At 71.6% G+C, this 57,671-nt stretch carries 47 protein-coding genes and 1 pseudogene (1 of these 48 running past the window's edge); 32 read left to right on the top strand and 16 right to left on the bottom strand.

Going from position 1 to position 57,671, the window contains the following annotated elements; all coding sequences use genetic code 11:
- Positions 1 to 131 precede the first annotated feature (131 nt).
- From fusA to ACH414_RS29945, 3 genes are all read right to left on the bottom strand, one after another.
- Complete coding sequence (gene fusA, locus ACH414_RS29935; RefSeq protein WP_398944142.1) at positions 132 to 2,138, bottom strand: elongation factor G; 2,007 nt, start codon at positions 2,136 to 2,138, stop codon at positions 132 to 134.
- Positions 2,139 to 2,463: 325 nt separating this feature from the next.
- A complete protein-coding gene (locus ACH414_RS29940) occupies positions 2,464 to 2,904 on the bottom strand; it encodes a nucleoside deaminase (protein WP_382540890.1) in 441 nt (146 codons plus the stop codon).
- A complete protein-coding gene (locus tag ACH414_RS29945; RefSeq protein WP_398944145.1) occupies positions 2,901 to 3,698 on the bottom strand; it encodes an LLM class flavin-dependent oxidoreductase in 798 nt (265 codons plus the stop codon). The genes ACH414_RS29940 and ACH414_RS29945 overlap by 4 nt, the downstream gene beginning before the upstream one ends.
- A gap of 93 nt (positions 3,699 to 3,791) precedes the next feature.
- Here ACH414_RS29945 and ACH414_RS29950 point away from each other — a divergent pair, with 93 nt between their 5' ends.
- The 5 genes from ACH414_RS29950 (at position 3,792) to ACH414_RS29970 (ending at position 8,881) form a co-directional block, all read left to right on the top strand.
- Positions 3,792 to 4,238: an Lrp/AsnC family transcriptional regulator gene (locus ACH414_RS29950; RefSeq protein ID WP_382540895.1), complete on the top strand. Its 447-nt coding sequence runs from the start codon at positions 3,792 to 3,794 to the stop codon at positions 4,236 to 4,238.
- 138 nt (positions 4,239 to 4,376) lie between these two features.
- Positions 4,377 to 6,656 (top strand): MMPL family transporter, encoded by a 2,280-nt coding sequence (locus ACH414_RS29955; RefSeq protein WP_398944147.1) that lies wholly within the window; start codon positions 4,377 to 4,379, stop codon positions 6,654 to 6,656.
- Between the two features lie 93 nt (positions 6,657 to 6,749).
- A complete protein-coding gene (locus ACH414_RS29960; RefSeq protein ID WP_386569819.1) occupies positions 6,750 to 7,709 on the top strand; it encodes an aldo/keto reductase family oxidoreductase in 960 nt (319 codons plus the stop codon).
- 48 nt (positions 7,710 to 7,757) lie between these two features.
- A complete protein-coding gene (locus ACH414_RS29965) occupies positions 7,758 to 8,570 on the top strand; it encodes an N-formylglutamate amidohydrolase (RefSeq protein WP_382540901.1) in 813 nt (270 codons plus the stop codon).
- A 68-nt stretch (positions 8,571 to 8,638) separates the two neighbouring features.
- On the top strand, positions 8,639 to 8,881 hold the full coding sequence (locus ACH414_RS29970; protein WP_382540903.1) for a DUF6296 family protein: 243 nt from the start codon (positions 8,639 to 8,641) through the stop codon (positions 8,879 to 8,881).
- Here the strand turns inward: ACH414_RS29970 and ACH414_RS29975 are convergent.
- Positions 8,833 to 9,429, bottom strand: a complete 597-nt coding sequence (locus ACH414_RS29975) for a hypothetical protein (protein ID WP_398944149.1) — start codon at positions 9,427 to 9,429, stop codon at positions 8,833 to 8,835. The two genes, ACH414_RS29970 and ACH414_RS29975, sit on opposite strands and share 49 nt — an antisense overlap.
- A 133-nt stretch (positions 9,430 to 9,562) precedes the next feature.
- Between ACH414_RS29975 and ACH414_RS29980 the strand changes: the two genes are divergently transcribed.
- From ACH414_RS29980 to ACH414_RS29990, 3 genes are all read left to right on the top strand, one after another.
- Positions 9,563 to 9,889: a hypothetical protein gene (locus tag ACH414_RS29980; RefSeq protein WP_382540908.1), complete on the top strand. Its 327-nt coding sequence runs from the start codon at positions 9,563 to 9,565 to the stop codon at positions 9,887 to 9,889.
- A gap of 50 nt (positions 9,890 to 9,939) precedes the next feature.
- Positions 9,940 to 12,111, top strand: coding sequence for a protein kinase (locus ACH414_RS29985; RefSeq protein WP_398944151.1), 2,172 nt, complete (start codon positions 9,940 to 9,942; stop codon positions 12,109 to 12,111).
- 143 nt (positions 12,112 to 12,254) lie between these two features.
- Positions 12,255 to 13,490: a glycoside hydrolase family 64 protein gene (locus ACH414_RS29990; protein WP_386569832.1), complete on the top strand. Its 1,236-nt coding sequence runs from the start codon at positions 12,255 to 12,257 to the stop codon at positions 13,488 to 13,490.
- 112 nt (positions 13,491 to 13,602) lie between these two features.
- Here ACH414_RS29990 and ACH414_RS29995 read toward each other — a convergent pair whose 3' ends face one another.
- Positions 13,603 to 15,447 carry a S8 family serine peptidase gene (locus ACH414_RS29995; protein WP_398944153.1) on the bottom strand — a complete coding sequence of 615 codons (1,845 nt, stop codon included), beginning with the start codon at positions 15,445 to 15,447 and terminating at the stop codon, positions 13,603 to 13,605.
- Between the two features lie 205 nt (positions 15,448 to 15,652).
- Here ACH414_RS29995 and ACH414_RS30000 point away from each other — a divergent pair, with 205 nt between their 5' ends.
- On the top strand, positions 15,653 to 16,036 hold the full coding sequence (locus tag ACH414_RS30000; protein ID WP_398944155.1) for a YrdB family protein: 384 nt from the start codon (positions 15,653 to 15,655) through the stop codon (positions 16,034 to 16,036).
- A gap of 18 nt (positions 16,037 to 16,054) precedes the next feature.
- Here ACH414_RS30000 and ACH414_RS30005 read toward each other — a convergent pair whose 3' ends face one another.
- On the bottom strand, positions 16,055 to 17,029 hold the full coding sequence (locus ACH414_RS30005; RefSeq protein WP_391768690.1) for a LysR family transcriptional regulator: 975 nt from the start codon (positions 17,027 to 17,029) through the stop codon (positions 16,055 to 16,057).
- A 133-nt stretch (positions 17,030 to 17,162) separates the two neighbouring features.
- Between ACH414_RS30005 and ACH414_RS30010 the strand changes: the two genes are divergently transcribed.
- Complete coding sequence (locus tag ACH414_RS30010; protein WP_382540925.1) at positions 17,163 to 18,422, top strand: MFS transporter; 1,260 nt, start codon at positions 17,163 to 17,165, stop codon at positions 18,420 to 18,422.
- 7 nt (positions 18,423 to 18,429) lie between these two features.
- Here ACH414_RS30010 and ACH414_RS30015 read toward each other — a convergent pair whose 3' ends face one another.
- Together ACH414_RS30015 and ACH414_RS30020 are read right to left on the bottom strand one after the other, a co-directional pair.
- Positions 18,430 to 18,867, bottom strand: coding sequence for a glutaredoxin domain-containing protein (locus ACH414_RS30015; protein ID WP_391768691.1), 438 nt, complete (start codon positions 18,865 to 18,867; stop codon positions 18,430 to 18,432).
- Positions 18,868 to 18,923: 56 nt separating this feature from the next.
- A complete protein-coding gene (locus ACH414_RS30020) occupies positions 18,924 to 19,580 on the bottom strand; it encodes a maleylpyruvate isomerase N-terminal domain-containing protein (RefSeq protein ID WP_398944158.1) in 657 nt (218 codons plus the stop codon).
- Between the two features lie 200 nt (positions 19,581 to 19,780).
- On the opposite strand from ACH414_RS30020, the gene ACH414_RS30025 reads away from it, so the two are divergent.
- Entirely contained in the window at positions 19,781 to 20,350 is a 570-nt protein-coding gene (locus tag ACH414_RS30025; protein ID WP_398944312.1) for a GNAT family N-acetyltransferase, read from the top strand.
- Positions 20,351 to 20,435: 85 nt separating this feature from the next.
- Here the strand turns inward: ACH414_RS30025 and ACH414_RS30030 are convergent, their stop codons facing one another.
- Complete coding sequence (locus ACH414_RS30030) at positions 20,436 to 21,344, bottom strand: dihydrodipicolinate synthase family protein (RefSeq protein ID WP_382540930.1); 909 nt, start codon at positions 21,342 to 21,344, stop codon at positions 20,436 to 20,438.
- Between the two features lie 71 nt (positions 21,345 to 21,415).
- On the opposite strand from ACH414_RS30030, the gene ACH414_RS30035 reads away from it, so the two are divergent.
- The 4 genes from ACH414_RS30035 to ACH414_RS30050 all read left to right on the top strand — a co-directional run bounded on the left by ACH414_RS30035 (position 21,416) and on the right by ACH414_RS30050 (position 26,311).
- Positions 21,416 to 22,372: a LysR substrate-binding domain-containing protein gene (locus ACH414_RS30035; protein ID WP_382540933.1), complete on the top strand. Its 957-nt coding sequence runs from the start codon at positions 21,416 to 21,418 to the stop codon at positions 22,370 to 22,372.
- Between the two features lie 61 nt (positions 22,373 to 22,433).
- Positions 22,434 to 24,266 carry an acyl-CoA dehydrogenase gene (locus tag ACH414_RS30040; protein WP_398944159.1) on the top strand — a complete coding sequence of 611 codons (1,833 nt, stop codon included), beginning with the start codon at positions 22,434 to 22,436 and terminating at the stop codon, positions 24,264 to 24,266.
- Positions 24,267 to 24,320: 54 nt separating this feature from the next.
- The gene (locus tag ACH414_RS30045; protein WP_398944161.1) at positions 24,321 to 25,106 is read left to right on the top strand and encodes a methyltransferase domain-containing protein; all 786 of its coding nucleotides are present in this window, start codon (positions 24,321 to 24,323) and stop codon (positions 25,104 to 25,106) included.
- Positions 25,107 to 25,234: 128 nt separating this feature from the next.
- On the top strand, positions 25,235 to 26,311 hold the full coding sequence (locus tag ACH414_RS30050; RefSeq protein WP_398944163.1) for a ferritin-like protein: 1,077 nt from the start codon (positions 25,235 to 25,237) through the stop codon (positions 26,309 to 26,311).
- A gap of 40 nt (positions 26,312 to 26,351) precedes the next feature.
- On the opposite strand, the gene ACH414_RS30055 is transcribed toward ACH414_RS30050, so the two are convergent.
- A complete protein-coding gene (locus tag ACH414_RS30055) occupies positions 26,352 to 27,359 on the bottom strand; it encodes an aminoglycoside phosphotransferase family protein (RefSeq protein WP_386569851.1) in 1,008 nt (335 codons plus the stop codon).
- A gap of 81 nt (positions 27,360 to 27,440) precedes the next feature.
- A complete protein-coding gene (locus tag ACH414_RS30060) occupies positions 27,441 to 27,842 on the bottom strand; it encodes a DUF5997 family protein (RefSeq protein WP_382540945.1) in 402 nt (133 codons plus the stop codon).
- Positions 27,843 to 27,900: 58 nt separating this feature from the next.
- Here ACH414_RS30060 and ACH414_RS30065 point away from each other — a divergent pair, with 58 nt between their 5' ends.
- Positions 27,901 to 28,731, top strand: coding sequence for a LysR family transcriptional regulator substrate-binding protein (locus ACH414_RS30065; RefSeq protein ID WP_382540948.1), 831 nt, complete (start codon positions 27,901 to 27,903; stop codon positions 28,729 to 28,731).
- Between the two features lie 133 nt (positions 28,732 to 28,864).
- Here the strand turns inward: ACH414_RS30065 and ACH414_RS30070 are convergent, their stop codons facing one another.
- The gene (locus ACH414_RS30070) at positions 28,865 to 30,319 is read right to left on the bottom strand and encodes an MFS transporter (RefSeq protein WP_386569854.1); all 1,455 of its coding nucleotides are present in this window, start codon (positions 30,317 to 30,319) and stop codon (positions 28,865 to 28,867) included.
- Positions 30,320 to 30,456: 137 nt separating this feature from the next.
- Here ACH414_RS30070 and ACH414_RS30075 point away from each other — a divergent pair, with 137 nt between their 5' ends.
- The 9 genes and pseudogenes from ACH414_RS30075 to ACH414_RS30115 all read left to right on the top strand — a co-directional run bounded on the left by ACH414_RS30075 (position 30,457) and on the right by ACH414_RS30115 (position 48,629).
- Positions 30,457 to 30,912: a MarR family winged helix-turn-helix transcriptional regulator gene (locus ACH414_RS30075; protein ID WP_382540954.1), complete on the top strand. Its 456-nt coding sequence runs from the start codon at positions 30,457 to 30,459 to the stop codon at positions 30,910 to 30,912.
- 149 nt (positions 30,913 to 31,061) lie between these two features.
- Complete coding sequence (locus tag ACH414_RS30080) at positions 31,062 to 32,675, top strand: IclR family transcriptional regulator C-terminal domain-containing protein (protein ID WP_391768699.1); 1,614 nt, start codon at positions 31,062 to 31,064, stop codon at positions 32,673 to 32,675.
- A 119-nt stretch (positions 32,676 to 32,794) separates the two neighbouring features.
- Positions 32,795 to 33,481 (top strand): VanZ family protein, encoded by a 687-nt coding sequence (locus ACH414_RS30085; protein WP_382540959.1) that lies wholly within the window; start codon positions 32,795 to 32,797, stop codon positions 33,479 to 33,481.
- A 113-nt stretch (positions 33,482 to 33,594) separates the two neighbouring features.
- Positions 33,595 to 34,284, top strand: a complete 690-nt coding sequence (locus ACH414_RS30090; RefSeq protein WP_398944166.1) for a response regulator transcription factor — start codon at positions 33,595 to 33,597, stop codon at positions 34,282 to 34,284.
- Positions 34,277 to 35,503: a sensor histidine kinase gene (locus ACH414_RS30095; protein ID WP_398944168.1), complete on the top strand. Its 1,227-nt coding sequence runs from the start codon at positions 34,277 to 34,279 to the stop codon at positions 35,501 to 35,503. Before ACH414_RS30090 ends, ACH414_RS30095 begins: the two co-directional genes overlap by 8 nt.
- Positions 35,504 to 36,576: 1,073 nt before the next feature.
- Positions 36,577 to 40,656: a LamG-like jellyroll fold domain-containing protein gene (locus ACH414_RS30100; RefSeq protein ID WP_398944170.1), complete on the top strand. Its 4,080-nt coding sequence runs from the start codon at positions 36,577 to 36,579 to the stop codon at positions 40,654 to 40,656.
- Between the two features lie 168 nt (positions 40,657 to 40,824).
- The gene (locus ACH414_RS30105; RefSeq protein WP_398944172.1) at positions 40,825 to 47,247 is read left to right on the top strand and encodes an RHS repeat-associated core domain-containing protein; all 6,423 of its coding nucleotides are present in this window, start codon (positions 40,825 to 40,827) and stop codon (positions 47,245 to 47,247) included.
- The gene (locus tag ACH414_RS30110; RefSeq protein WP_398944173.1) at positions 47,244 to 47,624 is read left to right on the top strand and encodes a hypothetical protein; all 381 of its coding nucleotides are present in this window, start codon (positions 47,244 to 47,246) and stop codon (positions 47,622 to 47,624) included. The genes ACH414_RS30105 and ACH414_RS30110 overlap by 4 nt, the downstream gene beginning before the upstream one ends.
- Before the next feature lie 200 nt (positions 47,625 to 47,824).
- Positions 47,825 to 48,629: pseudogene (locus ACH414_RS30115) on the top strand (transposase family protein).
- Positions 48,630 to 48,812: 183 nt separating this feature from the next.
- Here the strand turns inward: ACH414_RS30115 and ACH414_RS30120 are convergent.
- Complete coding sequence (locus tag ACH414_RS30120; protein WP_398944174.1) at positions 48,813 to 49,253, bottom strand: DUF6879 family protein; 441 nt, start codon at positions 49,251 to 49,253, stop codon at positions 48,813 to 48,815.
- A 751-nt stretch (positions 49,254 to 50,004) separates the two neighbouring features.
- On the opposite strand from ACH414_RS30120, the gene ACH414_RS30125 reads away from it, so the two are divergent.
- The 5 genes from ACH414_RS30125 to ACH414_RS30145 all read left to right on the top strand — a co-directional run bounded on the left by ACH414_RS30125 (position 50,005) and on the right by ACH414_RS30145 (position 52,046).
- Positions 50,005 to 50,541: a hypothetical protein gene (locus tag ACH414_RS30125; protein WP_398944176.1), complete on the top strand. Its 537-nt coding sequence runs from the start codon at positions 50,005 to 50,007 to the stop codon at positions 50,539 to 50,541.
- Positions 50,538 to 50,744 (top strand): hypothetical protein, encoded by a 207-nt coding sequence (locus ACH414_RS30130; protein WP_398944178.1) that lies wholly within the window; start codon positions 50,538 to 50,540, stop codon positions 50,742 to 50,744. Before ACH414_RS30125 ends, ACH414_RS30130 begins: the two co-directional genes overlap by 4 nt.
- A 389-nt stretch (positions 50,745 to 51,133) precedes the next feature.
- Complete coding sequence (locus tag ACH414_RS30135) at positions 51,134 to 51,463, top strand: hypothetical protein (protein WP_398944180.1); 330 nt, start codon at positions 51,134 to 51,136, stop codon at positions 51,461 to 51,463.
- A gap of 160 nt (positions 51,464 to 51,623) precedes the next feature.
- The gene (locus ACH414_RS30140; RefSeq protein WP_398944181.1) at positions 51,624 to 51,746 is read left to right on the top strand and encodes a hypothetical protein; all 123 of its coding nucleotides are present in this window, start codon (positions 51,624 to 51,626) and stop codon (positions 51,744 to 51,746) included.
- Positions 51,747 to 51,785: 39 nt separating this feature from the next.
- On the top strand, positions 51,786 to 52,046 hold the full coding sequence (locus ACH414_RS30145) for a hypothetical protein (protein ID WP_398944183.1): 261 nt from the start codon (positions 51,786 to 51,788) through the stop codon (positions 52,044 to 52,046).
- A 494-nt stretch (positions 52,047 to 52,540) separates the two neighbouring features.
- Here ACH414_RS30145 and ACH414_RS30150 read toward each other — a convergent pair whose 3' ends face one another.
- Positions 52,541 to 53,212 (bottom strand): hypothetical protein, encoded by a 672-nt coding sequence (locus ACH414_RS30150; RefSeq protein ID WP_398944185.1) that lies wholly within the window; start codon positions 53,210 to 53,212, stop codon positions 52,541 to 52,543.
- A gap of 112 nt (positions 53,213 to 53,324) precedes the next feature.
- Positions 53,325 to 54,878 carry an FGGY family carbohydrate kinase gene (locus ACH414_RS30155; RefSeq protein WP_398944186.1) on the bottom strand — a complete coding sequence of 518 codons (1,554 nt, stop codon included), beginning with the start codon at positions 54,876 to 54,878 and terminating at the stop codon, positions 53,325 to 53,327.
- Positions 54,879 to 55,007: 129 nt separating this feature from the next.
- Between ACH414_RS30155 and xylA the strand changes: the two genes are divergently transcribed.
- Entirely contained in the window at positions 55,008 to 56,177 is a 1,170-nt protein-coding gene (gene xylA, locus ACH414_RS30160; RefSeq protein ID WP_398944188.1) for a xylose isomerase, read from the top strand.
- Positions 56,178 to 56,459: 282 nt separating this feature from the next.
- On the top strand, positions 56,460 to 57,584 hold the full coding sequence (locus ACH414_RS30165; protein WP_398944313.1) for a pectate lyase: 1,125 nt from the start codon (positions 56,460 to 56,462) through the stop codon (positions 57,582 to 57,584).
- A gap of 82 nt (positions 57,585 to 57,666) precedes the next feature.
- Here the strand turns inward: ACH414_RS30165 and ACH414_RS30170 are convergent, their stop codons facing one another.
- Positions 57,667 to 57,671, bottom strand: the 3' end of a protein-coding gene (locus tag ACH414_RS30170) for an SMP-30/gluconolactonase/LRE family protein (RefSeq protein WP_391768708.1). The gene runs 853 nt beyond the window's last position; 5 of the gene's 858 nt are visible here — the last part of the coding sequence; its start codon lies beyond the right edge, outside the window; it ends in the stop codon at positions 57,667 to 57,669.

Here is a 57,671-nt window from a genome sequence, read left to right on the forward strand (position 1 = left end):
GGGGGCCGGGCGGGCGGTGGCGGGGCCGCCGCCCGCCCCGGCTTTGGTGCGCCCCGCCCCCCCCCCCCCCCCGGGGGGGCCCGGGGGGGGGGCGGGGGGCCCCCCCCCCCCCCCCCACGGCGCCGTCCTGCCTAACCGGCCGGCGCGTAGCCCGCCGGGCGGCTCGTGAAGGTGCCACGGCCCTGGGTGCGGCCGCGCAGACGGGACGCGTAGCCGAAGAGCTCGGCCAGCGGGACCGTCGCCGTCAGGACCGCCGTACCGCCGCGTGTGGTCGAGTCGGTGACCCGGCCGCGCCGGGCCGACAGGTCGCCCAGGACCGTGCCGACCGCGGTGTCCGGGACGGTCACGGTGACCTCGGCGACCGGTTCGAGCAGCGCCATCTCACTCGTACGGAGCGCCTCGCGCAGGGCGAAGCGGCCGGCGGCACGGAAGGCGAGCTCGGAGGAGTCCTTCACATGGGTCGCCCCGTCGGTGAGCGTGACCCGGACGCCGGTGACCGGGTGGCCGCCGAGCGGGCCCTCGACGAGCGCGTCACGGCAGCCCGCCTCGACCGCGCGGACGAACTCCTGCGGGACCCGGCCGCCCGTGACGGCCGAGCGGAACACGAACTCCCCGTCCTCCAGCGGCTCGACGTCGACGACGACATGGGCGAACTGGCCCGCTCCCCCGTCCTGTTTGACGTGCCGGTAGACCAGTCCGGTCACGCCCCTGACGACGGTCTCCCGGTACGCGACGCGCGGCCGGCCCACGGTGACCTCGATGCCCTGGGCGCGGCGCAGCTTCTCCACCGCCACCTCCAGGTGCAGCTCGCCGAGCCCGGACAGCACGGTCTGACCCGACTCTGGGTCGGTGCGCACGCCCAGCGACGGGTCCTCCTCGGTGAGGCGGGCGAGCGCCGCGGCGAGGCGTTCGGTGTCGGGGCCGCGCCCGGCCTCGACGGCCACGGAGACGACCGGGTCGGCGACGACGGGCGGTTCGAGCAGGACGGGCGCGCCCGGATCGCAGAGCGTGGCGCCGGTGCGGGCCGACTTCGGTCCGACGACGGCGACGATGTCGCCGGCCACGGCCTGGTCGGCCTCGGTCGCGCGGTCCGCCTGGACGCGCAGGATCCGGGCGATGCGTTCGGTGCGGCCCGTGGTGGTGTCGAGCACGGTGTCCCCCTTCCGGATCGTGCCCGCGTAGACGCGGAGGTAGGTCATACGGCCGGTCGGCGTCGCGGCCACCTTGAAGGCGAGCGCGGTGAACGGCGCCTCCGGGTCGGCGGGGTGTGCCCCACCGACCGGCGGCATGTCCGTGGGCGCGGGCAGGTACGCGACGACGGCGTCGAGCAGCGGCTCGATCCCGCGGTTGCGGTACGCCGAGCCGCACAGCACGACGACGGCCTCGCCGGACAGGGTGAGGTCCCGCAGCGCCGCGACCAGGGTCCGCTCCGTGAGCGTGCCGTGCTCGCAGTACTCCTCCAGGGCGGCGCCGTGCAGTTCGGCGACCTTCTCGGCGAGTGCCCGCCGTCTGCGGTCGGCCTCGTCCCGCAGTTCCTCGGGCACCGGGCCCTCGGTGTACGTGCCGGCGCCGGCGGGCCACTCGTGGGCCCGCATGCGGACGAGGTCGACGACACCGGTGAAGGCGTCCTCGCGGCCGATCGGGAGCTGGACCGCCAGCGGTACGGTGCCGAGCCGGGTGCGCAGCGAGTCGAGGGCGCCGTCGAGGTCGGCACCCGCGCGGTCGAGCTTGTTGACGAATGCGATGCGCGGCACACCGTGCCGGTCGGCCTGGCGCCACACCGACTCGCTCTGCGGCTCGACGCCCGCCACACCGTCGAAGACGGCGACGGCACCGTCGAGGACGCGCAGCGCGCGCTCGACCTCGTCGGAGAAGTCGACGTGCCCGGGGGTGTCGATGAGGTTCAGGCGATGCCCGTGCCAGTCGCAACTGACGGCGGCGGCGAAGATGGTGATGCCGCGGTCGCGCTCCTGCGGGTCGAAGTCGGTGACGGTGGTGCCGTCGTGGACCTCACCGCGCTTGTGGGTGGCACCGGTGAGATAGAGGAACCGCTCGGTGAGCGTCGTCTTGCCGGCATCGACGTGGGCCAGGATGCCGAGGTTGCGGACGGCGGTGCGAGCGAGGTGGCGGGTACGCATGATGATGGTCTTTCGCGTGCGAAGCGGTCGCTGGGCAGCGCGATTCCCGTGACGGTGGCACGCGTGGGAAACCGAAAGCGGGCGTGCGTGTGTCTTCGTCCCGGGTCAGCGGTGCCGGCCGCGCAGCGGGCACCGGAGGGACGAAGAGGCCAGGATCACGTCGTACCGGGCACGGGAGACGACGGGTGTGCACGCGGTGGTGTCGGCACGCATGGTCGGCTCCCTTCGTGGCTCTGCGGTCGTGGACGTGCGGGGCCTGCCGGCCCGCTTCGGGGAGTGTAGGAAGAAGCGGGCCGGGAGGAACAACGGTTTTCCGACGGGCCGTTCAGCCCTTCGGGCCGTAGTACGCGTCGATCGGCACGCGGGCCTCCTCGAACAGCGCCGGGCCCTCCTGCGGGACGCTCGGCCAGGCGCCCGACTCGGGGTTCAGCGCGCCCAGTTGGTCCGTCGCGAGGGCGAAGACGACGCGGCCGATGCCGGAGCGGACGATGCCGCCCGTGCACATGCCGCAGGGCTGGCAGCTGGTGTAGAGGGTGGTGGTGGCGGCTGTGGCCGCGTCGAGTTCGCTCGCCGCCCAGCGGGCGAGCTTGAGTTCCGGGTGGGCGGTGATGTCGTCGTCGCGGCGGACCGTGTTGTGGGCCTCGGCGAGGACGGTGCCGTCGGCCCGGGCGAGCAGGGAGCCGTACGGCGCGTCGCCGAGGGTGACGGCGCGGGTGGCGATGGCGAGGGCTCGGCGCAGGAGCCGCTCGTCGGCGGGCGTGATCACGGTGCGGTCCTCCGGTGGGCGGCGAGGGTGGTGAGGGCCTGCCATGCGGTGTGCGGGCGGCGGGTCTCCTCGGGGTCTCCGTGGTAGGGGTCGAGCACGACGGTCTCGGCGCCGAGCAGACGGAGCTGTTCGAGGTCGTCGAGGACCTGTTCGAGGGTGCCGACGCCGGCGAGCCGGTCCGGAGCGTCGACGGGTGCGGCGGTCAGCCGCAGCGCGATGCGGGGCGCGAAGCCGGGCAGTCGGTGGCCGTGCACGACCGAGCGCATCCAGGGCAGGGTGCCGCGCAGCGGGTGCCAGGCGTCGCCGAACGCGACGGCGCGCCGGACGCCGGCCTCGCTGTTGCCGCCGACCCACAGGGGTACGGAGCCGGTGCCGGCCTCGCGCAGCGCGGCCAGGTGCTCGTCGGTGATCCTCCCGCGCCGGGAGAACGGCACACCGAGCGCGGCGAACTCCTGCCGGGCCCATCCGACGCCGACCCCGAGCACGAACCGGCCGCCGCTGAGCGCGTTCAGGTTGGCCGTCATGCGGGCGACCAGGAGGGGGTGCCGGTAGGGCAGGACGAGCACGGTGGTGCCGAGGCGCAGCCGGGCGGTGACACCCGCCAGCCAGGAGAGCGTAGTGAACGGCTCGTAGAACGGCTCGGGGTAACGCTCGGCCACGTCCGGGGTGACGGCCACGTGGTCGGAGAGCATGAGCATGTCGAAGCCGAGCTCCTCCACCACCCGAGCCCATTCACGCAGCACTCCGGGATCGGTGCCGGGGCCGAAGTTCGGTACGTTGACGCCTAGTTGCATGGTCGGAGACTATCCAGGCGATCATGGATCGCTGAAGCGGAAACTCCCCGTGCTGCGGGCGTTCTTCCATGGAATTCCCGGTAAGGTCACGCCGTGACCGCGAATCTCGATGACGTCGACTGGGCGATCATCGCCCAGTTGCAGCAGGAAGCGCGCCTCTCGCTCAGCGAGTTGGGGCGGCGCGTGAGCCTCAGCCCCTCCGCCACCACGGAGCGGGTGCGCCAGTTGGAGGCCCTGGGCGTCATCACCGGCTACCACGCGGCGGTCGACCTGTCCAAGGTCGGCTATCCCGTGCTCGCCGTCGTGCGGCTGAAGTACCCGGGCAACCGCCACCAGCCCCTGCGCAGACTGCTCGCCGAGCGGCGGGAGATCCTGGAGTGTCTGCGGACCACCGGCGACGACTGCTACACGCTCAAGGTGGCAGCGACCTCCATGGGGCACCTGGAGACGCTGATGGACGAGCTCGCCGGTTTCGGGTCGACGACCACCAGCGTCGTCTACAGCCAGACGCTGCCGTTCCGGGGGCCCGACCGGCCGTGACCGACCGGCGGGCGGCCCGAGATGCCGAGCCTCCTGCGAGGGCGAACAATTGGGTGAGGAGACACGGGCCGTGGGAGCCGTACGGCTTCCGGGGCGTCGTCTTCGCTCGGGGACTCCCCAACCGGAACGTGGCACGTCATGAGCGCACAGGCCCCCGCCACGGGCGGGATCGCACCGCGTAAGAGTGTCCTCTACCGGCTCGGGCACTGGTGCGCCCGACGGTTCGTCCTCGTCATCGTGCTCTGGCTGGCCGCCGTGGCGGGGCTGCAGATCGCCGACCGTGCGGTGGGCGGGCAGTACTCCGACAACTTCTCGCTGCCCGGCGTGCAGTCGGCCGACGGGCTCGCCGTCCTCAAGGCGCACGACCCCGCCGCCGGCGGATACGGCGCACAGATCGTACTCAACGACCCCGCACAGCCGCTGACCAAGGAGGCGTCCGCCGTGAACGCGGCGGTCGCCTCCCTGCAGAAGCTGCCCGACGTGCTCAGCGCCCAGAACCCGCTGCCGCCACCGGGCACTCCCCCGCCGACCACCCCGTCGTCCGTGCCCGACACGGGGCCGCTGTCCACGGACGGGAAGACCGCGTACATCACGGTGCGCTTCAGCGTGCCGCCCTCCACCCTCGGCGTGGACTATCTCAACGGCGTCGACACGGCCGTCAAGCCGCTGCGCGACGCCGGCGTCACCGTGGAGTACGGCGGACCGCTCGGCGAACTGGCCAGGCCCGCGCCCGACGACCGCACCAGCGAGGCCATCGGGTTCGCCGTCGCCGTCGTCGTCCTCCTGATCGGCTTCGGCAGCGTGATCGCGGCCGTCCTGCCGCTGGTCACCGCCCTCATCGGAGCGATCTGCGGGCTCGCGCTGCTCGGCCTGATGGCGGCGGCGTTCACCTTCGGCACGGTCTCCCCGACCCTCGCCACGATGATCGGCCTGGGCGTCGGCATCGACTACGCGCTCTTCCTCATCACCCGGCACCGCCAGAACGTCATGGACGGCCACGATCCCGCCGACTCGGCCGGACTCGCCACGACCACCAGCGGCCGGGCCGTCCTCGTCTCCGGCTGCACCGTGATCATCGCGCTGTCCGGACTCTGGGTCTCCGGCGTCACCTTCATCGGCAAACTGGGCCTCGCGGCCGCCTTCACCGTGGTCACCGCCGTCCTCGCGGCGCTGACCCTGGTCCCGGCCATGCTGGGACTCGTCGGGCGGCACATCGACCGCTACCACGTCCGCACACCGGTCGCCGAGGCCGACGCCGAACCGGGCGCCGCCGCGCACGGCACCTGGCACCGCTACGCCCAGCGCGTGGAACGGCGCCCCTGGGCCTTCCTGACCTGCGGCGTCGTGACGCTGGTCATCCTGGCCATCCCCCTGTTCTTCATCCAGCTCGGGCATATCGGCGACGGAGCCGACCCCAAGTCCTTCACCGACCGACGCGCCTACGACCTGATCTCCACCGCCTTCGGACCCGGCGCCAACGGTCCGCTGACCCTCGTCGTGGACCAGACGGCCGTGCCCCAGGCCGACCGGGCCGCGCTGGCCACCAAGCTCCAGCAGTCGCTCGCGAACGTCCCCGACGCCGCCTCCATCACCCCGCTGCAGGCCACGCCGGACGGCGACCTGCTCATCGGCACCGCCTACTCGGTGGCCGCCCCGCAGGACGAGCGCACCACCCGGCTCACCGACCACCTCGTCGACGACGTCCTGCCGGGGGCCGTCGCCGGCACCGAGGCGCAGACCTACGTCACGGGCACCACCGCCGCCCAGGTCGACTTCCTCGACATCGTCTCCAGCCGCCTGCCGCTGATCATCGCGGTGGTCGTGGGCCTGGCCTTCCTGGTCATCCTGACGGTGTTCCGCGGCCTGCTCGTCGCCGTGAAGGCCGCCGTGCTCAACGTGCTGTCGATCGCCGCCTCGTACGGTGTCGTCGTCGCCGTCTTCCAATGGGGCTGGGGCGGGCCGGCGCTCGGCGTCTCCGGCAAGGTCCCCGTCGAGAGCTATGTGCCGATGATGATGTTCGCGATCGTCTTCGGCCTGAGCATGGACTACGAGATCTTCCTGCTGTCCCGCGTGCGCGAGGCCTGGCTGCGCACCGGCGACCCCAAGGCCAGCGTCGCGCACGCGCTGGAGATCACCGCCCGGGTGATCACCTGCGCCGCGCTGATCATGGTCAGCGTGTTCGCGGCCTTCATCGTCTCCGACAACATCGTGGTCAAGATGCTCGGCCTCGGCCTCGCGGCGAGCGTCCTCATCGACGCCACGGTGGTGCGGCTGCTCCTGGTCCCCGCGGTGATGACCCTGCTCGGCGCCCGCGCCTGGTGGACACCCCGCTGGCTGGACCGGATCCTGCCGCACCTCGACACGGAGGGCGAGGCCGCGCTGGAGCGCGACGCGAAGACGCCCGTCCGGCCAAGCTGAGCGGCCCGGCCGGACGGGTGCGCGGGGAAGGGGGCGGTCGCGTCCCCGTGGGCGCCCTGCCGGCCGGCGGACGGCCTGTGACAGGCTGGCCCCGTGACCACGCATCAGACCCCCGACCGCCCCCACCGTCTCGTCCTCGGCTGCATGGGCCTCGGCGGCAGCTGGGACCCCAGCCCGTACACGGCCGCCGACATCGACGCCGCCGAGGCGACGGTCGAAGCCGCCCTGGAGAGCGGCATCACCGCCTTCGACCACGCCGACATCTACCGGCAGGGCAAGGCGGAGGCCGTCTTCGGCGAGGTCCTGGCCCGCGCGCCTGGCCTGCGCGAGCGGATCACCCTGCAGTCGAAGTGCGGCATCCGGCTCGCCGAGGGCGGCCGCCCCGGGATGTACGACCTGCGCGGCGACACCATCGTGCGGAAGGTCGAGGAGAGCCTCACCCGGCTCCGCACCGACACCCTCGACGTGCTCCTGCTGCACCGGCCCGACCCGCTCGCCGACCCCGCGGAGGTCGCCGCGGCCCTGGAATCCCTCCACCGGCAGGGCCTGGTGCGCCGGTTCGGCGTCTCCAACATGAACGCGCCCCAGATCGCCCGGATCCAGGACCACCTGAGCCTCCCGCTCACCGCCAACCAACTGGAGATGAGCCTGCTGCGCCGGGACTGGCTGGAGGACGGGGTGCTCGTCAACACGCCCGCCTCGGCGGCGAACGGCTTCCCCGCGGGCACGGTCGAGCACTGCCTCGCCCACAAGATCACGCTCCAGGCCTGGGGCCCGCTGGCCCAGGGCCGGTACACCGGCCGCCAGGAGACCCCCGAGGAGCGTGCGACCGCCGCCCTCGTCGCCGAGCTCGCCAAGGCCAAGGACACCACGCCGGAGAGCATCGTCCTGTGGTGGCTCCAGCGGCACCCGGCCCGTGTGGTCCCGGTGGTCGGCACCACCAACCCGGCGCGGGTGCGCGCCTGCCGGGACGCGGCGGTCGGCGAGCCCCTCCTGAACCACGAGGAGTGGTACGCGCTGTGGGTGACGGCACGCGGGGCGGCACTGCCGTAGCAGGACTCCCCGCTCGTGAACCGCCGACTCCCTCCGAAGGCAGACCAGATGACCGAGCACGCCCCGCACCCCGACGCCGCCTCCTTCCGGCTCCTGCCGGGCGCGCCGGACTCCCCCGTCCTCCTGCACGTACCGCACTCCTCCCGCGTGATCCCCGCGGACGTGCGCGCCGGGATCACCCTCGGCGACGAGGAGTTGGCGCGCGAGCTGGACCACATCACCGACGCGTACACGCAGGACATCGCCGCCGAGGCCGCGGCGCGGGCCCGCACGACCCCCTGGCGGTTCGTCAACCGGCTCTCCCGTCTGGTCGTCGACCCCGAGCGCTTCCCCGACGAACGCGAGGAGATGCTGTCCGTCGGGATGGGCGCGGTGTACACCCGCACCACCCACCGCACCGAGCTGCGGCCGGCCGGCTTCGACCCCGAGCCGCTCGTCGAGCGCTACTTCGCCCCGTACGCCCGGGCCATGACCGACGCGGTCGCCGAACGGCTCGCGACGGCCGGTCGCGTGGTGATCGTCGACGTCCACTCGTACCCGACCGAGGCCCTGCCGTACGAACTCCACGGCCAGGGCCCGCGCCCGCCGGTCTGCCTCGGCACCGACCCCTTCCACACCCCGCCCGCGCTGCTCACCGCGGCGCGCGAGGCCTTCGCCGGACTCGGCGAGGTCGGCACGGACAGCCCCTTCGCGGGGACCTACGTGCCCCTGGCCCACTACCGCCGCGATCCACGCGTCGCCGCCCTGATGGTGGAGATCCGCCGCGACGGCTACATGACCGAGCCCGGCGGCCCGGCGGGCCCGGGCGTCCAGGCCCTCGGCGCCGCCCTGGCGGAACTGCTGGACGCCGTCGCCGCGTGAGGGCCGACGAGGCCCCAGGAGCCCGGCACCGCACCGTCCCAAGGCTCCGGCCGGGAGGGAAGCGTAAAATGGGGCGGGTGAGCGCACGCAGGTACGAGCTGGTGTTCTCCCGCGGAGTGGGCTCGGTCCAGGACCTCGTGGTCGTCGAGCGCACCGACGCGAAGGGGCCCGGCGGGCATCCCGTGTACGCCGATCCGACCGGGATCATCCGCGCCGAGATCAGCGACCGTGACGAGGTGCGCGTCCTCGCCTCGGGCGGGCATCAGGAAGCCCCCCAGGGGGTCGTGGCCAGGCCGCTGCCCGAGTCCTGAGCGCCGCCCGTCCCCCCGGTCAGCCCCTCACGGAGCCGGCCCGCGGTGTGGGACGTGAGCGTCCGTACGGTCACCCAGGAACCGTCCGGGAAGGCGATGTCGACCTGACGGCGGCGACGGCGCAGGCGCGGGGTGGGACGCACTCCGGCATGGTCGAAACGCACGCCCTGCTCCTCCGTCTGCCAGGGCGCGCGCAGCGTGAGCCCGCCGCCCCCGACGAGCACGAGCCGGACGTCCACGTCGTCCGCGCGGATCGCGTCACGCACCCAGTGCGGCTCGTGGGCCGCGAGCAGGAAGCGCCCGGCCTGGCTGCCCCAGCCGCCGCGCACCCCTGGTCCCGCCACGATCCGGGCCAGCAGCCGGAACGCCTTCTGCAGCGGCTCGAACAGCGCTCCCAGGGCCTCCACCGGGTCCTCGCCCAGGCCGAAGAGGAAGCGGAAGAGGAACAAGCCGCCGAGCGAGCGCAGACGCGTCCGCCGCGGGTGCCGCGAGAGCCGGCGCACCGGAGGCCTGCGCCCGTACGGCGCCGTCTCGACGTGGAACTCCATCCCCGTGGCTCCCCTCCCCGGCCCACCACCGGCTCCCCCCGGCCGTGGCGATCCTACGACGCCCGGCGCCGCCCCTCGGAAGGACCGCCGCCCGGGGGGCGCGCGTGGGGCGGGAGTCGCCTAAGCTGCCCGGATGACCAGCACCGACCCTTCCGAGCAGTCCGCGCCGCGCTACGTACGCGTCACCATCGAGCTCGTCGCCGAGATCACCGACGAGGACGCGCTCAAGGCCGCCGCCCTCACCCAGGTCCAGGACGACGAGTACCTGGAGGAGGACGAGCGCGCCCAGGCCATCGAGGCCATCGCCGTGGACCCCTCGGGCTCCCTCGCCCACTTCATCGACCCGGTCGCCCTCCTCGGCGCCGTCCCGGGTGTCGAGCTCGCCTCGGCCACCTGGGAGTCGGCACACACCGAGTTCGACCCCGACGACGAGACCTGGGAGGAGCACTCCCTGGACTGATCGGCTCGCCGCGGGAGATCCTGTAACGGAACGTCGCGCGAGGGGACAGCATGAAGCCGTTGCAGTCGAGTGATCCGGAGTCCGTCGGCAGCGGCAGATACCGGCTGGTCGGGCGGCTCGGCCAGGGCGGCATGGGCGTGGTCTACCTCGGCCGGTCCCAGTCCGGCCGGGCCGTCGCGGTCAAGGTCGTACGCCCCGAGCTGAGCACCGACCCCGAGTTCCTGCGCCGGTTCGCCCGGGAGGTGCAGGCGGCGCGGCAGGTCGGCGGCTTCCACACCGCGCCGGTCGTCGACGCCGACCCCCACGGCGACCCCGCCTGGCTCGTGACCGCCTACGTGCCGGGGCCGACCCTGCGGGCCGTGCTCGACCGGGTGGGGGCGCTGCCCGAGGACAGCCTCACCGTCCTGGCCGCGGGGCTCGCCGAGGCCCTGGAGGCGATCCACCGGGCCGGCGTGGTCCACCGCGACCTCAAGCCCGCCAACATCATCGTCGCCGAGGACGGCCCCCGCGTCATCGACTTCGGCATCGCGCGGGCCCTCGACGGCACGGCCGCCCTGACCCAGACGGGCTTCCAGGTCGGCACGCCCGGCTATCTCGCGCCCGAGCAGCTCACGGGCGGCGCCATCACCCCGGCCGTGGACATGTTCGCGCTCGGGGTGGTGCTCGCCCAGGCCGCGGGCGGCTCCCCGTTCGGCGACGGCCCGTCGGCGGGCTGGCTGTACCGGGTGGTGCACGAGGAGCCCGACCTGAGTGCCGTCCCGCCGTCGCTGCGGGAGGCCGTCGGGGCCTGTATGGCCAAGGACCCGGCACACCGGCCCACCCCCACCGCCTTCCTGGAGGGGCTGACGGTCCTGCACCGGGCGGACGGCGGCTGGCTGCCGGACGAGGCGACCCGGCTGCTCGCGCGGAAGGACACCGGGCAGGACCCCACATCACGGGACCCCGGGCAGGACCGTCCCGCGCCGGATCCCCGGCTGGAAGGGCGCCCCACGGATCGTCCCTCAGACCGCCCCACGGATGACCCCCCGGAGCACCCGGCGACGCTCGCCGTGCGGGACGGGGGCGGCGAGCAGCCGACCCGGCCCGTAACGGAGACCGAACCGCTGCCGGATCCGCGTCCCGAACCGGTTCCGCAGCCGGGGCCACGGCCAGGGGCGGAGCCTGAGCCAGTGCCGTTGCCGGATCCGCTTCCGCGGCCGCAGCCGGAGCCGCGGCAGCAGCGGGAGACGGACCGGCGCGAGCGCCGGAAGCCGTCCCGGCGGGTCGTCGTCGGCACGGCACTGCTCGCGTGCGCGGCCGTCACCGCCGGTGTGCTCATCTGGCAGCCGTGGTCCGGTGCCCCCGGCAACGGCGGTAAGCCGCAGGGGAGCGCCTCCGCCCCCGGCCCCGCGCCGTTCCCGACCGCTCCGCTGCTCGTACGGGAGGACACCGCGCCCGGCTGGCCCCGCACCTGCCACGGCGTGATCGCGGTCCGCCCTGCGGCGACGGACACGCCCCGGCGGCTGCTGCCCGGCGGGAGCTGCGACGTCCTGCCGCAGTGGGCTCCGGACCGGAAGTCGTTCGCCTTCACCCGGGTGACGCCCGAGGGCTCGGCCGTGTGGACGGCGCAGGCGGACGGTTCCGGCGAGCGGCGGATCGCCGAGATCTCCGGAGGCCGGGTCTCCTGGTCCCCCGACGGCACCCGGCTCGCCGTCCTGCGCAAGAAGGACGGCGTGCAGCAGCTGTTCGCGGTCGACGTCGCCGACGGCACCGTCACCCAACTCACCGACGGCACCAGGCGGGTGGAGGATCCGGCGTGGTCCCCTGACGGCACCCGGATCGCCGTCTCCCTGGAGACCACCGCGCCCGGCGACTGGCAGATCCACGTGGTGGACCCGGCCGCCCCCGAGCGTGCCCCGCGCCAGGTGACGCGCCTGCCGCACCCGGCACTGGACGCCGTGTGGTCGCCGGACGGGCGCACCTTCGCGTACACGGCGGGGACGTACAAGGGCAGCACCAAGGGGGACATCCGCCTGGTCGGCACCGACGGGACCGGGGACCGTCCGCTCGTGGCGACCGCCGCCCATGAGATGGACCCCGCCTGGTCGGCGGACGGGCAGTGGCTCGCCTTCGTCCGCGGCCCCTACGAGACGCCGGCCGTCTGGGCCGTACGCGCGGACGGCACGGGCGAGCGCAAGCTCACGACCGGCAGCGCGCCCGAGGGGCATCCCGCCTGGCGCTGAGCCCGCAACGGGGCGCTTTCCCAAGGGAGTCGGCGCGCTCTCATCCGGCTCGGAACCTTGACAGGGAGGCGGGGCGCTCACATTCTGAGAGCGCTCTCACGCGCGGATTCCCCCCACCCGGTCCCCCCTCAAGGAGCCGCCCCGTGCCCTCTCCCCGGTCCCTCCACGCCCGCCCGTCCCGCAGGCTCGCCCTCGCCCTGCTCTCCCCCCTGGCCGTGGTCGCCGCTCTGGTCGCCCCCTCCCCCACCGTCCATGCGGCCCCCGCCACCGCCACCGCATCCGTCCCCGCCACCATCCCGCTCACCGTCAAGAACGACTCCCGCCGCACCGAGCCCGTCTACCTCTACAACCTCGGCACCGAGCTCTCCACCGGACGTCAGGGCTGGGCCGACGCCGCCGGGGTGTTCCACCCGTGGCCGGCCGGCGGCTCCGTCCCCGTGCCGGCGCCCGACGCGGCCATCCCGGGGCCGGCCGCGGGGCAGTCGCTCACCATCCGGATGCCGAAGTTCTCGGGGCGCGTGTACTTCAGTTACGGGCAGAAGCTGGTGTTCAAGGTGGCCACGGGCGGCCTGGTGCAGCCGGCCGTCCAGAACCCGAGCGACCCCAATCGGAACATCCTCTTCAACTGGTCCGAGTACACCCTGAACGACTCCGGGCTGTGGATCAACAGCACGCAGGTCGACATGTTCTCGGTGCCGTACGCCGTCGGCGTGAAGCGCCCCGACGGCAGCGTCGCCAGCACGGGCCGGCTCAGGGCCGGCGGCTACCGCGGCTTCTTCGACGCGTTGCGCGGGCAGCCGGGCGGCTGGGCGGGGCTGATCCAGACGCGCGGCGACGGCACGGTGCTGCGCGCGCTCGCACCGGGTCACGGCATCGAGGCGGGCGCGCTGCCGCGGGACGTGATGGCCGGCTACATCGACCGCGTCTGGGCCAAGTACGCCGGCGAGACGCTGACCGTGACCCCGTTCGCGGACCGGCCCTCGCTCACGTACTACGGCAGGGTGTCGGGAGACACCATGAACTTCACCGACGGCTCGGGCACGGTCGTCACCTCGTTCCGCAAGCCCGACTCCGACAGCGTCTTCGGCTGCTACAAGCTGCTCGACGCCCCCAACGACCAGGTCCGCGGCCCGATCTCCCGCACCCTGTGCGCGGGTTACAACCGCTCGACGCTGCTCGCCAACCCGCACCAGCCGGACACGTCGGCGGCGGGCTTCTACCAGGACTCGGTCACCAACCACTACTCCCGGAAGATCCACGCCCAGATGGCCGACGGCAAGGCGTACGGCTTCGCCTTCGACGACGTCGGCGCACACGAGTCCCTGGTGCACGACGGCAACCCGCAGCAGGCGTACCTCACCCTCGACCCGCTGGACTGAGTGGCGAGCGCTCTCCCGGGAGCCGGAACGCCCTGCCCCCGCCGTGGTGTCCACGGCGGGGGCAGGGCGCGTGCGGCGGTCGCGCGAGGGCGACGGCCCGGAAGACGACGGCCTAGAAGGTGAGGTTCCAGGCGTCGATGCGGCCGGTGTCCTGGGAGGCGATGTCCTGGACGCGCAGCTTCCAGGTGCCGTTGGCCACCTCGGCGGACGCGTTGACCGTGTACGTCTTGAGGACGTCGTCGGCGCTGTCGCTGTTGGCGAAGTCCTCCAGCGGGTACACCGTGCCGTCGGGGGCCACGAGCGAGAGCACGAGGTCACCGCGGTAGGTGTGCTTGATGTCGACGCCGACCTTCAGGGTCGCCGGGGCGTTGCCCGTGACGCCGGAGACGGTGATCGGGCTCTCGACGGTGGCGTTGTCCGCGATGGCGACGTCGTTGAGGTTCTCGAAGTACGTGCCGGTCGGCGGCGTGGTGGTGCCGCTCACCGCCTTGAGCGCGTCGACCGCGCCTTCGCCGAAGAAGCCGTTCTTGGCCGTGGTGCCCTGGCAGCGGGTGTCCGAGGGGCAGGCCCGGTCGTTCGCCTGGGCGGCGAGCGCGGTGCGGATGTCCGCCGGGGTGTACGTCGGGTGGGCGCTCGCGATGAGGGCGGCGACACCGGTGACGTGCGGGGACGCCATCGACGTACCGCTCATGTTGCCGTACTTGCCGCCGGGCAGCGTCGAGTACACCTGGGTGGTGCCGTCGCCGCCCGGTGCGGCGACGTCGATGACGCCGTTGCCGAAGTTGGAGTACGAGGCCTTGGCGCCGCCGCTGGCCTGCGCGGCGACCGTCACGACGCCCGGCAGCTCGGTCGGGATGTCGATGCAGGCGTTGGTGATGGTGCGGGTGACCGGGGTCGAGTCGTTGGGGCTCTCGGAGTCGGTCGTCTTGTTCGCCAGGTCGTAGTTGGAGTTGCCGGCCGCGGCGACCTGGAGCGAGCCCTTGCCCTCGGCGTACGCCTGGGCCCTGCGGACGCCCTCGATGATGGCGGCCTGGTCCACGTTGTCGGGGCAGTTGAACTGCCACGGGTCGGTGTAGTAGCTGTTGTTGGTGACCTTGAAGCCGTGGTCACCGGCCCAGACGAAGCCGCAGATGGTGTTCTCGGCGAAGAACAGGCTGCTGGTGGGCTCCGCGATGCGGACGGCGGAGATCTTCACGCCCGGCGCGACGCCGATGACGCCCTTGCCGTTCTTGGCGGCGGCGATCGTACCGGCGACGTGGGTGCCGTGGCTGCCGACGTCACGCCAGGCGCCGGCGCGGGTGTCCGCCTTGCCGTAGGCGCAGGAGACGGAGTCGGCGGCGTTGAAGTTGGGCGCGATGTCCTGGTGCTGGTCGTCGACGCCGGTGTCCAGCACACCGACCTTCACCGTGGCGGAACCGGTGTTGACCGCCCAGGCCTGGTCGGCCTTGATCTGGGTCATGTCCCAGCGGTTGGACTCGGTCAGCGTCGTGGTGGCCTGCGTGGGGTTCGCGGGCAGAGCGGGCGCGTAGGCGTCCGCGGGGACGTCGGAGGTGCGGGTCGCGCCGACCTGCTGCACTCCGCTGACGCCGCGCATGGTGGCGGCGAAGCCGCTGCTGGTGGAGTGGGCGACGATGACGCCGATCGCGTCATAGACGGCGAAGACGGTGCCGCCGTTGGCGGTCACGGCCGTCTGCGCGGAGGCGGTGGCGCCGGGCGCCGTGATGACCAGATAGGCACGGGTGCCGGCGGCCCAGGCGCCGGCGGCCCGCGCGCCGGTCGCGGCCTGCGTGCCGGTCGCGGTGCGGGCGCTCGTCGACGCGGCGGGGGCCGAGGGGCCGGTCGGAACGGCCTGGGCGGGCGCTGCCGCCTGGGCGGGGGCGGCGAGGGCGACGGCGGCGCTGACGACGGCAGCGGCCGCGATCGTGAGTCTCAGCCTGCTGGATATGTGGGAAAACAAAGCGTCCTCCGATGGCCCGGAGACGCTGGTGGCGCCGACCGGGCCCTGTGATGTGTGGGGTGGACGCAAGATCCCAGCCGAGCGGTACCGGAGGGAAGGATTCTGCCCGACAAGGCCCTTTTCGTTACACGTTGTTGATCTGAGTTGATCTCAAGTGACGGCATTCCGGCGCCATTCGGCCGCTGTTGGCGCAGAATGCTCCCTCATGAAGCTCCCCGCATCCCTGCACGTGCTCAATGAGGGCCTCGCGTTCCTCTTGGAGCTCGCCGCCCTCGCCCTGCTGGCCTGGTGGGGGTGGCAGAGCACGCCGACCACCGTCCCGCGCCTGCTGCTCGCCGTGGCGGCACCGACGGCGGCGGCCGTGCTGTGGGGCCTGTTCGCCGCGCCCAAGGCGCGGATCCGGCTGCCGCTTTCCGGGATCCTCGCCGTGAAGGCCCTGGTCTTCGGCGCGGCGACAGGAGCCCTGTACGCCCTCGGCCGGCCGGGTGGGGCCCTTGCCTTCGGCCTCGTGGCCGTGGCGAACACGGCCCTGGCGACACTGGACCGGCGCGCGGCGACGCACCGGGCGCGGACGGGCGAGGACGGCTGAGGAGGGCGGGCCGTTCCGCTACGACGCTCCGGGCTCCGCCCGGTCGGCCTGCGTCGGTCCGGCGTCCGCCCAGCCGGGTGTCCAGACCCCGTCGCGAGGGCGGGCGGCCGCGGGGCCGGTGGTGAGGTGGGCCCGGAGGGCGGTCAGCGCGGGGTGGGCGTTGTCGGCGTGCCACAGGAGGGAGTGCGGGTAGACCGGCACCGGGTCGTGGACGGGGATGAGGCGCAGGTCGTGGGCGGCCGGCCAGACCAGCCGGGTGTGGGTGCCGACCAGGCTCGCGAGGGCCGGGGAGTCGGCGATCACGTCCAGCAGGCCCTCGATGCCGAAGTCGGGTCCGGTCGCCTCGATCGTGAGCCCGAAGGCCTCGGCGAGGTCGTCGTAGTAGGCGGCCCACTCGGTGCCCGGGACGATGCCGGGGATCCAGACGCGGTGCCGCGCCAGCTCCCGGAGGGCGACCGAGCGGGCGCCGGCCAGGGCGTGCGCGGGCCCGGTCAGCAGCTGGTGGGGCTCGTCGAAGACCCGGACGCTGCGGATGCCCTCCGGGAGCGGGCGCCCGGGGGCGGGGACGGCGCGGAAGGTCGCGTCGATGGCGCCGGACAGCACCGCGTCGACGGCCGTCTCCGCGTCGAAGAGGTGCACGACGTCGAGCGCGGTGTCGGGATGCGCGCGGTGGAAGTCCCGGAGCAGCGCGGCGGGGGCCAGCCGGGAGCCGATCACGTCGACGCGCAGGGCGCGGCTTCCGGGCCGTACGGAGGCGGCGGCGCGCTCCTCGGCGCGCAGGAGCTCACGGGCGTGCGGCAGGAAGGCCGTGCCGTCGATGGTGGGCGCGGCGCCGCGCGGCGTGCGGGTGAGCAGCCGTACCCCGAGGTCCTTCTCCAGCGCGGCGATGCGCTTGGAGACGGCCTGCTGGGTGATCGACAGGTCTGCGGCGGCCTGGTGGAAGCGGCCGGCTTCCACGACGGCGACGAAGGTGCGCACGGCGTCGAGGTCCATGCGGAGGATCTTAGGGACACAACCTATGGTTGTGGGCTCGACCGCGAAGGTTGTTTGACCAGGGAGCCCCGCGCTCGTTTGGATACGCCGGGTCAAGGGTCGGTTGTGGCGGTTCGGGATCGGGTGGTGGCGGGTGCTGGGGCGGCGGTTCGGATGGCTGTGGGCGGCCTACGCGGTGAGCGCGTTCGGCTCGCGGCTCGCCTTCAACGCCTTCGGGCTGGTGGCGATCGGTGTCCTGGGTGCCGGCCCCACGCAGGTGGCGCTGCTCGCCGCGGCCGGTGCCGCGGTGGGTGCGGCGGTCGCGGTGCCGCTCGGGCCCTGGGTGGAGTTCCGGCGCAAGCGGCCGGTGATGCTGGCGATGGACCTCGTCCGCTGCGTGGTGCTGCTGAGCATCCCCGCCGCGTACGCCCTCGGCGTGCTCGGCTTCGCCCAGCTGCTCGTGGCCGCGGTCGTCGTCGCGGCGGCCGACATCACCTTCGGTGCGGCCTCGGGGGCGTATCTGAAGACCCTCGTCGAGCCGGCTGACCTGCTCGCCGCGAACAGCCGGCTGGAAGCGACGGCCTGGACGACGACGCTGCTCGGGCCGCCGCTCGGCGGGGTCCTGCTGGGCGTGCTGGGTCCGGTGGCGACCGTGGTGGCGGACGCGGTGAGCTATCTGCTGTCGGCCGTGGGCATCCGGGCGATCGGGGGCACGGAGAAGCACCCCGCACGCGGCGACCCGACTCCCCCTCCCGCTCGCCGGACCGCCGCCGAGCCCGCCCCGCGAAGGGGATCACGGCGCTCACGGACCGCGGAGCGGGCGGAAGGGTGGCGGCACATCCTGGGCGACCCCGTCCTGCGCCCCCTGCTGCTCAACACGGTCCTGGTGAACGGCTTGATCATGGCCACCGAACCGCTGCTCGCCGTCCTGCTGCTCGGTCCGCTCGGCTTCAGCCCCTGGGAGTACGGGCTCGCCTTCGCGCTGCCCTGCCTGGGCGGCCTCCTGGGCTCACGCGCGGCCCGCCCGCTCGCGGCACGGTTCGGACGGGACCGGGTGATGCGCGTGTCCGGGGTGCTGCGCGCCTGCTGGCCGGTGGGACTCGTCTTCGTGGGGCCGGGGAGCGCCGGCCTCCTGCTGGTCATGGGCGTCGAGTTCGGGCTGATCTTCTGTGTCGGCGTGTTCAACCCGCTGTTCGCGACCTGCCGTCTGGAGCGGACCCCGGCGGACCGGACGGCGCGCACCCTGGCCGCCTGGTCGGTGACGGGCAAGGCCGGCACGGCGACCCTGACCGCCCTGTGGGGCCTGCTCGCCGCCGCAACCGGCCCCCGCACCGCGATCGCCGCGGCCGGCGCCCTGCTGCTGGCGACCCCGCTGCTCCTGCCCCGACGCACGCCGGCACCCCTGCCGGCGTGACGCGGCCTCAGCTGCCGCCGGTCAGCTGTTCGCGCATCCAAGCGGGATCGGGGTTGGTGTGGGGCCGCCCGGCGACGAGGACGGTCGGCACGGTCTCGTTGCCGTCGTTGACCGCCCGCACCTCGGCGGCGCCCTCGGCGTCGCGCCAGATGTTCACCCAGTACGCCTTCCCGGCGTGGCGCCCCAGCCGCAGGCGCAGCCGCATGCAGTACGTGCAGCCCGGACGCCAGTAGACGACGGGCCGCCCGTCGACGGCACTGCGACGCCGCGCCTCCCGCGCACCGACCGACCTCGGGAAGACCAGGGGCGAGTTCACCCCGGCGAGCGCGAGGAAGGGCAGCAGAAGCACCCCGCCGACGACCGGGTTCCCGTTCGAGACCTGTCCGCTCGCGACGGCCATGCCGCAGAGCACGAGCAGCAACGGCAAGATCCATACGCGTGTCATGGTGCCGCAGAGTACCGCCCGACCGGTGCGCAGCCGTCCCGGACTCCGAGGCGCGCTCACCCCAGCACGAACGGCAACCGCCCGAGGAACTCCGCCCCGAGAGCGGCCGCCTCCGCCTGGCTCGGCGCACGGCGGCCGGTCCCGACGCGCAGCGCGTCCACGTCGGAGAAGGAGGTCGGAAACGCCGTCCCGACGATCCGCTCCAGGGCCCTCCGGGCGGCCGCGAGCGTCTCGGCGGGCGGCGGTGCCCCCGCGGGCAGGTGGGCGACGAGGTCGAGATGGTGCAGGGTCCACTCGAGCACGTACGCGGTCAGGTAGTCCCCGACACTCAGCACCTCGTCGCGGGTGCCCACGAGCCCGGCGGGATCCGCGAGTCCCGCGGCCCGCCCGGCAGCGGAGCCCACGTCGTCCAGGTGGAAGCGGAGCAGCGCGGGATCACCGTACGCCGCGGCCAGCCGCGGGATCAGCGCGTCCAGCGGGTCGTCACCGGTCGGCGGCTCGACCAGCTTCCAGTAGCTGGACGCGTCCACGGTCGGCGCGGTCCCGGCAGGCGTGGCCAGGGTGATCAGCACGTCCTGCGCGTCGATCACGAGATGGCACACCAGATCCCGCACAAGCCAGCCCGCACAGCCGGAGGGCCGCGCGAAGTCCTCGTCCGGTGTCTCGGCCACCGCCGCCAGCAGCGCCGCCCAGGAACGCGAGAAGAGATCCACGTCGGCACGGTACGGCCGAGGGGCGGGGCGGACAAGCAGGCACGGGTCGGGCCTCCCCCCAGGGGGCGATGACGCGCCACGGGGTCGAGGGGGACTGCCGCGGGCTGCCGGGCGCCGCCGGGGAAAAGGCGTGGCCGCCGGGGAGCGGTGATGCGAAACTCGGTCCGCACGTGATCCACATACGCGTCCCGGAGGTCCGCATGGACGTCGCCTCGCTGCTGCCGTTGACCACGGCCCGCTTGTCGCTCCGTCTGTTCACACCCGGCGACGCCGACGAGCTGTACGCCTACCAGAGCCTGCCGAGCGTGGCGCGCTACCTGTACCGGCCGGCGCACACCCGGGAGCGCAGCGAGCAGGTCGCCGCCGAGCGCGCGGCGCAGACGACCTGGCGGGCCGACGGGGACAAGCTGTCACTCGCCGTCTGCCGACGCGATGAACCCGGCGTCCTCGGCGAGGTGAGCCTCGCCCTGGCAGATGCCCGCGCCGCCCAGGCCGAGATCGGCTGGACCCTCGACCCCCGTCACCAGGGTCACGGCTATGCGACCGAGGCTGCCTGGGCGCTGGCCGGTTTCGCCTTCGAGACGCTGGGCGTACACCGGCTCTACGCACGGCTGGACGCGGAGAACGCCGGGTCCGTGGGGGTCTGTGAGCGCCTCGGGATGCGCCGGGAGGCGCACCTGGTCGAGAACGACCTCGACGGGGACCGTTGGGGCAGCGAGTACATCTACGCGGCGCTGGCCGCGGATCTCGGCCTCCGGTCGGGCAGGTGAGTCCGGCGGCGCGCGGCAGTCGGCCGCCCGCCTCGACGGGGACGCCGCACGAAGCGCGCCCTTGCCGACCGGGCGGCCGACTTCCCTAGGCGTCCGACGACTCCAGCTCCCGCAGCGCCTTCAGGGCCGCCTCGACCGAGTTCTCCGTGGCCGGGAGGAGGGGCAGGCGTACGTGGGGGGTGGGGATGCGGCCCTGGGCGTGCAGGACGCCCTTGAGGACCGTGGGGTTGGGTTCGGCGAAGAGGAGGGTGGAGAGGCGGGCGAGCCGGTGGCCCAGGGCCCGGGCCCGGGCCGTGGCGCCCGTGTGCCAGGCGGTGGCGAGTTCCGCGAAGCGGGCGGTGGCCAGGTGGGCGGAGGCGAGGATGCCGCCGGTCGCGCCGAGGGCGAGGAGGGGCGAGGCGAAGACGTCGTCGCCCGCGAGGACGGCGAAGTCCGGGGGGAGGTCGCCGAGCAGGGTGACGGCGTCCTGGTCGACGGCGCCGGTCGCGTACTTGACGCCGACGACGCCCGGCAGGCGCCCGATCTCGCGGAGGGTGGCGGCGTCGAGCGTGCGGCCGGTGCGGTACGGGATGTGGTAGACGACCAGCGGTACGGGACTGTCCTCGGCGAGTCGCGCGAAGTGGGCCACCACCCCGGTCGGCGAGGGGCGGACGAAGGCGGGCACGGTCACCAGGGCCGCGCGGGCCTCCGGGCGGTGTCCGAGGGCGGCGAGTTCCCGGGCCACGGCCTCGGTGCCGCCACCGCCCGCACCGACGACGAGCTGGGCGTCGCGCTCACGGCAGACCCGCGCGCAGGTGTCGACGACGGCGCGGCGCTCGTCGGCGTCGAGGGCGCCCGCCTCCCCGGTCGTGCCGAGGGCGACGAGTCCGGTGGCGCCGTCGTCGAGGACGGCGCGGGCGAGGCCCTCCAGGGCGTCGAGGTCGGGGCGGCCGTCGGGCGCGAAGGGCGTGACGAGGGGGACGTGGATGCCGTACGGGGTGAAGTCCTGTGCCATGCGTCAAGGGTCGCCGCGGCCCATACCTCAGGTCCAGTTCGCATTTCCGATGCAAAGCGTAAGGTGAGCTGATGCTCGATGTGCGTCGTCTGCGCCTGCTGCGCGAACTGGCCCTGCGCGGCACCATCGCCGCCGTCGCCGAGGCCCTGGCCTTCACCCCTTCGGCGGTGTCGCAACAGCTCGCCACCCTGGAGCGCGAGGCGGGGGTGGCGCTGCTCGAACGGACCGGCCGGCGGGTGCGCCTGACACCGGCCGGTGAGAAGCTGGTCCGCCATGCGGAGGCGGTCCTGGAACGGCTCGAACTCGCCTCCGCCGAACTCGCCGAGGCCCGCGGAGGCCCGGCCGGGCCGCTCCGTATCGGCGCGTTCCCCACCGCGACCCGCACGCTCGTCCCGACGGCGCTCGCCCTGCTCGCCTCCCGGCATCCCGCGCTCGAACCGATGGTCTCGGAGGTGGACCCGGCGGCCGTGGCGCACGCCCTGCGCGCCGGGGACCTCGACGTGGCGCTCGTCCACGGCTACGACCTGGTGCCCGCCGCGCTCGAACCGGGCCTCGCGGAGGAGCCGTTGTGCGAGGAGGCGATGTTCCTCGCCACTCCCGCGCCGGGAGAGGAGGCCGGTCCCGCGACCGGGTCCGATGCCTCTCACGGGCTCGCCGTGCTCGCGCGCTGGCGGGACGCGCCCTGGATCGTGTCCGCCCCGGACACCCTCTGTCGCGTGGTGACCGAACGGGTCTGCCGGGCCGCCGGGTTCACGCCACGCGTGCGGCACCAGGTGGACGAGTTCGGCACCGTGCTGGCCTTCGTGGCGGCCGGCCAGGGGGTCGCCGTCGTCCCCCAGCTGGGGGCGCTCGCGCTCCCGCCGGGCGTGCGGCTGACCGTCCTGCCCGTGCGCCGGCGCACCAGGGTCGCCTTCCGCGGCGGGGCGGGCCCGCACCCGGCGATCGCCGCCCTGACACGGGCGCTGCGCGACGCCGTTCCTGCCGCGCTGGACAGCGCACCGGCACCCACTCCGGCGCACGTCACATAAAAGTAACGCGCCGTTGTGCGCCTGGGGGTTTCCGGGGGCGCACGGCGTCGTTGGACGGGGCATGTCGATCACTTCCGATCCCCCCGCGCCCGCCGCCCCCGTCCCGCCCCGGCCCCCCGCCGTCCGAGAGCTCGCCGAGCTGCTCTTCCAGGACGGGAACGCGGACGCCGGCGGGAACGGCGAGGGCGCCGCGCACGAGCGCTGGCGCAAGCTGATCTCCACCGACGTCTTCGCACCGCGTACCGACGCCTCCCCCGAGGATCGCCGCAGGCTGTCCTACCAGCGTTTACGCGCGGTCAACGCCGAAGTCCCCGCTCCCGAGCGCCTCGCCACGGACCCGCGGGGACTCGCCGCACTGCACGAGTGGACCGCCGTCGTCGACGGGGCCACGTCCACCGTGGCGGGCATCCACTACAACCTCTTCCTCGGCAGCCTCCTCGACGACACGGTCTCGCCCGCGCGCGACCTGCGCCCCTTCCTCTCGCTCGACCGCGTCGGCACCTTCCTCTGTACGGAGCGCGACCACGGCAACGACGTCGCCGGGCTCGAGACCGTCGCCCGCTACGACCGCGAGCGCGCCGAGTTCGTCCTGCACACCCCGCACGACGGTGCGGCGAAGTACATGCCGAACACCGGGCCCGCCGGCGGCCCGAAGACCGCGGTCGTCGCGGCCCGGCTGCTGGCCGACGACCGGGACCACGGCGTCTTCCTCTTCCTCGTCCCGCTCAGCGACGAGAACGGGGCACCCCTGCCCGGCGTCACCGTGCAGGCCCTTCCGGAACGCATCGGCAGCCCGGTCGACCACTGCGTCACCTCCTTCGACCACGTGCGGCTCCCGCGCACCGCGCTGGTCCAGGGAGCGCACGGGCGGATGGACCCCGAGGGCGGGGTGGACGGGGCGGTCCGCAGCCCGCGCCGGCGGATCCTGCACTCCATCGGGCGGGTCACCATCGGCAAGCTGTGCATGAGCGCGGCCGCGCTGGGCGGCGCGCGGGGGGCCCTCACCGTCGCCGTCCGCTATGCCCACACCCGTACGATCTCCGGCCCCGTCCTCGGCGAACGCATCACCCTCGCCGCCCACCGGACCCACCAGACCCGCCTGTTGCAGGGCGTGGCCACCACGTACGCCATGACCTTCCTGCACCGCGCGGTCATGGAGCGGTGGGTGACGCACGAGCCGGACGAGCGGGCCGAGGTCGAGCGACTGGTCGCCGTCGCCAAGGGGTGGATCACCTGGCAGACCCGCGGGATCGCGCTGGAGGCCCGGGAACGCTGCGGCGCCCGTGGCCTGTTCCCCGTGAACGGCCTCGCCGAGTACCCCGCGAACACGGACGGGGCGATCACCGCCGAGGGCGACAACCTGGCCGTCTGGTGCAAGGCCGGCTCCGAGATGCTCTTCGGCCAGGGCCTCGCCCCGGAGGCCGGGCGCGCGACCGGACACGAGCGGCTCACCGATCCGGCGTTCCTGCGCCGTCTGATCGCCGCGGACGAGCGCCGGTGGCACACGAGCGCGCGGCGGGAGCTGCGATCCGCGCCGGGCGGCGACCCGCTCGGACGCTGGAACGCCGCCTCCACGGACGCGCTGCGGATGGTCGAGGCGTACGCCGTGGGGCGCGCCGCGGAGGCGTTCGCCGACGCGAGCGCCGGCTTGCGGCACGCACCCACCCGCACGGCGCTGCGCGACCTGTGCGCGCTGTTCCTGCTGGAGCGGATCGAACCGCGCGCGGGACTGCTGCTCGCCGAGGGGGCGCTCACGCCCGGGCAGGTCCAGGCGCTGCCGGGCACGGTGCGGGAGTTGACCGCCCGACTGGGCTCCTGGCTGACGGAGTTGACGGAAGCCTTCCTCGTACCGGAGGAGTACCTGTCCTCGCTGCCGATGCTGCGCGAGTCCTGACACGGAGGGACTCCGGGCCCGCACTTCCGACACGGGCCCGGATAGGGTCACCCGGTGGATGAGCGGAAGAAGTTCGACACGGCGGTGCCCGTGTGGCAGGAGTGGCAGGAGGCTCCCTGGGGACGGCTGCGGTACGCCGTCGCCGAGGCCGACCTCGGGCGCCACATCGAGGACCGGCGGCCCCTGCGGGTGCTCGATCTCGGGGGCGGCGACGGCGGTGACGCGGTGCGCCTCGCCGCACGCGGCCACCGGGTCACCGTCGTCGACTACGCGCCGGGCATGCTCGCGACCGCGGCGCGGCGGGCCGACGAGGCGGGGGTGGGCGACCGCGTCACCTGCGTCGAGGCCGATGTCGCCGCGCTGCCGGGGGACTTGGCGGACGGCGGCTTCGACCTGGTCCTCTGCCACGGCGTACTGCCGTACACCCCCGACACGGAGGGAACCCTCGGTGTGGCGCTGGGAGCCCTGCGGGCGGGCGGTCTGGTGTCGGTGATCGCGATGAACCGGCATTCCGAGCCGTTGCGGGCGGCGGTCCGCACGATGGACCCGGAGGCCGTGCTCGCCGCGCTCGACGCCGACGGCGTGCACAGCGAGATGTTCGCCTCCGAGCTCAGGCTGCACACCGCCGAGGAGGTCGGCGGCGTGCTCCGCGCGCTGGGCTGCGGGGAGGTGCACCACTACGGGATCCGGGTGTTCTGCGACTACATCCCCGACGACGCGCCGAAGTACGACCCCGACTACTACGCGCGCCTGGAGCGCCTGGAGATCGAGACGGCCGGGCGCGACCCGTACCGGCACACGGCACGGCTGCTGCATCTGATCGGCCGCAAGGGCGGCTGAGCCGGGGCGGGGAAGGCCGCGCTCCCCCGCGAGCCGCGCCCGGGGTGGCGGCGTACCGTGGGAAGTACCTCTCGGATCGGTCCTGCTCTCTGTCGCTGTCGGGCGCGCACACGCAGAGGGGAAGTCCCATGACCACGCTTGCGGGATACCGAAGCAACAGGATCGTCGAGTTGATGCGGGAGCCCGCCCAGGACCGCGGCCCCGACTGGTTGCAGGACTCCCTCCAGCAGGCCGTCCTGCTGGAACTGGCCACGCTTCCGCCGTACTTGTGCGCGCTGTGGTCGATCAGGGACGAGGGCGGGGAGGTCGCCGAGGCGATCGACCGGGTCGTCTTCGACGAGATGTCCCACCTCGGTCTCGCGGGCAACCTGCTCACCACCATCGGCGGCACCCCGCGGCTGGCGCACGCGAGCACGGCCCCGGCGTATCCCGGGCCGTTGCCCGGCGGCGTACGGCCGGGGGTCGTGGTCTCGCTCAGCGGGCTGTCGAAGCGATCCGCCGAGCTGTTCTCGCAGATCGAGGAGCCGGACGAGCCCCTCGCCAGGGACGTCTCGCCGGGCACCTCCATCGGAGCCTTCTACACGGCGATCCTCGACGCGCTGCGCGTGCACGCGGACGTGATCTCGGGGCAGCGGCAGCTCGTCCGCACGATGGCGGCGCACGGGGCGGGCAACGACGTCGTGGCGATCACCTCGCTGTCCGCCGCCGAGAAGGCGATCGGCGTGATCAAGGAGCAGGGCGAGGGGACGGCGGCGTCGCCGGCGAATCCGCACCCGGGGGCTCCCGGCGAGCTCGCCCACTTCTACGTCTTCCGGGAGATCTACCGCGGCCGGAAGCTGGTCCAGGTCTCCCAGGATCCGCCGCGGTGGGACTTCGCCGGTGACGAGGTCCCGATGCCGGACGCCCGGCCCATGGCGCCGGTGCCGCCGGGCGGCTGGGGCGCCTCGGGTGCGGTGGTGCCCGACAGCGACGCCCAGGAGCGGCTCGACGCCGTCAACCACGGGTACGGGCGCCTGCTCCGGCACCTGGAGGACGCCTGGAAGGCGGACGACCCCGTCGCGGCGCGGCAGCTGCTCGGCAAGGCCGTCGTCGACATGTTCGGGCTCAAGGAGCCGTCCCAGTGGCTCATGGACCACCCGTTGCCCGACGGCAGCGGCCGCACGTACGGACCCGAGTTCCGGTTCGTGGAGGCCGAGGAGCCGTAGCGGCGGCAGCGGGGCGTGCCGTGCCGGCAGGCGGCCGGCGCTAGACGACGGTGGACTCCGCGAACAGTTCGCCGACCCAGTGGGCGGCGGCCTCGTCGCCCTGGGCGCGCGGGGTGCCGGGGAAGAGCCGCAGCCAGGAGACGGCACGCCCGAGGGTGGCGAGGCGGACGGCGAGCGTCGCCGCCCGCCGGAGTTCCGGGAGTGTCCTGCCGTGGCCGGTCCAGCCGTCGAGGTACGCGTCGCGCAGCCGGGGCAGCACATCGGGGCCGTACCGGGCGCGGGCGGCCCGGGCGGGGACGAGGAGGCTGGTGAAGGGGTGGGCGACGGCGGCGTCGCCCCAGTCGAAGAAGGTGTAGCGGCCCGGGGCGGGGGCGAACAGCTGGGCGTCGTGCAGGTCGCTGTGGTCCAGCGAGTCGGGGACGTCCGTGGCCGCGAGCTCCGCGCACCAGTCGGTCAGCCGGGGGCGCTGGGCGCGCAGCGCCCGGCGGGTGTCCGGGTCGAGCCGGGGGTTGTCGTCGACGAGGGCGTCGAAGACGCCGGGCAGGTCGCGGTGGCCCGCGCCGGGGACGCCGAGGGCGGTCAGGTCTTCCGTGTACGGGGTGAGGGCGCGCTGCATCGCGGCGTACTGCCCGAGGGCCGCCTCCCAGGACTCCGGGCCCGCCCCTCCCGTGTCGAGCACGTGCCGCAGCAGGGGGCCGCCGTCGGGGAGGAGGGACCAGCCGCGGGCGGCGTCGACGGCGAGCGGGATCACGACATGCCCGGGGACCCACTCGGCGAGGGCCCCGCCGAGGGCGGCCTCGAAGGCGCTGGCGGGCGGGTTGGCCTTGAACCACACGGCGTCCCGCTCGCCGGAGCCGACGCGGAAGCGGACCAGGACCGACCAGGGCCTGATCCGGACCTCACGCGGGCCCCGTTCCCGCAGGCCGTGCCGGGCGAGCGCCTGCTCGGCCCAGCCCAGGGCGGACTGCTGCCAGGCGGTGTCCTCCCAGGGGGTCACCGCGTCGGCGTACTGCCCCCGGTCGACCGTCGCCTCCGTGTCGTCTCGCACCGGACGATTCCACCACCGGGGTGCGGCGGACGCACCCGAATTCGGGCGGGTGCCCCGCGCCCGCGGGGCGACCGGGCGGGGTCAGGCCTTGTCGGCGGCCTTGGCGGCCTGCTCGGCGCGCTTCTCCTTGATGCGGACGGTCTCCTTGCGGACCTCGGCCTGGGTGGCGCGCTCCTTCTGGAGCCACTCCGGGTTCTCGTCCTTGAGGGCGTCGATCTGCTCGGTGGTCAGGGCCTCCGTGACACCGCCGCGGGCCAGGCCGGAGATGGAGATGCCCAGCTTGGCCGCCACGACGGGGCGGGGGTGCGGGCCGGTGCGGCGCAGCTCGCGCAGCCACTCCGGCGGGTCGTTCTGGAGGGCGTTGAGCTCGGCGCGGGAGACGACGCCCTCGCGGAACTCGGCGGGGGTGGCGTCGAGGTACACACCCAGCTTCTTCGCCGCGGTGGCGGGCTTCATCGTCTGGGCGGTCTGGTGCTGCGTCATGGTGACAAGAATATCGGGCGGGTGCGCCGCCGCCGACCACGGCCGGTAATCTGGCCTGGTGACAGGCTCGGACGCATCGCGCACCCCCGTTTCCCCCGCCGCCCCCCTTCCGACGTTCACCCTGGCGTACGTGCCGGGCGTGACGCCCTCGAAGTGGGTGCGGATCTGGAACGAGCGGCTTCCCGACGTCCGGCTGGAGCTCCTGCAGGTCGAGGCCGCCGAGGTGGCCGGGCTGCTGCGGGAGCGGAAGGCGGACGCCGGTTTCCTGCGCCTTCCGGTCGACCGTACGGGCCTGAGCGCGATCCCGCTGTACACGGAGACCACGGTCGTGGTGGTCCCGAAGGACCATCTGGTGGCCGCGGCGGACGAGGTCGGCGTCGAGGACATCGCCGACGAGATCGTGCTGCACCCGCTGGACGACACGCTGGAGTGGGAGCAGCCGCCGGGCCGTCCCGCGTTCGAGCGGCCGGCGACCACGGCGGACGCGATCGAGCTCGTGGCGGCGGGGATCGGGCTGCTCGTGGTGCCGCAGTCGCTGGCCCGTCTCCACCACCGCAAGGACCTCACGTACCGGACCCTGAACGGCACGCCGCAGTCGCAGGTCGCGCTGTCGTGGCCGGAGGAGGCCACGACCGACCTGGTGGAGGACTTCATCGGGATCGTGCGGGGCCGGACGGTGAACAGCTCGCGGGGCCGGCGCCCCGACGAGAAGGCGCAGAAGACGCCGGCCAAGGCGGCCAAGGCGGCGAAGCCGAAGCAGGGACAGAAGCAGGGCGGCCAGAAGCAGGGGCAGAAGCCCCAGGGCTCCGGATCCGGCGCACGACGCCGGACGACCGGGGGCGCGGCCCCCAAGAGCGGCCGCTCCGGGAAGCCGCGCCGCCGGTCCTAACGGCCCCGCCGGGGCCCCGAGGCGGCCGCGCGCGGCCTGCGTCCCTACGGCCTGGGCGCCCGCCCGGCGGCCACCCGGTCGACGACCGACTGCTCGCCGTGGGCGCTCTTTCCGTTCGTGGCCGCCGGGGCGCTCAGGCCGCGGCCCCGGCCGCCGGGGCGGGCGCCGGGGCGGCGGATGCGGTGAGCGGTCGTACGGGGATGAGGGCGGCCAGGGCCGCGGCGGCGAGGGCGACCGCGCCGCCGATGAGCAGCGCGGCGCGGAAGCCGGTCTCGGAGGGCAGCGGGTGGCCGCCGAAGTCGGTGGTGAGCTGGGCGAGGACGACGCCGATGACGGCCGCCGACACCGAGCTGCCGATGGAGCGCATGAGGGTGTTGAAGCTGTTGGCGGAGGCGGTCTCGGCCTGCGGGACGGCCCCCATGATGAGGGCGGGCATCGCGCCGTACGCGAGACCCACGCCCGTGTTGCAGACGAGGGTGACGACGAGCAGGCCCCAGGTGGTTCCCATGAGGAGCAGCGAGGAGAGGTAGCCGAGGGCGATGACGAGGCTGCCGACGGAGAGGGTCACCTTGGGGCCGCGGGCGGCGGAGAGCTTGGCGCCGAGGGGCGCGAGGATCATCATCATCAGGCCCGCCGGGGCCATCCAGAGGCCCATCGCCATCATCGACTGGCCGAGGCCGTAGCCGGTCGCCTCGGGCAACTGCAGGAGCTGCGGGACGACGAGCGACTGGGCGTACATCGCGAAGCCGACCAGGATCGAGGCGGCGTTGGTCATGAGGACCTGCGGGCGGGCGGTGACGCGGAGGTCGACGAGCGGGTCGCGGGTGCGCAGCTCCCACCGGCCCCAGGCGAGCAGCACGACGGCCGCGGTGCTGAACAGACCGAGGGTGGTGGCGCCGGCCCAGCCCCAGACGGAGCCCTTGGAGACGGCGAGGAGCAGGGCGACCAGTCCGCCGCCGAGGCCGAGGGCACCGAGGGCGTCGAAGCGGCCGGCGGCGGGGGCGATCCGGCCGGCGGGGGCGACCAGCCAGACGAGGACGCCGACGAGCAGGCTGAGGCCGGCGGCGACCCAGAAGAGCACGCGCCAGCTGGCGTGCTCGGCGACCGCGGCGGAGAAGGGCAGGCCGAGGGCGCCGCCGACGCCCATGGAGGCGCTCATGAGGGCGATGGAGGAGCCGAGCCGCTCGGGCGGCAGCACGTCGCGGAGCAGGCTGATGCCGAGCGGGACCACGCCCATGCCGAGGCCCTGGAGCCCGCGTCCGAGGATCATCGGCGCGACCGAGCTCGACAGGGCGCAGACGACCGAGCCGGCGACGAGCGGGACCGTGGAGGCGATCAGCAGGCGGCGCTTGCCGTACATGTCGCCGAGGCGGCCCGCGACCGGGGTGGCGACGGCGGCGGCGAGGAGGGTGGCGGTGATCACCCAGGAGGCGTCGGACGCGCTGGTGTGGAGCAGTCGCGGCAGGTCCCCGATGAGGGGGACGACGAGCGTCTGCATGAGGGCGGCGACGATGCCGGCGAGGGCGAGGACGCCCACGATGCCGCCGGGGCCTGCGGGGCGGGCGGCTGGGGCGGGGGCGGCAGGCATGGGGTTCTCCCTCGATCGGACCGACAGCAATGTGCAACGTACACATCATGTGCATCATGCACAAGCGATGCAGGCTGCATATGCTGGGCCCTACGGCCCGCCGGAAAACCCGCTCGTGACAGGAACCCGATACCCCGATGGACAAACCCACGCATCTCATCGAGTTCGAGACCATGCTCCTCGGGCGCCACTCCCATCTCTACGCCCCCCGCTCGCGGTCGGCCGGCGGCAACCTGGACCGCAGCGCGTACGTTCTCCTGAGCCGGATCCGCATGGACGGCCCGATGTCGATCAGCCAGCTCACCGAGGCCTTCGGCCTGGACGCCTCCACGCTCAACCGCCAGACCGCGGCGATGCTCCGCGCCGGCGTCGTCGAACGCATCGCGGACCCGGACGGCGGCATCGCCCGCAAGTTCCGCATCACCGAGGAGGGCGAACGCCGCCTCGACGCCGACCGCGCGTTCAACATCCAGGGCCTGGAACGGGTCCTGGAGCACTGGACGCCCGAGGAGGTCGCCGCGTTCGCCGCGACCCTCGAACGCTTCAACCGGGACATCGAGAGGCTCGACGGACGGCCGTGGCCGCGGCCCTGATCCTGCCGCGGACCTCGCCGCTGACGGACCAGGCCCCGTTCGACTACGACAGCGAGCCGGTCCTGGTGGCGGGGCCGCTCGGGCACCGCTGAGCCCCGGTGATCTCCGCGTTCACTACGGTGTACCCGGAGATCCACGACGGAGACCGCATGCCATCGACGTACGACACCGCCACGGCCGCGCCGCCCGAGGCCGTGACCCCGCTCCTGCGCGGGGTCGACGTGCTGCGCCGGCTCACCGACGCCGACGGGCGGATGCCGGTGGGCGAGCTGGAGCGTGCCACCGGTCTGGCCCGGTCCACGGTCGACCGGATCACCGCGACGCTGTCCCGCATGGGGTACGTACGGGTCGAGGGCAGGGAGGTCGTCCTCGCCCCGCGCCTGCTGGAACTGGGGAACGCCTATCTGGCCTCCGTACGCCTTCCGGACCTGCTCGGCGCTCGTGCCGACGCGCTCGCCGACGCGCTGGACGAGTCGGTCTCGTTGGCGGTGGCGGACGGGGACGGCATCCGCTTCGTCCATCAGGCGGCCAGGCGGCGCGCGATGTCGGTGAGTTTCCGCATCGGGGATGTGCTGCCGGCGGAACGCACCGGGCCGGGGGCTTTGTTCGCCTCCGAGTGGAATGAACGCGCATGGGCGGGGTGGCGGCAGCGCCAGGCGCCCGAGCGGCAGGGCACGGACTTCGAGCCGCGCGCCGCCGAGGCCCGAAGGCGCGGCTGGACGGTGGACGACCCGTTGATCGAACCGGGGCTCGTGGCCCTCTCCGTGCCGGTGCGCGGACCGGCGGGTGGGATCGCGTGTGTGCTGAGCGCGGTGAGCCACACCAGCCGGCACGACGCCGATTCGCTGACCGAGTCCTTGCTGCCGCGGCTTCGGGCGGCGGCGGCCGAGATGGAGCAGGTGCTCCGTGACGCGCCCACGGCGGCTCCCGCGGCGCCGACCGGGCTCGCCGCGTGGACCGGGGCGTCCAAGCAGGAGCTGGGGCGGGGGTTCGTCGAGTCGCTGGCGCGCGGCCTCACGGTGCTGACCGCGTTCGGCCCGGGGCGTGCGGCGCTGTCGCTGGCGGCGGTCGCCGAGGCCACCGGTCTCGCCCGGGCCACCGCGCGCCGGGCCCTCATCACCCTGGAGCACCTGGGCTGTGTCGCCGTGGACGGGCGGTCGTTCCGGCTGACTCCGCGCGTGCTGGCGCTGGGCTTTCCCCCGCTGTCCCGGACGACGCTCACGCGGATCGCCCAGCCGCACCTCGCGGCCCTGGCCGCGCGGGTGCGCGAGTCCACCTCGCTGGCCGTGCTCGTGGGCGACGAGGTCCAGTACACGGGCCGGGTGGAGACCAGCCGCATCATGAACGTCCACATCACCATCGGCACGCGCTTCCCCGCGTTCGCCACCTCCATGGGCCGTGTCCTGCTCGCCGACCTGTCCTCCGAAGAGCGAGCACGACGGCTCGCGCGGACGGAGCCCGTCCCCCTCACTCCGTACACCGTGACCGGGCGCGCGGAGCTCGACGCCCTCCTGGACCAGGTGGGGAGGCAGGGGTACGCGCTGGTCGACGAGGAGCTGGAGGTCGGCCTGCGTTCGATCGCGATGCCCGTGCGGGACCGGGCGGGGAGAGGCGTGGCGGCGGTCAACGTCGCCATGCACAGCGCCCGGATGTCCCGCGAGGAGTGCCTGGCCGAGGTCCTGCCGGAGCTTGCGGAGGCGATCGCCGGCATCGAGGCGGACCTGCACGTCACGGAGCGGTACGCCCGGGTTCCCGCGTTCTGAGCCGGCGGCACGGCTGCCGGAGAACTGCCGTGCGCTCGGGCTCGTGTCCCGGTCGCGTATCGCGGGCGTATCGAAAAACGCATACGCCGGTGCAATGAGCCTCCCTGTCCAATGAGGGCATGAAGCACGACGTGTCCCCACGAGGGATCGTGATAGTCGGCCTGTCGGCCCTCGCTGCGGCGGGCGCCTTGTTCGTCATCCGGGGGCCGCTCCTGATGGCCGCGCCCAGATGCATGGCCGGGCAGTGGCACGGCTGCCTCGACACCTTCAACGGGGTCGTGCTCGTCACGTTCGTCACCATGCCGCTGTCCGCGCTGGTGGTGTGGGCCCTGGCGCGCCGCCGGCGCGCCGCCGGGGTCGCGTCGGCGGGACGGGTCTCGCTGGCCGAGGTGGGCATGGTCCACGGGACGTTGCCGTTCGTGTGGATGACCATGATGCCGGGCTCGGGGGCGGGTGTGGTCCCCGGTCGCTTCAGCCTGATACCGCTGAGGGACCTGGTCACGATGGGGCCGCTCGGGATCGGCGGGAATCTGCTGGTGTTCGCCTCGCTGGGCTTCTTCGCCCCGATGCGCTTCGCGGCGCTGGCGTCCGTGCCACGGGTGCTGGCCCTGGGAGCGGGCTGCTCGATCCTGGTCGAGACCGCCCAGTACGTGCTGCGCCTCGACCGCGTCTCCTCCGTGGACGACGTCCTGGTGAACGCCGCCGGCGCCGGGCTGGCCGCGCTGGCGTCGCGCCGCTGGTGGCGGACGGCGGAGCAGGAGCCCTCGGAGGGTCTTCGGCATCCCGCGTCGGCGACGACGGCATGAGAGACGGGGAGCGAAGCACGGCGGCGGGGAAGCGGAAAGGGACGCGGGGGCCCGGCGACGGGCGCGCGGCCGTGCATACATCGGCGATACGACGCGTTGTCTAGGCTTCCGACATGCGCGTTTTGATCGTGGAGGACGAGCCCTATCTGGCGGAGGCCGTACGGGACGGTCTCCGGCTGGAGGCGATCGCCGCCGACATCGCCGGGGACGGCGACACCGCCCTGGAGCTGCTCGGCGTCAACTCGTACGACCTCGCCGTCCTCGACCGCGACATCCCCGGCCCCTCGGGGGACGAGGTCGCCCGGCGCATCGTCGCCTCCGGCAGCGGCATCCCGATCCTCATGCTCACCGCCGCCGACCGGATCGACGACAAGGAATCCGGGTTCGCGCTCGGTGCCGACGACTACCTCACCAAGCCGTTCGAGCTGCGGGAGCTCGTCATGCGGCTGCGGGCGCTGGACCGCAGGCGCGCGTACGCCCGGCCGCCGGTCCGCGAGATCGCGGGGCTGCGGGTCGACCCGTTCCGCCGGGAGGTGTTCCGCGACGGACGTTATGTGGCGCTGACCCGCAAGCAGTTCGCCGTCCTCGAGGTGCTCGTCGCCGCGGAGGGCGGGGTCGTCAGCTCCGAGGAGCTCCTGGAACGGGCCTGGGACGAGAACGCCGACCCCTTCACCAACGCCGTGCGCATCACCGTCTCCGCCCTGCGCAAGCGGCTGGGCGAGCCATGGGTCATCGCCACCGTTCCGGGGGTCGGCTACCGCATCGACGCGGGGCCGGAGGCGGGCGGCCGGGCGCATGCGTAGGCGTCCCGGGCTCAGCGTCCGGATGAAGCTCACCCTCAGCTACGCCGGGTTCCTCGCCGTCGCCGGTGCGCTGCTTCTGGCCGTGGTGTGGGGCTTCCTGCTGCGCTACGTACCCGACAATTCGCAGGGTCTGCTCGGCGTCTCGCCCAACCGCTACCTCCTCGTGCACACCTTCGCCCCCGCGGCGGCCTGGGCGATGCTCTTCCTCCTCGTCTTCGGGCTGGTCGGGGGCTGGCTGCTCGCCGGCCGGATGCTCGCACCGCTCACCCGGATCACGGGTGCGGCCCGGCTGGCGGGGGACGGGTCGCTGTCCCACCGGATCCGTATGGAGGGCCGCCAGGACGAGTTCCGCGAGCTCTCCGACGCGTTCGACAGCATGCTCGAACAGCTCGAGTCGCACGTCGCCGAGCAGCAGAGGTTCGCCGCGAACGCCTCCCACGAACTGCGCACCCCGCTGGCCGTCTCGCAGGCGCTGCTCGACGTGGCCCGGAAGGACCCGACCAAGGACCGCGACGAAGTCCTCGCCCGCCTGCAGACCGTCAACACGCGCGCGATCGACCTGACCGAGGCCCTCCTGCTCCTCAGCCGCAGCGAACGCGGCGACATCACCCGAGAGGACGTCGACCTCTCCCTCGTCGCCGAGGAGTCCGCCGAGACCCTGCTCCCCCTGGCCGAGCAGCGCGGGATCACCCTCGACGTGACCGGCGGCACGACCCGCACCAGCGGCTCGGCGGAGCTCCTCCTCCACATGACGACGAACCTCGTCCAGAACGCGATCGTCCACAACCTCCCCGCCGGCGGCACCGTGACCGTCCACACCGAGCGGTGCGCGGACGCGAGCGTGCTGCGCGTCGAGAACACGGGCCCCGTCCTGCCTCCCGGGCTCGTCCCGACCCTCGTCGAACCGTTCCGACGGGGCACGGACCGCGTCCGCACCGCCGAACACGCCGGCGCCGGCCTCGGCCTCGCCCTCGTGCACAGCATCGCCCGCGCCCACGACGGCACCCTCGACCTGGTCCCACGGCCCGGAGGCGGGCTCGTCGTCACGGTGCGGCTTCCCGCGACCGCCCGCCAGAGGGCCGGGAACCCACCGGCCGACGGCTCCCGCCCGGCGGGCGACCGGAGCCCGTCGGTAGGCTCCGGCACCATGACCAGCGATCCCCTATGGGCCCTCCGGGTGGGTGAGCCCCGTTACGTCGGTGGCGGTGGGCAGCGGTGACGGCTGACGCCCTGTCGCCGAGCCCTGTCGCGCCCGCGGGACTGAGCCGTAGGGCCCGGGCCTTCGTGGAGGTGGACGGCATCCGTGTCCCGCGTCCGGACATCCGGCGCCTTCGCACCGCCTGGCTCGGACTCGGAATCCCCGGTGCGGAGATCGACCGGGCCACGGCCTTCGACGACCGCTGGGGCGGCATCGCCCTGCCGCCTGCCCCGTTCTACGAGGGCGGCCCTCACGTCCTGGGCGCCGACCTTGCCTTCGAGGCCGCGCCGGGGCGGACTGGAAAGGGCCCGCCCTCGCCCCAGGTCTCCAGGTCCGGCTGGAAAATGCGCGCCCCATCACCGGACGGGACAAGTTTGGCATCCCCACCACCCCCATCACTCGCTCCACGCCGACCGTCGACCCGGCAGCTCGAAGCCGGTCAAGCGGTCGGCGTCATTGCGTTCCGGGGATTGGTGTCGTCTCCATGCCGCGCGGCGCGTTGACGCCTTGAAGGAGTCCAGCAGTCTACGCAGAGATACTCAACGGTCGGGCGGGCGGAGCGTCGCGCGTGCCAGTGGAAGCGGCTCACACCAGTCCGCACCTCAGGGGGCGGCTCGAGTAACGAGGCGGACTGCTGGGGGTGGAGGTCGATTGGGCTGGGTTAGGCCGACGAGGAATGTGGCCGCAGCAGCCGCTGGCCGGTCGAGATCCCTCGATGCGGGATCGAAACATTGACCGCACAACCTTTCGGCTGGGTGGCGAACCTCACAGCTCAAGCGCCATTCGGAGGCGGAATGTCCGCTTCTAGGTCTAGACCTCGATCCGGGCGCGATCTACCGTCCATCTTTGCGATTTTCATTCGATCTTTACGTCTGGGTGGGTGTGTAACGATGAGGACGCGTGCGCGTACGCGTAGCGTCGGGGGAGTCTGTGTTGTCGCGTTGAGCTCGGTTCTTGTGGTGGGCCTCATGCCTGCCATCGCTAATGCGACCACAGCGACACGGTTGAACTCCGGGGCACAACAGGCTGGCCCCGGAGTAGCTTCCGTCTCCGAGGCAGAGGCCCGGGCAGAGGCCAAGAAGACTGGCAGTAGCGTGGAGATCGCCTCGCTGCGCACTGAGAGCAGCGAGGTATTCGTCACGCCTGAGGGGGATCTGGAGGCCCGGCAGCATCTTCGGCCGGTTCGGGCGCGGATCGACGGGAAGTGGCAGCAGGTTGACACCACCTTGGCAAAGAGTGGTGACGGCGCTGTCGTTCCAAAGGCCACCACCGTGGGGCTCGAGTTCTCCGGCGGCGGTACCGCTCCCCTGGTTCGGATGACGAAGGCCGGCAGGGAGCTGGCCCTGTCCTGGCCGGACAAGCTGCCCGCCCCTGAGCTGGAGGGCAGCATGGCGACATACCGCGATGTGCTGCCTGATGTCGATCTGCGCATGGGCGCGCAGGAGGACGGGTTCACGCAGCTGCTGGTGGTGAAGACCGCCGAGGCCGCGTCGAGCGAGCGTCTTACCGAGCTGAGGCTCAAGCTGGCTGCGGACGGTATGGACGTCCGTCAGACCTCCGACGGCGGGCTTGAGGCGGTCGACGAGGGTGCCAAGAGTGCCGTGTTCGCGGCGCCCAAGCCCATGATGTGGGACTCCAGCGAGGGCGAGTCCGCGGTCGCCGCGAGCGGCGCCCGCACCATGCTGTTGACCGCGGCAGATGCCGGTGGTGATGAGGCTGGTGCCACCGGGGAGCCCGCCGCGGGCGAGTCGGGAAAGCTCGCCGCGATCGGTGTGGAACTTCCCTCTGGGGGTGACGAGCTGGTGCTCAAGCCCGACCCAGAGGTCCTCAAGGGTGACGACACGAAGTACCCGGTCTTCATCGATCCGCAGTGGTACTCGCCGCGGGCTTCTGCCTGGACCATGGCGTCGAAGTACTGGGCGTCTTCGCCGCAGTGGAAGTTCAACGGTGACCCGGACGCGGGCATGGGGTACTGCGGCTGGGCGTACTGCGCCCCGCAGGACACCAAGCGGCTCTTTTATCAGATCCCCACGTCCCGCTTCGCTGGTCAGTCGATCCTTTCCGCGGAATTCGTGGTTCGCAACGTGCACTCCGCATCGTGCTCGGCCCGCGAGGTACAGCTGTGGCGGACGAAGGGCATCAGCTCGTCGACGACCTGGAACTCGCAGCTCGCCTCGGGGTACTGGATCAAGCAGATAGCCAAGGGGTCGTTCGCTTACGGTTATGACGGCTGTTCCGCGAAGGACGCCGAGTTCGACGTCAAGGCCGCCGTGCAGGAGGCTGCCAATGGCAGCTGGTCGTCGATGACCTTCGGTCTGCGCTCGTCGGACGAGTCAGACGCCTACGGCTGGAAGCGGTTCTCGGACGACGCGTATCTGCGAGTGAAGTACAACCGGCCGCCTGCGCAGATCAAGACATCCCAGCTGTTGATGGAGTACGGCGGCACCTGCGCGACGAAGACCCCTGCCCGCGTACGGACGCTGGGCAAGATCTACCTGGACGGCGTCACTGACCCGGATGGCGACAACATTGCTGTGGATCTCGAGGCCAAGTGGGACGCGGGCGACGGCAAGGGATTCATCGTCCGTTGGAATCCTCCCTTGACGACCTATAAGGCATCGGGGTCGGACTTCGCGCTGGCTCTGCCGTCAGTGCCCGCAAACAAGACAGTGCACTGGTATGCCCGCAGCTTTGACGGGGCACAGTATTCGCCGTGGTCGTTCTCCGGAGGCGCCGGTCCGTGCCAGTTCGTATATGACACGTTGGTCCCCAAGGGGCCCAAGCTGACTTCCCGGGAGTATCCGGCCTCCGACTCAAGCAATCCAGACGATCCGTGGTTGGAAGGCGTGGGCCGCTATGGCGTGCTGACCGCCGACGCGGTCGCCGCGGACCCGGAGAGGAACGCTGACGTCGTCAAGTACTGGTTCGGCCTTAACGAAGACCCCACCTCCAAGAACACCGTCTCCACAAGCGGCGGAGCGGCAAGGCCGTGGAACTTTATGCCCTCCAAGCCCGGTGTCAACTACCTGCAGGCGCAGGCCTTCGACAGCGCCGGCAACGGTAGCGAGGTTGTCACCTACCAGTTCCGGGTCAAGGTCGGACAGCCTGAACGTGCTTCCTGGCAGCTGAACGAGGCCGAAGGCGCCACCACAGCCGAAGGCACAACGCCGCCGCGCACCGTGCAGCTGCATGGAGGTGCCGCCCTCGGGGCCCCCGGCAAGAAGAACGGCGCCCTGCAGCTGGACGGCATGACGGGGTACGCCGTGTCGGACATCTCCACCGTCGACACGGCCGACAGTTTCTCGGTCTCCGCCTGGGCCAAACTCGACCGTCTGCCGAGCACCGCCGCGATCATCGCGACGCAGCCCGGCAATCATCGCCCGGGCTTCGAGCTGTACTACAGCGCGTATGCCAACAAGTGGGTCTTCAACCAGTACTCCTCCGACAGCACCAGTGGTGTCGCCATGGGGGCTGGTTCTGCCACCCCCGGCGACGCGAAACCGGGGGAGTGGGCGCACCTTGTGGGTGTCCACGACAAAAAGGCGGGCTACCTCCGGCTGTATGTGAACGGTCAGCTGGCCGGAAGCACCCCCTACACCACTCCTTGGGAGGCACGCCGTGGTCTGCAGCTGGGCGCCGGTATGTACAGCGGTAGCCAGGCAGGGTTCTTCCCTGGCGCGATCGACGATGTTCAGGTCTTCGATAGGGCGGTGACGGCCGACGAAGCCAAGAAGCTCTCGCTGGGCGGCGAGGCTGACGGATCTAGACTGGCCCGTGCGCAGTTCCCGCTCGACGAGGCTGCCGACTCGACGGAGACCGTGGGACAGGCTGCGCCGGAGCCCCTGACCCTGCAGGGTGGCGCCACCACTGGCGCCGAGGGCATGGCCGGCAAGGCGCTCGGCCTCAACGGCACCACCGCGTATGCGTCCACCACACACCCGGTCCTGGACACGTCCCGCTCCTATGCCGTTTCCGCGTGGGCGTATCTGCCCACCACTACGGTGAGCGGCAACCGGACCGTTGTGAGCCAGTCGGGTACGAACTGCAGCGCCTTCTACCTCACCTATGAGGCGGTTGCCGGCAACTGGAGCTTGCGGACCTGCCAGGAGGACGTGTCCCCTGGCAACATCACCACGCAGCGTGTTCTTGCCCAGAAGCCGGCCACCGCGGGCTGGACTCACCTGGTCGGCGTCCATGACGTCACGGCCCACCAGATCCGCCTCTACGTCAACGGAGAGCTGCAGGGCGGCGTTGCCGCGCCGAAGGCATGGGAATCCAGTGGGGCCGTTCAGATCGGCCGTGCCCGTTGGTCTGCCAGGGACGTCGACTACTTCTCCGGCAGGGTCGACGACGTGCGTCTGTACGACCGGCCGCTCGCTGACGGCGAGGTTCTTCAGCTGTTCAAGCAGCGGCCACTGGTCAACGCCCGCTGGAACTTCGAAGCCAAGACCGGGACCGTGCCGGTGACGATCCCGAACGAGGTGAAGGACGGCGCCGCGCTGACGCTCGAAGACGGCGCGGCACAGAGCACTGACTCACAGATCGACTTCGGCAGCCTCAACCTGGACGGCATCAAGAGCTACGCGCACACGAAGGCACCTGTCGACACCAGCGGCAGCTACACCGTCACGGCCTGGGCCAAGCTGGCGGCGCTGCCGCAGGACAGCGTCTCGGTCGTGAGTGCCGAGGGCACGAACCAGAGCGCCTTCACCGTCCGCTTCGTACCCGACACAGCCGGAATCGGGCGCTGGGAACTCGCTCTGCAAGACAAGGATGCCGCGGACGCGAAAACAGTGCGCGTCTCCAACAACCAGTTCTTCGACGCCACGTCCTGGAACCATCTGGCCGTCGTCTACAACGGCTTCGGCAAGCAGGCTCGCCTCTACGTCAACGGGAATCTAGAGCAGGTCGCCTGCGTCGATTCCGACGGTGACGGCAATCCCGACGTGGCGGGATGCGAGGACCGCGTCTCCTGGTCGGACAACGCCCTCACGTTTAAGGCGTCCACGTCGCTCCAGATCGGACGGGCGAAGACCAATGGCGTCTTCGGCGAGTACTTCCCCGGCGTGGTCGACGACGTCTGGGCCTTCCAGGGCGCGCTGAACGACTCGCAGGTCCAGGAGCTCGCCAACAGCATGTTCGACATCCCGACCCAGGTGCCGGGCGGCAGCTGACCGCCGCCGGCTAGTTCGGCCACCTCACGTCATCCACAAGCACAGGTGCGGGAGCCTATCGAGGCTCCCGCACCCCTCAATGATGGAACCAACAGAATGAAACGATCACATCGCCCGTTCTGGCGAACGGGCTCACGCAGGCGCATCTCCATAGTCCTTTCGACCCTGATGGTCGGCAGCCTGCTTCAGACAGCCGCGACGACCGCGAACGCGGCACAGATCAATGGACTCGTCGCCGTACCCGCATCTGAGAAGCCCGTCGCCGGCAAGGACGGCATCCACGTCCGCCCGCGGACCTTGTCCAAGGGCCCCCGCACACCCGGCACGCCCCCCAAGGCAGCCTGGCCCACCCCGGCCAAGGCCACGGTGACCCTGCCCGCAACCACCGGCGCCCAGACGGGCACGGCGCAGCGGGCCGGCCGCCTTCCCCTGTCCATCGCCCCGGCGAAGAACGAGAAGAACCCCGCCGAAGCGACCCTCCAGACTCAGACCCTCGACCATGCCCACGCCAAGCGAGCAGGCGTCAACGGGCTGATGTTCACCGTCGAACCGGCATCCGCCTCCCGTGCCAAGACCGCCACCACGACGGACACCACCCACACCCCGCGCAAGGTCGCCGTCACCGTCGACTACGCCGACTTCGCCGAAGCCTTCGGTGGCGGATACACCTCCCGGCTTCACCTGGTCGAACTGCCGCAGTGCGCGCTCACCACCCCCGAGAAGGCCGCATGCCGCCAGGGCACGCCCCTGACGACGAAGACCGACCCCGAGCAGCAGACACTGACCGCCGACGCGGTCAACCTGCGCATGACCGGGATGACCGTCCTGGCCGCCACCGCCTCCGCCGAAGGCGACACCGGCACCTACAAGGCCACCAGCCTCTCGCCGTCCTCGGCCTGGCAGACGAACCTGAATACCGGTGATTTCACCTGGCAGTACCCGATGCCGGTGCCCCAGGTCCCCGGCGCGATGTCCCCGAGCGTCGGCCTGAGCTACTCGGCACAGAGCATCGACGGCCGCACCACCTCCACCAACAACCAGGGCTCCTGGATCGGTGACGGCTTCGAGTACGCCCCTGGCTTCATCGAGCGCCGCTACAAGCCCTGCGCCGACGACGGTGAGAAGAACGGCGACGGATCCAAGCCCGGTGACCTCTGCTGGACGTACGACAACGCCTTCCTCACCTTCAACGGCAAGGGCGGTGAACTCGTCCCCACCGGCACCGACACGTGGAAGCTGCAGAACGACGACGGGACTAAGGTCACGCGCCTGAAGGACACCGCCCGCGGCAACGGCGACAACGACGGCGAGTACTGGGAGCTGACCACCCCGGACGGCACCCGCTACTACTTCGGCTACAACCGGCTTCCCGGCTGGGCCACGGGCCAGAACACCACGGACTCCACGTGGACTGTCCCGGTCTTCGGCAACAACGACACCGAACCATGCCACGCCACCGCATTCGCCGACTCCTGGTGCCAGCAGGCATGGCGCTGGAACCTCGACTTCGTCGTGGACACCCACAGCAACGCCATGTCGTACAAGTACGCCAAGGAGACCAACTCCTACGGACGCAACCTGAAGGCGGCCGACGACACCCCCTACGTCCGCGGCGGCTACCTGGAGCGAATCGACTACGGCCTCAAATCCGCGAACATGTACGCGGACAAGCCCCTGGGCCAGGTCGTGTTCACCAGCGAAGAACGCTGCCTGCCCGAGACCGGGGTCACCTGCGCGCCCGACACGATCGACACCAAGTCTGCCTACTGGTACGACACCCCGTGGGACCTGAACTGCAAGGCCGGCACGGACTGCGACCAGGGCCGCCTCTCGCCCAGCTTCTGGACACGTAAGCGCCTGACGGACGTGACCACCCAGGTACTCAAGGGCGACGGCACCTACGGCAAGGTCGACTCCTGGAAGTTCACCCACCGCTGGGGCATGGCCGACACCGACTACCAGCTGCTGCTCGACAGCATCCAGCGCACCGGCTACACGGCAACGCCGTCGATCACCCTGCCGAAGACCACACTGGGGTACACGCAGCTGCCCAACAGGCTGGACATGACCGGTGACGGATTCGCCCCGTTCATCAAGTCCCGCCTGTCGTCGATCGCGGACGAGACCGGAGGCCAGAGCAGCGTCAACTACTCGCCCCCTGCCTGCACCGCCGGAAACCTGCCCACGCCCGAGACGAACACCACGCGCTGCTTCCCGCAGTACTACGGCGGCGGAAACAACGAAACAGCGTTCATCCACTGGTTCAACAAGTACGTCACCACCTCGGTCACCGACACCGACCGCACGGGTGGCTCGCCCGACCAGGTCACCCGCTACGACTACCTCGACGGAGCGGCCTGGCACTGGGACGACGACGGCCTGACCAAGGACAAGGAACGCACCTGGTCCCAGTGGCGTGGATACGGCCACGTCCGGGTCCGCACCGGCGGGCAGGGCGACGACAGCGCCATGAAGAGCCAGGAAGAGCACTACTTCCTGCGCGGCATGGACCAGGACCGCCAGAACACCAGCGGCACCGCCAAGAAGGACGTCGCCTTCGCCCTCGACGAGGGCGAAGGCGATCCGATAACCGACCATGACACGTGGGCCGGTTTTGAATACAAGACGGTCGTCTTCGACAAGCCCAGCGGCAAGATCCTCTCCAAGACGGTGAACCGCCCCTGGCACCACCAGACCGCCAGCAAGACCCGCACCTGGGGCACGATCTCCGCCGAGTACACCGGCATCGAGAACACCCGCACATGGGACAGCCTCGACCAAGGTGCCGGTTCCAAGTGGCGCACCACCTCGAAGCAGACCACCTTCGACGACGCCACCGGCCGAGCCATCCAGGTCGACGACTTCGCGGACGACTCCACCGCGGCGGATGACCAGTGCACCCGCACCGACTACGCCACCAACACCACTGCGAACATCCTGAACCGAACCTCCCGCGTGGAGACGGTGTCCGGCGCCTGCGCCACCACCCCCGATCGTTCGAAGGCGGTTCTCTCCGACGTCCGCACCGCCTATGACGGAGGCGCATACGGAGCCGCCCCCACCAAGGGTGACGCGACCGCGACGGCGACCCTGAAGTCTCACGACGGGACCAAGGCCACTTACCTCGAGTCGGGCGTGACCTACGACTCCTACGGCCGCCAGCTGACCTTCACCGACCTGACCGCCGACGTCACCGTCACCGGCACCGGAGCCCCGGTCCGAACTGTCCGCGCAGACGGACGGACCACCACCACGGCGTACACGCCGGCCTCCGGCATACCCACGCAGATCAAGAGCACCACCCCGCCGGCCAAGGCCCTGGACAACACCACGACCCAGACCACAACACGCGACATCGACCCGCTGCGCGGTCAGGTCGTCAAGGAGACCGACACCAACAACAACAGCACCCAGACCACCCTGGACGCCCTCGGCCGCACCTCCAAGATCTGGCTCGCCGACCGCAACAACACGCTGACGCCTAACTTCGAGTTCACCTACACCGTCGCCGAAGGACAGCCGGTGGCAGTGGGTACCAAGAAGCTCGACAACAACGGCGGACAGATCACCAGCTACAACCTCTACGACGGACAGCTCCGCCTGCGTCAGACACAGGAACCCGGACCCAACGGTGGCCGCATCCTGACCGACACGTTCTACGACGAGCGGGGCCTGGTCACCCGCAGCTTCGCGCCGTACTACACCGAGGGCGCACCGCAGACCGGCATCTTCAAGCCCGTCGACGCTCTCGCGGTGGAGACCCAAACGCTCACGTCCTACGACGGCACGGGCCGCCCGGTCGAGGTCAAGCAGATCGCCGGCAACGGCGACGGCGGAGCCGTCCTCCAGACCACTAAGACCATCTACAGCGGCGACCGCATCACCGTACTGCCGCCGCAGGGAGGAACAGCCACCACGACGCTGGATGATGCCCGCGGTAACACGATCGAGCGGCGCCAGCACCATCAGAACACCCCGGACAGCACGTACGACACAACAAAGTACGAGCACACCCCGCGCGGCGAACTGAGCAAGGTCACCGACCCCGCAGGCAACAGCTGGACCTACGTCTACGATCAGCAGGGCCGCCAGGTCACCAGCAAGGACCCTGCCAAGGGCACCCTGACCAGCACCTACGACGACCGCGGTCAGCTCACCTCGACCACGGACGCCCGCAACGACGACGATCCGAACCTCGGCAAGCTGTTCTTCACCTACGACAACCTCGGCCGCAAGACCGAAGTCCGCGAAAAGAGCATCACCGGAACCCTCCGCGCCAAGTGGATCTACGACACGCTCACCGGCGCCAAGGGCAAGCTGGCGGAATCCACCCGATACGACAACGGCCAGGCATACACCACGAAGGTGACGGCCTACGACCGCCTCTACCGGGCAACCCGGACCGCTGTCGTCATCCCCGCAGCCGAAGGCCTGCTGCAAGGCACGTACCAGACCGCCACCACCTACAAGCCCTCAGGACTTGTAGCCGGCGTCTCCTACTCGGCCGCAGGTGCACTGCCCGGAGGAAGCTCTAACTACACCTACGAGGACCAGACCCTGCGCCCCATCACCGTCTTCGGTGAGGGCATGTCCACGTCCATCTCGTACAGCCTCACCGGCAAGCCCATGCAGTACACGATGGGCCTGACCAACAGCGTCAACAAGACTCAGGTCACCAACACCTACGAGTGGGGGACCCAGCGCCCGGCGACCACCCGCGTGGACCGCCAGGGCCAGAACGGCGTCGACCGCAACATCACCTACCGCTACGACGAAGCCGGCCACATCCTCAGCCAGAGCGACGTCTCCCGCAGCGGAACCGACAACCAGTGCTACACCTACGACTACCTCAGCCGGCTCACCGAGGCCTGGACCGCCAAGACCGCCACCTGCGCAGCCGCGCCGGCAACCAGTGACCTGGGCGGCCCCGCCCCCTACTGGCACTCCTACACCTACGACAAGGCGGGCAACCGTCTCTCTCGCACGGCCCATGACCCGGGCGGCGACACCAGCAAGGACACCAAGAGCACCTACAACTACACGCCCCCCGGCACAGCCGACGCCAACCAGCTCACCGGCGTCAGCACCACCCAGGGGACCAACGCGCCCGTCACCGAGGCCTTCACTTACGACGCCCTCGGCAACGCCACCCAGCGCGGCAGCCAGAGCCTGACCTGGGATGCCGAAGGCCACCTCTCCACCGCCACCACCGGCGCCAGTACCACCAAGTACGTCTACGACGCCGACGGCAACCGCCTCATCACGCGCACCCCGGCCAAGACCACTCTCCACCTCGGGCACACTGAGGTAACCCTCGACAAGGACGCGACAGCCACCAAGGCCACCCGCTACTTCTCCCTCGGTGACGGCCATCAGGCCATCCGCAACAACGACGGCACCTTCGCCTTCACCCTTGCGGACCACCAGGCCACGGGCAACCTCGCGGTCAACGCCACCGACCTCGCCCTCTCCCAGCGCCGCACCTCCCCCTTTGGCGAGAGCCGCGGCACAGCGACCGGCACGTGGCCCGGCACCAAGAGCTTCGTCGGCGGTTTCGACGAGAAGGACACCACCGGACTCGTCCACCTCGGCGCGCGCGAATACGACCCGGCCACCGGCCGCTTCATCTCCGTCGATCCCGTCCTTGACGTGACCGAATCCCAGCAGATGAACGGCTATAACTACGCCAACAACAGCCCCGTCAGCTCCTCCGACCCCGACGGCCTCCGGCCCCTCGGCCCCACCGACACCCCGCGCGGCGACGCCGACTACAGCAAGAAGCACCACGGCTCGACCTGGGTGAACACCAGCCACGGTTGGTACTGGAAGAACGTCCAGCAAGCCCCTATCGAGGGCCGCGGCACCGTCACCGTCACCACCTACATCGGAAGCGCCAACAACAGCCGCTACGCCCCTCGCGGCTCCGTTTCCTTCGTTCCGATCAAGCCGAAGCCCAAGGAAGTCACCTTCCACGGCTGGGCCATGGGAACCAACCCCAACTACAACCCCGCCGTCAGCGACGCCGACTGGAGCGCCCGACCTCCGCTGGAAACCTGGCAGAAGGTCGTCCTCGGCATCGCAATCGGCGCCGGAGTCGTAGTCGCCGGAGCCCCCGTAGCCGCCGCCGTCGGCCCAGAAATCGCAGCCGCCTGCCTCGCCAACCCCGCAGGCTGCGCAGAAACTGTGTCTGAAATCGGCACTGGCGGAGCCGCAGGAGGAAGCCTTCCCACGCGCCCCGCATACAACGGGGCAGTGAATAGCGCCAATGCTTCCCGACTCGGACAGCAACTACAGTACGAAGTGGACGCGTCAGCAGCCGCCAGTATGTTCACCAAGGATGGCCTCCTGGTTGACGAGATCATCGCGAGATCCACTCTCATCCAAAAGGGAACCCAGATGGGGAACCAGCACCTGAAGGATTACTTCGCCGCGCACGGTGGAGCGGAGCAGTGGGGAAAGTACGCTACTCCAAGGCTCAACTCTCCTGGGCGAGATGGAACGTTCGACATTCATTTCTATCGAAATAAAGTAAGCGGGGAGATATACTACTACGACTACAAAGTCAAGTTTGGTGGAGGAGGGAAGCAATGAGGGTTCGCTACCTAGGGCCCCCTGCGCAAGCGCCTGACCCCTTGGACGGCAGGTACGTGTTCGAGGCGGGGAGGGAGTACGTGGTACTGGAGCTGCACGCGGAGAGCGATGGCTCGACTCTTCTTCGAATCGAGCCATCCAGGGGCAGCCTTGCAGGCCTCTACAACAGCCGATACTTCGAGCAGGTTTCCGACGTGATCCCATCACTCTGGGGCGTTGTAACCCTTCCCGGCGGTGGAGTTCTTCTGGGTCCGCCAAAATGGCTGTCGGGGGAATTCTGGGAGCTCATGATGGAGCGTGAACCGGAAGCAGAGGCAGAGTTTGAAGCGGTTCGCGATGAAATCACGGCGGAAGATCCCGTAGCCCGATCCTCTTAGGGTGACCTCCGTGTAGCACGTATCCAAATAGGTCCCGCAGGAATGCCTGCGGGACCTATTTGTTTCACCAATGAACACGCTTTCCTGTGGCCTATTGTTCAGCAGGGGGAGCTGTCACTGAGCCGTTTTCATCCTGTCTCTGCGGGTGAAGTGGCAGGTCAGCGGGGGTGCGCAACGAGACGAGGCTCCTGGTCGTTGCGGTGGCGTTCTCTACGCACCACGCATCGTCCGAGGAGCCTCGTTTGGTCCCGTATCGTGCCACGGTCGACGTCCCGCATGAGCTGGTCGAGCACGTTTCCTGGCTCATCTAGGCACGAAGGTGTGAACGCCGCTCGCGGTGACGGAAGCTGGGGTGCTTCCAGCACGCTCTGCTCGCGCTGGTGCACCTGCGCAAGAACAAGACGCTGCCCGCCCTGGCAGCCGGCTTCGGCATCGCCACAGCCACTGCCTGGCGCTACGTCGACGCGACTCTCGACGTTCTCTCGGCGTGGGCGCCTAGCCTGCACGAGGCCCTGACCGGGCTGGGTGAGGGCGGCTTCGTCATCGTCGACGGCGCCCTGATTCCCACCGACCGCATCGCCGCCGACGAGCCGTACTACTCGATGAAGCACCGCAAGCACGGCATGAATGTGCAGGTCATCACCCGTCCCGATGGCACGCCGCTGTGGTTCTCCCGCGCGACACCGGGCCACACCCACGTTCTGACCGCGGCACGCGCCCATGGCATCGTCCAGGCCTGCCTCACCCGGCAGATCCTCGTCCTTGCGGACCGCGCCTTACCAGGGCGCCGGCGCCACCTTCCGCACCCCGTACCACCTCCGCGAACAGCCCGAGCACTACCAGCAGTTCAACCGCGATCACCCCAGACTGAGGGCCCCGGGAGAACGGGCCTTCGCGCAGCTGAAGTCCTGGCACATCCTCCGACGAGCCAGATGCTCCACCCGCCGCATCTGCACCATCGTCTGGGCCGCCCACACCCTGCTGACCTGCGGCTATGCAGGATGAAAAAGGCTCAGTGAGCCGGGTCAGTTCCTAACGTGCCATGGGTTTCCCCCTTCGCGACAGGCCCGGGGCGGACCTGATGACCAACGACCTTACGGGGCTGCCGAATAGCCGTCCATGCAAGAACGGGACGATGCGCGTGTTCGCATAAATGAGCCTGCGGCGGGCGGCAGAAACCCCGCGTGCTCAACGGTGCCGCTCCCAGTAGGCCGCGAACGGCACAGCGGCGCACAGGGCCCTCTCCCGGTAGCCGCGATACTCCGCCAGCCGGTCGGCGGGCAGCAGCTCGCCGCCCAGGAACGCGTCTCCCTCGGTGTAGTGCATCCGGTACAGGTCCCGGTCGTGGAACAGCCAGAAGTCGTGATCCGACAGACCCTCCACGGCCTGCTCGGCGAGGTCGATGAGGCCGATGGACTCACCGGCCTTGATGTTGCCCGGGTAGGCCGCGAGCTCGTAGCGCAGGTAGTCGGTGAGCGGTGAGGTGAGGACATGGACGCGGGACACCCGCTTGCCCTTGTCCGTCACGGAACGCACCCACGGGTTGTCGTCCCACTCGGGGCCCATGTCCTCGCCCTCTGTGATCTGTCCGAGGTCCGCGGCGGCAAGGTTGCCCAGGTCACGCTTCACCAGCGACCATATGCCCTCGGTCAGGTTCAGATCGGAGGGCTCAGGTCGGCAACTGGAAGACGGTGAGCCAGTCGGCGTTCGCCGCGATGAAGTGCTTCATGCCGGCGGTCAGGTGGAGGCGGACGTTGTCTCACACGAGCAAAATCGGGGTTCCGAGCTGGATGTGAGCACGGACTATGAGGTCGCGGAAGTCACGCCAGCCGAAGCCCTTCGGCTCACCCTGGCGGCCTCGGTACTCACGGATCCGGTAGATCAGCCGGGATCGCTCGCCGGGCTTGTATCAGGTTATATGCCCGCCATCGACACGCGCCCCGGGCCCCGATCGCGTACCCGCACCACAGGGGTTGGCCAACCCTTTCGGCGTCGGTCAACCCGCAGCCCTGCGCGTATCTCACGGTCCAGGGCTACCGGAGCGGACCGACCGCCGTCAGGCGAACGGTCCGACATCACCCAGTCAAGTTCAGTACAGTCATCGTCCTGAACCCGAGCCGGTAACAGTCGGCGGTCTCGGACCCTGAGGCCGTCACCACGACTCGACCGACATCACGAGTTCAAGTTCAGTAGACGGGGCAGCTGCAAGAGGAATCTTGGGATATCCGGCTATGCCGAAGCACTTGGGTCACCGCCAGGATGCGTTGAGGGGCCATGGCCCGGCCATGGCACCAGGTGCCAGCCCGGTGCGATGTGCTGGTGAGTGGTGCGATCATGAGATTGGGCGCGGGGGCGCACCCGAGCCGTGAAGGACCCCGACGTGGGACGCCCCGACAAGGCCGCGCGTGCGGCCATCGCGCGCCGCCGCTCGGACGCCATCGACCTACGCCTCGCCGGCGTGGACTGGCTGACGATCGCCCGCAAGCTCGCTGCCGACCCCGCCGTCAACAGCGACAGCATCGCCTACCCGCAGGGCTACGGCAGCAAGCGATACCGGAAGGAGCAGGACCCGCCGAGCAACGAGGCCCTGATCCACGCCGCCTGCCGCGATGTCCGCCAGGCCCTCGCCGACCGGCGAGCCGAACTGGCCGACGACGTCGATGAACTCCGCGCCCTGGAGGCAGACCGGCTCGACCGGCTGTTCTTCGTCGCCTACAAGAAGGCCGTCCGCGACCAGGACCTCGCGGCCATCGACCGCACCCTGCGGATCATGGAGCGCCGCGCCCGGCTCCTCGGCCTCGACATGCCCGTCCGCACCGAGCTGTCCGGCCCGGACGGCGGGCCGGTCCAGGTCGAGAGCGCCATGGTGGACGAGCTGGAGAAGCTGATCGCGCTCACCGACCCGGACACCGAATGAGGGCCCGGGACACCGCGGGCATCGCCGCCCGCTACACGACGCTGCCGCCGGCGCAGCGCCGCTCCATAGCCCGGTCCGTCTCCCCGGAACTTCGGGCTGAGCTCGTTCGCGCCGAACGGCAGCTCGCGATGGACCGCTCGCCGGGGACTCTCGCCGCCGTGCTCACCCGCGGCCACGAGATGCAGCCCCTCATCTTGACCTGATCGACCAGGCGTTCATCGACATGGCCGAAGGCCGGTGCGACGCGTCATGCTCACCATGCCCAGCGGTACGGCAAGAGCCGACGCGCCTCGCGCTGGGCCCCGCTGTGGTACCTGCGGCGTAACCCCGGCCACCGCTTGATGATCGCCAGCTACTCCCCCGACCTCGCCGACGACCACGGCCGGTGGATCCGAGACGCCATCCTCACCTGGGGCGACGACCTCGGCCTCCAGCTCAAGCACGGCATCCAGGCCGCCAACCACTTCGACATCGTCGGCAGCGAAGGCGGACTCCTCCCGGCCGGCCTCGTCGGCGGCCTGACCGGCAGCGGCGCACACATCGCCATCGTCGACGACCCGGTCAAGGACATGGCGGACCCCGCCCCCCGACCATGCGCAGGCGTGCCTGGGACTGGTGGACCTCCGTCATCCAGACCCGACTCGAACCCACCGGCGCCATCTGCCTGATCCAGACCCGCTGGCACGAGGACGACCTCGCTGGCCGGATCCTCGCCACCGAGCGCGACGCCTGGCGCGTCATCGACCTCCCCGCCCCCGCCGACAGCCCGGACGATCCCCTCGGCCGCGCGCCCGGGGAGGCACTGTGGCCCGAACGCTTCGACGCCGCCCACCACGCCAAGACCCGCAAGCGCGTCGGCGAACGCGTCTGGGGCGCCCTCTACATGCAGAAGCCCCGCCCGCCCGAGGGCGGCGTGTGGTAGCGCAAGTGGATCGACAACGCCCGCATCAACGCTGTCCAGTTCTCCGGCCTCGACATGGCTGGCATCGTCGTCGAGCACCGTCGGCGACGAGACCGGCATCGTCGGTGTCGCCCGAGACTTCGACCGGCAGCTGTACGTCCTCGCCGACCGGTCGGGCTCGATGGGCGCCAACGACTGGGGCCTGACCGCCTGCCGCCTGGCTCTGGAGCTCAAGGCCGACGCCATCGTGGTGGAGAAGAACTACGGCGGAGACATGGCGAAGCAAGTGGTCACCCAGGCGTGAGAGCAGCTGCGCAGGGACGGCGTCACGAAGGGCCTGCTCATGCCGATGATCCTGGAGGTCACCGCAAAGGTCGGCAAGCGGCTCCGCGCGGCGCCCGTGGCCCAGCTGTACGAGCAGCAGCTCGTCCACCACGTCGGCGAGTACACCGAGCTGGAAGACCAGATGGTCACCTGGGTCGAAGGCATGGACAGCCCAGACCGTATGGACGCCGCCGTGCACGGCCTCGCCGAACTGGCCGACGCGGACCAGCTCGACACCCTTCCGCCAGGCTATGGCATCCGCTTCGACGGCCGCCGGTGAGCTGTCTGACGAACTTAGGAAACTGCCCGAGTGGGAAACGGACCAGTTCAGGGGATCGGCCCGACGTTCTTGACCCTTTTGACTTAACTCACAACCCTCTTGGTTGTGAGTTATAAGGGACGAAGGGCCGCTCGGCTAGCTATGCTCGGAAGCGTTGAACACCCCACACGGGTGTGCATCGTTTGCAGGTGAGTACGGACGCCGGCCGTGAAAGATTGGCACTCCTGAACGACCGGCGCCCCCAGGGCTACTGGTCGCCGAAGGCGTTACTCAGCCAGATCGCGATCTGGACGAGCAGCCAGACTCGGCGGCCAGTAGGCCGTTGCCCCGGCTTGGAGTGCTTTCCCATTCCACTCTCCCTTCACCATGAGGTGTGTTCGACCTGCACGCGTGAGCAGGCGAGCGGGACGGGTGAGCATCAGCCGTAGCACTGAGACCTTATGCGCCGTTGCTTGGCTGTGAGGGGCATTTCCTCAACTCCGTCGACAATGACCCTAAGTCCGTGGAGGAATCCGGCAGGAGCGTGTTAATAGCCTCGCGATCATGCAAGCTCGGGGGAGTTGGTCCGTGACGGTGTGCGGTGTCCTGCCGGCTGCTCGACGGGAGACAGCACACCGCCCGCCGATCGACAACGGGACGCGCATCTCGACCGCGTCCGGGACACATACCGGCTCGGGCGCAGCGCAGGACTGGAGTCGCAGGAGCAGAAGATCGTCGCCGTCCCGATCGGGACGGCGGCGGACGAGCACGTTCATCGCGGCGTGGACGTCCGCGGGAGGTGCGGCGGCGGTGGCGGGCACGGGCGCGTGCCGGCGTACGTACGCGGTGAGCACGGAGACGACCGAGGGCTGGTCTTCCGCGGAGTCCTTCATGATGCGTTCCAGCGCGTAGATGCCGCCCAACCGGACGTCCATCGACTGCGACCCCAGGTTGCCGATCGCGGTGTTGAAGCGGGTCGTGATCTGGCCCTTCTCCGCGATCCGCAGCTCCTTGCCCGCCTGGCCCACCTGAAGCCAGGTGAACAGCAGCGCCGCCACCGCCGCGATGCCCGGCAGGCTCAGCAGCAACAGGGTCAGCCGCGGAAACGCGGCGGCTTCGCGCGGTTGCGGGCGGCGGCGCCGGGTCGCCGCGCGTCGCAGGCGCCCGAATCGACGAGTCCTCGACATGGCGCCATTGGCCCACACGCCGCCGCCCCACCCGCGGGTGCCACACCGCGACTCCTTCCTTTGGAGTCACGGCGACGAGGGTGGGGCCCCGCCCCCGGAGTGGGGGCGGGCGTCAGGCGAGGAGGGTGGGCGCGCTCTGGTCGAGCACCTTCTCGATCCGTCCCCACGTCTCCTCGTCCCGGGCCACCGGCTCCAGCGTCTTCCCGGCGCCCGTGCCCCAGGTCGCGGCGAGCGCCACCGGGTCCGTCCCGGTGGCCGCCGCCGCGGCGAGTGCGGCGGCGCCGAGGGCGACGAGTTCGGTGGCGGCGGGGATCACGAGGGCGCGGCCGGAGAGCCGGCGGACGGTCTCCGTCCAGGCGCCGCCCCGCGAACCGCCGCCGATGAGGCGGAGCGGGCGGTCGCGTACGGACGGATCGGCGGGGTCGAGGCCGCAGGCGGTGAGCAGTTCGTCGAGGGCGCGCAGCACGGTGAAGACGGCGCCCTCGTAGGCCGCGCCGAGCAGGGCGCGCGGGGTGGTGGCGTGCGTCAGGCCGGTGAGGAGGCCGGTGGCGCGGGGCAGGTCGGGGGTGCGTTCGCCGTCGAGGTACGGCAGGAGGACGAGGCCTTCGCCGGGCGCCGCGTCCTCGCGGTCCAGGCCGAGGAGGCCTGCGATGCGGTCGACGGCGAGCGTGCAGTTGAGGGTGCAGCCGAGCGGCAGGTACGTGCCGTCCGTGGCGGCGAATCCGGAGATGCCGGGGCTCGCGGGGCGAGCGCGCGTGGCGGCGAAGACCGTGCCCGAGGTGCCCAGGCTGACGACCGGGTGGTCAAGGAGGCCGGTGCCGCCCAGGCCGAGCCCCACGGCGGCGGCCATGTTGTCGCCCGTTCCCGCGGCGACGGCGATGCCCTCCGGCAGGCCGAGCGCCTCGGCCGCCGCGCGGGTCAGACCGCCGACACGGGTGCCACCGGTCGGGGCGACGGTCGGGAGCAGGGCCGGGTCGAGGCCCAGGAGGTCCAGGATGCCGGTGTCGTAGGCAGCCGGTGTGGCGGCGGTGGTGAGGGCGGGGCCTCCTGTGTCCCCATCGGGCTTCGCACGGCTCGCGCCCGTCTCCGTGTCCGTGCCCGCGCCGTACCAGCCCGTCCCCGACGCGTCGCCCGGGTCCGTCACCGGCTCCCCGCTGAGGCGTTCGGTGAGGAAGTCGTGCGGGAGGCGCACGGCCGCGGTGCGGGCCGCTGTGGCCGGCTCGTGCTGGCGGAGCCACTGCCACTTCGTGGCCGTGACGGCGGCGACCGGGACGGAGCCGGTGCGGGCGAGCCAGGGTTCGGGGCCGCCGAGGGCGGCGGTGAGGGCCGCCGCCTGGGGGGCCGAGCGGGTGTCGTTCCAGAGGAGCGCGGGACGCAGCGGGCGGCCTGCCCCGTCGAGGGTGACGAGACCGTGCTGCTGGCCGGCGACCGCGATGCCGACGACCGCGGAGGGAGTCACCGCGGCCTCTTCGAGGCCCGCCGCCACTGCCCTGCCCAGGGCCGTCCACCACGCCTCCGGGTCGCTCTCGCGGGCTCCCCCGCCGCCGGTGACGGTGTGCGGTGTACGGCCGACGGCGAGCAGGGCACCGGTCTCCACGTCGACGACCGCCGCCTTCGTGGACTGGGTGGAGCTGTCGACGCCGATCACCACCGGACGGTCCGGCATGGGCCACCTCTCCTTCCGATCTTTCCGAATCTCCTCGCCGAGGAACGAACACTGGCGCTCGCCCGTGTCCCGGCGGTATTAGTTATGTCAGAAAACAAATCCCGTGACCAGCCTCCCGAAGGAGCCGGCATGCCGCAGCACCTCGCCCCCACCCCCGACGACCGCTTCACCTTCGGCCTGTGGACCGTCGGCTGGCAGGGGCGTGACCCCTTCGGGGACGCCACCCGCCCGGCGCTCGACCCGGTCGAGTCGGTCGAGCGGCTCGCCGAGCTCGGCGCGTACGGCGTCACCTTCCACGACGACGACCTCATTCCGTTCGGAGCGGAAGAAGCCGAGCGGGAGACGGCGGTCAAGCGCTTCCGCGCCGCGCTCGACCGCACCGGCCTGAAGGTCCCCATGGCCACCACCAACCTCTTCACCCACCCGGTCTTCAAGGACGGCGGCTTCACCGCCAACGACCGGGACGTGCGGCGCTTCGCCCTGCGCAAGACGATCCGCAACATCGACCTCGCCGTGGAGCTCGGCGCCTCCGTCTACGTGGCCTGGGGCGGACGCGAGGGCGCCGAGTCGGGCGCCGCCAAGGACGTGCGCGTCGCGCTCGACCGGATGAAGGAGGCCTTCGACCTGCTCGGGCAGTACGTCACCGAGCAGGGGTACGATCTGCGCTTCGCCATCGAGCCCAAGCCCAACGAGCCCCGCGGCGACATCCTGCTGCCGACCATCGGCCACGCCCTCGCGTTCATCGAGCGCCTGGAGCGGCCCGAACTCGTGGGCGTCAACCCGGAGACGGGTCACGAGCAGATGGCCGGCCTCAACTTCCCGCACGGCATCGCGCAGGCGCTGTGGGCCGGCAAGCTCTTCCACATCGACCTCAACGGGCAGTCCGGCATCAAGTACGACCAGGACTTCCGCTTCGGCGCGGGCGACCTGCGCCAGGCCTTCTGGCTGGTCGACCTCCTGGAGTCGGCCGGCTACGAGGGTCCGCGCCACTTCGACTTCAAGCCCGTGCGCACCGACGGCTTCGACGGTGTGTGGGAGTCGGCGAAGAACTGCATGCGCAACTACCTGATTCTCAAGCAGCGCGCCGCCGCCTTCCGCTCCGACCCCGAGGTCCGCGCCGCGCTCGCCGCGTCCCGCCTCGACGAACTGTCCGTGCCCACCGCCGCCGACGGCCTCGCCGGCCTGCTGGGCGACCCCACCGCGTACGAGACCTTCGACGCCAACGCCGCCGCCGAGCGCTCGATGGCCTTCGAGCGGCTCGACCAGCTGGCCCTGGAGCACCTCCTCGCGGTGCGCTGACCGCCGGGGCGCGCCATGTTGCGAGCCGCCGGTGCCGCCGGTACCGCCTGTGCCGCCGGTGCCGCCGGTGCCGGGGCACCCCGCACCCGGCAGGGGCGGCGGCAACGGCGGTCCGGCAAGGGCGAGCCGACGGACACCACCGACCCGACCGGCTCGGCACGCTCGTCGGCGCCATCGCCGCGCCGCGCCGCGCCGACGAGCCTGGTCACCGCGCTGCTCTGCTCCTTCGGCTACCACCACGCGTACGTCCCTCCCCTGACCACCACGAGAGGACCCGCCCTCATGTCCCGTACCCCACGCGCGCGCACCACCGTCACCGCCCTGGCCGTGCTGGCCGCGGCCACCGGCCTGGGCGCCCTGGCCACGCCCGCGGAGGCCGCGACCGTCGTCGTCGCCAACTCGGCCGAGCTGGCGAACGCGGTGAAGAACGCCACCCCCGGCACCGTCGTCCAGGTCCGGGGCGGCACCTACTACCCCACCGCCACCCTCCAGTCCACGGCGAACGGCACCGCCGCCGCCCCGATCCGGCTGGAGCCCTACGGCTCCGAGACCGTCCGGATCGACGGGTCGAAGCTGCCGGCCGGCTCGTGGATCTTCAAGCTGACCGCCGACCACTGGACGGTGTCGAGGCTCACCTTCCAGCACTCCCCGGACAGCGCGGTCGTCTGCACCTCATGCACCGGGACGGTCTGGAACTCGATCCGGACCATCGACGGCGGCGACTCGGGCTTCACGCTGACCGGGGACGACACCAACGACAACGTCGTCCGCGATCTCGACTCCTCCGGGCACTACGACGCCGCGGACCACGGCGAGAACGCCGACGGGCTCGCCATCAAGTTCGGCTCGGGGAGGAACAACCTCGTCACCGGGGCACGGCTCTTCGACAACTCCGACGACGGCGTCGACCTGTGGTCCTGGTCCACTCCGGTGACGATCGAGCACACCTGGGCGTACGGCAACGGGAGGAACCGCTGGTCGGACCCGGCGTTCGCGGGGGACGGCAACGGCTTCAAGCTCGGCGGCGACGGCGAGGTCGTCGCCCATGTCGTCAACAACTCCGCCGCCTGGGGGAACGCGGGCAACGGCTTCACCGAGAACAGCAACAGGGGTGCGATCGCCCTCAACCGGACCACGTCGTACGCCAACGCCAAGTGGGGCTACTTCTTCGCCACCGGTGCGGCCAGGCTCGGGAAGAACCTGGCCGTCGGCAACGGATCGGGGCCGGCCTCCAGGGGTGCCGCGGTGGTCTCCGCGGGCAACAACTGGGACTCCGGGATCGCGACGCCGCCGTTTCTGAGCACCGATCCCGCAAGCGCGTACGGGGCCCGCAAGGCGGACGGTTCGCTGCCGGCGACGGCGTTTCTGACGACGGGGTCGACGACCGTCGGTTCGACCATGAACTGAGCCGGCGTCCCAACGGCCCGGCCCGGCCCGGACCGGCCCGGCCCGGCCCGGACAGGCCCGCCAGGCGGTGGTCCGGGAGCGATCACC

It is taken from the genome of Streptomyces sp. NPDC020422 (assembly GCF_044386705.1).
Classification (GTDB): domain Bacteria; phylum Actinomycetota; class Actinomycetes; order Streptomycetales; family Streptomycetaceae; genus Streptomyces.

Bases quoted from the DNA above. Each gene is read 5' to 3' on its own strand.
- fusA (WP_398944142.1), bottom strand. From the start codon at position 2,138: ATGCGTACCCGCCACCTCGCTCGCACCGCCGTCCGCAACCTCGGCATC.
- ACH414_RS29945 (WP_398944145.1), bottom strand. From the start codon at position 3,698: ATGCAACTAGGCGTCAACGTACCGAACTTCGGCCCCGGCACCGATCCC.
- ACH414_RS29955 (WP_398944147.1), top strand. From the start codon at position 4,377: ATGAGCGCACAGGCCCCCGCCACGGGCGGGATCGCACCGCGTAAGAGT.
- ACH414_RS29965 (WP_382540901.1), top strand. From the start codon at position 7,758: ATGACCGAGCACGCCCCGCACCCCGACGCCGCCTCCTTCCGGCTCCTG.
- ACH414_RS29970 (WP_382540903.1), top strand. From the start codon at position 8,639: ATGGGGCGGGTGAGCGCACGCAGGTACGAGCTGGTGTTCTCCCGCGGA.
- ACH414_RS29975 (WP_398944149.1), bottom strand. From the start codon at position 9,429: ATGGAGTTCCACGTCGAGACGGCGCCGTACGGGCGCAGGCCTCCGGTG.
- ACH414_RS29980 (WP_382540908.1), top strand. From the start codon at position 9,563: ATGACCAGCACCGACCCTTCCGAGCAGTCCGCGCCGCGCTACGTACGC.
- ACH414_RS29985 (WP_398944151.1), top strand. From the start codon at position 9,940: ATGAAGCCGTTGCAGTCGAGTGATCCGGAGTCCGTCGGCAGCGGCAGA.
- ACH414_RS30000 (WP_398944155.1), top strand. From the start codon at position 15,653: ATGAAGCTCCCCGCATCCCTGCACGTGCTCAATGAGGGCCTCGCGTTC.
- ACH414_RS30005 (WP_391768690.1), bottom strand. From the start codon at position 17,029: ATGGACCTCGACGCCGTGCGCACCTTCGTCGCCGTCGTGGAAGCCGGC.
- ACH414_RS30015 (WP_391768691.1), bottom strand. From the start codon at position 18,867: ATGACACGCGTATGGATCTTGCCGTTGCTGCTCGTGCTCTGCGGCATG.
- ACH414_RS30025 (WP_398944312.1), top strand. From the start codon at position 19,781: ATGGACGTCGCCTCGCTGCTGCCGTTGACCACGGCCCGCTTGTCGCTC.
- ACH414_RS30030 (WP_382540930.1), bottom strand. From the start codon at position 21,344: ATGGCACAGGACTTCACCCCGTACGGCATCCACGTCCCCCTCGTCACG.
- ACH414_RS30035 (WP_382540933.1), top strand. From the start codon at position 21,416: ATGCTCGATGTGCGTCGTCTGCGCCTGCTGCGCGAACTGGCCCTGCGC.
- ACH414_RS30040 (WP_398944159.1), top strand. From the start codon at position 22,434: ATGTCGATCACTTCCGATCCCCCCGCGCCCGCCGCCCCCGTCCCGCCC.
- ACH414_RS30050 (WP_398944163.1), top strand. From the start codon at position 25,235: ATGACCACGCTTGCGGGATACCGAAGCAACAGGATCGTCGAGTTGATG.
- ACH414_RS30060 (WP_382540945.1), bottom strand. From the start codon at position 27,842: ATGACGCAGCACCAGACCGCCCAGACGATGAAGCCCGCCACCGCGGCG.
- ACH414_RS30070 (WP_386569854.1), bottom strand. From the start codon at position 30,319: ATGCCTGCCGCCCCCGCCCCAGCCGCCCGCCCCGCAGGCCCCGGCGGC.
- ACH414_RS30075 (WP_382540954.1), top strand. From the start codon at position 30,457: ATGGACAAACCCACGCATCTCATCGAGTTCGAGACCATGCTCCTCGGG.
- ACH414_RS30080 (WP_391768699.1), top strand. From the start codon at position 31,062: ATGCCATCGACGTACGACACCGCCACGGCCGCGCCGCCCGAGGCCGTG.
- ACH414_RS30085 (WP_382540959.1), top strand. From the start codon at position 32,795: ATGAAGCACGACGTGTCCCCACGAGGGATCGTGATAGTCGGCCTGTCG.
- ACH414_RS30090 (WP_398944166.1), top strand. From the start codon at position 33,595: ATGCGCGTTTTGATCGTGGAGGACGAGCCCTATCTGGCGGAGGCCGTA.
- ACH414_RS30095 (WP_398944168.1), top strand. From the start codon at position 34,277: ATGCGTAGGCGTCCCGGGCTCAGCGTCCGGATGAAGCTCACCCTCAGC.
- ACH414_RS30105 (WP_398944172.1), top strand. From the start codon at position 40,825: ATGGTCGGCAGCCTGCTTCAGACAGCCGCGACGACCGCGAACGCGGCA.
- ACH414_RS30110 (WP_398944173.1), top strand. From the start codon at position 47,244: ATGAGGGTTCGCTACCTAGGGCCCCCTGCGCAAGCGCCTGACCCCTTG.
- ACH414_RS30130 (WP_398944178.1), top strand. From the start codon at position 50,538: ATGAGGGCCCGGGACACCGCGGGCATCGCCGCCCGCTACACGACGCTG.
- ACH414_RS30135 (WP_398944180.1), top strand. From the start codon at position 51,134: ATGCGCAGGCGTGCCTGGGACTGGTGGACCTCCGTCATCCAGACCCGA.
- ACH414_RS30140 (WP_398944181.1), top strand. From the start codon at position 51,624: ATGGGCGCCAACGACTGGGGCCTGACCGCCTGCCGCCTGGCTCTGGAG.
- ACH414_RS30145 (WP_398944183.1), top strand. From the start codon at position 51,786: ATGCCGATGATCCTGGAGGTCACCGCAAAGGTCGGCAAGCGGCTCCGC.
- ACH414_RS30150 (WP_398944185.1), bottom strand. From the start codon at position 53,212: ATGTCGAGGACTCGTCGATTCGGGCGCCTGCGACGCGCGGCGACCCGG.
- ACH414_RS30155 (WP_398944186.1), bottom strand. From the start codon at position 54,878: ATGCCGGACCGTCCGGTGGTGATCGGCGTCGACAGCTCCACCCAGTCC.
- xylA (WP_398944188.1), top strand. From the start codon at position 55,008: ATGCCGCAGCACCTCGCCCCCACCCCCGACGACCGCTTCACCTTCGGC.
- ACH414_RS30165 (WP_398944313.1), top strand. From the start codon at position 56,460: ATGTCCCGTACCCCACGCGCGCGCACCACCGTCACCGCCCTGGCCGTG.